This window comes from Synergistota bacterium, assembly GCA_025060595.1.
In the GTDB taxonomy this organism is placed as follows: Bacteria; Synergistota; GBS-1; order GBS-1; family GBS-1; genus 42-11.
Window position 1 is genome coordinate 1 of the sequence record JANXBX010000015.1, and the last position, 43,299, is coordinate 43,299.

Consider the following 43,299-nt stretch of genomic DNA (forward strand, 5'->3'; position numbering starts at 1 on the left):
CAATATGGGCCCTCGCCGATACATAGAAAGAGCTTTAAGGGAGTGTTATAAGCTTGAGCTATGTAAAGTTAAACGCATCAGGGGAAGTTTTAAGTAGACTGGCTCCTCTTAAAGGGAAGGTTATAGAGGGTAAGGTTGTAGGAAAATCTGGTGATCTTCCCTTACTTGAGATTGAGGATCTTTTGTTTGCTGCTGAGAGCAAGGTTCCTCTTAAGGTGGGAGCTAAAGTCTCTCTATGGGTTAAAGGTATTTTTGGAGATAAGCTTCATCTTCAGCTTCTTTCGGAAGAGGAATTGGATGAGGGCTTTTTAAAGCTGGGATTAAAGGATACGCCTGAGTTTAAACTTGCTTATAGGATTTTGAAAGGTTTGGGAGTAAGCTTTGGGAGAAGGGAGGTAGAGCTTTTAGGAGAGCTTATCTTGAAAAGTAAGGATTTCTCCTTCATTATCGAAGGATTAAGAGCTCTTCAAGCGAAGCTTGGGGTATCAGCCTCTCTTATTAAACTTTTGCTTGTACTCGGTAGCCCGTTCTTTTTGAGAGAGATTCTATTAAAGCTTCTCTTTTATGGAGATAAGGACATAAGGAGATTTCTTGAGAGGATCATCCCCAGAGGGGAAAGCCTTTCAGCTGAGTCTATTAAGGGCTTTCTCTTAGAAAGCGGTATTCTGGAGGGCGATGAATTAATTGAGCTTCTTATTAGTAAAGGTGGAGCGGATGGAGCGAAGCTTCTGGGATGGCTTCTTCTTCCGAGAGTTTTAAGCCTTCCGCCGAAAGAGGGGGATTGGTTTATATACCTTTGGTTTCCAATCCTATGGGATAAAGGCGAGCTAGTTATTTCTTCTCTGAAAAAGTATAAAAGCAGAGAAGTGGATAAGAAAGAGGAAGGAGAAAGGTTTGAGCTCTTCCTTGAACTTAAGAGCCTTGGGAGGATAAGAGTTTTATTTTATCTTTTGAAAGGAAAGCTTTGGTTAACTTTGGAAGCTGAGGAAGAAAGGGTCCTCGCCCTTATAAGGAGGAATCTTTCAGATTTGCTATCCTCGCTTGAAGGGCAAGGGTATGATGTGGGAGGTTTATCCTCGCGTTCGATGTTAGTTGAGAGGTCTTTTTTTGAGGGGGAGGGATTGGATATAAGAATATGAGTGAGGATTTGAAGAAGGCTGCTGCCTTGAAATATGATGAAGAGAAAGATAAAGCTCCTAAGGTGGTTGCTTCAGGAAGGGGTAAAATAGCTGAAAAAATAATTGAGATTGCTAAAGAATATGATATACCTATATATGAGGATCCTGATCTTGTTGAGCTTTTATTAAAGGTAGATATAGGGGAGGAGATACCGCCTGAGCTTTATAAGGCAGTTGCTGAGGTTTTGGCTTTTATATATAGACTAAGGGGGTAGCTTAAAGGGTGAGATGTCTACCGGTTACGAAACTCGAAGAAGGGATGGTTGTGGGTAAAACTATATATACTTCTGATGGAAGGCCTCTTTTAAGAAGAGGCATAGTGCTTGACAAAAAACATATAGATAGGCTTAAGAGCCTAGGTATACCTGTAATATACATTGAGGAGGAGCCTTTGAAAGGAATAGATGTAGAGGATGTTATATTGGATAAAGTGAGGATGAACGCTGTTCAAGAGGCGCGCAGGCTAATGCTTAAGATAAGGAAGGAGCTTAAGTTTTACAATAAAAAGATTTCTGACTTGGATCTAAGTGAGGATATAGAGGGAATTAAAGGTGTTGTAGACTCCCTTATGAGGGAGGTATTCAGGACAAAAGAGGCCCTTTATAGCTTTATAGATATAAGGGGTTTAGAGGATTTCCTTTATGGACATATGGTAAATGTCACCGTACTGGGCATGATGACAGGGTTATCTCTTGGTTATAAGCCTGATAGGCTTTTCCCGTTAGGCCTGGGGTTATTCCTTCACGATGTAGGTAAGGCCATTTTAGATGATGCCGTTTTAGCTGATCAGAAGCTGCTTGGGGATGAAAAAAATCCCCTTATAATAAAGCATACTGTGGTGGGGTATGAGATCGTAAAGAGAATTCCGGGAGTATCTCTTCTTTCAGCTCATATTGCCTATCAACATCATGAAAGGCTAGATGGGAAGGGATATCCAAGGGGACTTTATGGATCGGATATCCATGAGTTTGCTAAGATAGCAAGCGTTGTTAACACTTACGATATACTTGTTTCAGGATCTCCCTTCCAATCTAGGGTTAAGCCAAATGAGGCTATCGAGATAATAAGAAAAGGTGTGGGAACCCTATTTGATAGAGATGTTGTAGAAGCTTTTCTGAAGAATGTAGCTATATATCCGGTTGGAAGCATGGTAAGACTCTCTACGGGTGAGATAGCTGTTGTTTCCCAAACTAAAAGGGGATTCCCTGATGCACCTATAGTTAGAGTGATAAAGGATTGGAGCGGTAACGACCTTGAGATACCCGTTGAGATAGACCTATCTATTCATGAGAACATAAAGGTTGAGGAGATGATAGAGTGAAAGAGAAAGGTAAAAGGGCTGAAGAAGAAGCGATAGCTTACCTTAAGAGAAAGGGGTACAGCATTCTTGAGAGAAATTACTTTACCCGCTTTGGCGAGATAGATGTAGTTGCTAAAAAAGACGGTTTTATAGTTTTCATCGAGGTTAAAAGTAGTGAGGCTTGGGATGCGGAATATAATATTACTCTCCATAAGGCTAAAAAGCTTTATAAGGCTGCTATGGTTTACCTCTCAAGGAAAGGTTTTGTTGATCTTCCATTTAGGTTCGATCTCATTGCTATAAACGGTGGTAATCTCAATCACTATGAGAATATCTTAGGGGAGGGCGGAGTCTTTGGTTAGCTTCTGCTGGACCGTGGCCTTTAACGGTCTTGAAGCTATACCGGTCAAAGTTGAGGTAGATGTTTCTAGAGGCTTGCCATCCTTTAATCTTGTAGGTTTGCCAGACACCGTCGTTAGAGAGTCGAAAGAACGAGTTAGGTCAGCCTTGAAAAACAGCGGTTTCTCCTTTCCGTCAAGCAGAGTTGTAGTTAATCTTGTTCCTGCTGATTTGAAGAAGGAAGGCAGTCATTTCGATCTTCCTATAGCCTTAGCTCTTCTTTCAGCCTTAGGTGAGTTACCCGAGCTTTCTGATTGGCTTGTTTTCGGGGAGCTCTCACTGAATGGGGAGCTTGAAAAGACAAGAGGAGCAATTTTAGCCGCCTCTTTAGCCAAGGAGAAGAACTTAAAGCTTCTTTTTCCCTTTAAAAACGCTTTTGAGGTCTCTCCAATAGCTTCTGGGCTTTCAGCTTATGGCGTTGAAAATCTATCGCAGGCCTTTGCATTTCTTAAGGGGGAGATGCTTCTTAAGGAGCTTGAGCCTACCGATTTCAAATCTTTACCAGTTGATTCTGAGTTTGATATATCTGATGTTAAAGGACAGGTCTTCGCTAAAAGGGCTTTAGAGATAGCTGCCTCAGGCTGGCATAGCCTGATAATGATCGGGCCACCTGGTAGCGGAAAAACTATGCTTGCTAAGATATTGGTTTCTCTTCTTCCTCCAATGGTTGACGAAGAAATAGTAGAGGTTTCTAAGATATATAGTATAGCGGGATATCTTAATAATGGTTTGATAGTGAGGAGGCCGTTTAGAGCCCCTCATCATACGATAAGTGAAGTAGGCCTATGTGGTGGAGGCGGAAGCCCACATCCAGGAGAGATATCCTTAGCTCATAGAGGGGTTCTTTTTTTAGACGAGCTTCCTGAGTTTTCAAGAAGATCCTTGGAGGTTTTAAGACAACCTCTTGAAGAAGGAAAGGTTAGCTTATCTAGGGCAGGATATTCCTTATCCTTTCCGGCTTGCTTTCTTATGGTTGGTGCTATGAACCCATGTCCATGTGGTTTTTTAGGTGACACGGAAAGGGAATGTAAGTGTTCCTCTCTGGCGATTAAGAAATATTTCTCAAAGCTTTCTGGTCCCTTGATAGATAGGATAGATTTACATGTGGAGGTCCCAAGGCTAAAGCCAGATGAGCTTGTATTTGCTGGTTCCGATGAATCTGAGACAAATGAGAAGTTAAGAGGAAAGGTTGCTTTTGCTTGGGAAGCTCAGAGGGAAAGGTTTTCTTCTCCCTTGAGATTTAACTCCATGATGACCCCTGATGAGTTGAAAAGGTTTTGCCCCTTAGGTAAAGAGGAAAAAGCCTTTTTAAGGAAAGCTCTAAGCGATCTTGGTCTAACTGCAAGGGCTTACAATAAGGTTTTAAAGGTAGCAAGGACAATAGCTGACTTAAGCGGAAGCCCCGATATAAAGGTGGAGCATCTTGCTGAGGCTTTAACTTTTAGGCTATTAGATAGAAGGGAGACACCTTGGACGATCGATTAGCTCTTTTAGGACTTAATTTGGTTGAAGGATTAGGACCAGTTAAAATCAGCTCTCTTATAGCCTTTTTTGGTTCACCTTTGGATGCCTGGAACGCTTCTTTAAAGGAAGTGCTTCAAGTTCCTGGAATAGGGGAGAAGATAGCTCAAGCTCTTTTAAAAGTTAAGAAGGAGAAGCTTCTTGAGAGGGAGCTTGAGCTAATGGATAAGTGGGGCATAAGCTTTTTAACCCTTTTAGACGAGGGATATCCTGTTCTCCTTAAGGAGATAGAGAATCATCCTCCTGTTTTGTACATTAAGGGTAGCTTAAAAAATGACGTATTGACGCTTGCTGTGGTCGGAACGAGAAAGCCTTCTCCTTACGGCAGGAAAGTTGCAAGGGAGTTTAGTAAGTTTCTTGCCTCTTCTGGAGTCTGTATAATCAGCGGTCTCGCTCGAGGGATAGACTCTGAGGCTCATAAGGGAGCTTTAGAGGGAGGAGGTACAACTTATGCAGTTTTAGGCTCTGGTATCCTTAATCTATATCCGCCTGAGCTTAAGGGATTGGCTGAAGAGATAGCTTCTAGGGGTGCGCTATTAAGTGAATATCCTCTTTTTACTCCTCCTCTTTCTGGAAACTTCCCTCGCAGGAATAGAATTATAAGCGGGATTTCAAAAGGGGTGTTGGTTGTTGAGGCTCCCTTAAAGAGCGGAGCGATGATAACTGTCTCTTACGCTTTAGATCAGGGTAGAGATGTATTTGCCGTTCCAGGTAGTATATACTCATCTAAGAGTGAAGGGCCTAATCTGCTCATTCAGCAAGGGGCTAAGCCTGCTTTAAAGCCTGAGGATATTCTGGAAGAATACGGAGTAAAGATGAGCTTTGCTAAAAGAGATGGTAATATTTTAGATATTTCTGAGGAAGAGAGGAGAATTCTCGATAAATTGCCTGTTGGAGAGGTTTTCCCCATCGATAATTTATTTTATGATGATGCTAATTGCGGAAAATTTGCTATAATAACTATGCTTGAGTTAAAAGGATATTTAAAGAGAGTTGAAGGAAACAAGGTTATTAGAGTTAAGTGAGGAGTTTAATGGATTCTCTTAGGAGGGAGATAGATATGGAGGAAAAATTTATAAGAGTGCTTCATGCGAGAGAGAGGTTAAGGCTCACTCCTGCTGCCGAGGGGATAATATATAAGGCAGTTCAGCTAGGGTTGTTGGATGAAAAAGATAGAGAGGCGCTCTTGGAGCAGATAATGTTTCTTACACCTGGCAAGTTTGAGGAGATAGATATAGAGGAATTGAGATATATAATGGAGAACTTTATAGAAGATGAGGATATGCTTACCATTCTTTTTGAGGAGGAGGGGCAAAAGAAAACCTTAAATTGAGAAAGGTTTGTGTTATCGGTGGCGGACTCGCCGGTAGTGAAGCTGCCTGGCAGCTTGCTAAAAGAGGAATTAAGGTTACCTTATTCGAGATGAGACCCCACCTTATGACTCCAGCTCATCAAACGGGATATTTCGCTGAGCTTGTTTGCAGTAACTCCCTTGGTGCCGAAGGGCTTGATACTGCCTCCGGGCTATTGAAGGAGGAGCTTAGGTTACTCGGTTCGGTAATACTTGAGTGTGCATATGCTTCTAGGGTTCCAGCGGGCAAAGCCTTAGCTGTAGACAGGGAGAGGTTTTCCAAACTTGTAACCGAAAGGATAAGCTCAAACTCTCTGATAGAAGTGGTACGAGAGGAGGTTAAAGAGGTTCCGGATGACGGTGAAGTGATAGTTGCCACTGGTCCGCTGACCTCTCCTTCCCTATCTGAGAAGCTAAGAGAGCTTTTAGGTTCGGAATATCTTTACTTTTACGATGCTGTTTCTCCTATAGTTACTTATGAATCTCTTAATATGGAGAGGATCTTTAAGGGGTCTAGATATGGAGTGGGAGAAGACTATCTTAACTGTCCTATGACCAAGGAAGAATACGAGGCTTTCTGGGAGGCTTTGGTTAACGCGGAGAGGCATCCTCTTCATTCTTTCGAGGATCCTAAGTATTTCGAAGGGTGTTTGCCTATAGAGGTTATAGCCTCTAGAGGGAAGGAAACCCTTCTTTACGGTCCGCTTAAGCCCGTTGGTTTGATAGATCCGAAAAGCGGTAAGGAGCCGTATGCTGTGGTTCAGCTCAGAAGGGAGAATATAGAGGGAACGCTTTATAATCTTGTGGGCTTTCAGACGAACCTTAAGTGGAGTGAGCAAAGAAGGGTTTTTAGAATGATCCCGGGCCTTGAAAATGCCGAGTTTGTCAGATATGGTGTCATGCATAGGAATATTTTCATAAACTCTCCGGTCCTTCTTGACCGTTCTTTAAGGCTCAAGAAAGATAGAAGAGTTCTTTTTGCTGGACAGATAGTCGGAGTTGAAGGGTATATGGAGTCTACGGCTATGGGGTTAGTCGCTGCCTTAAGTATCATTTCCGATGGGAATATTGAGTTTCCTGAAGAAACTATGATAGGTTCTCTTTTACGATACATAACTACAGCTGATCCTTGTAACTTTCAGCCCATGAACGCTAACTTTGGGATACTTCCTTCGCTTGAATTTAAGGAGCGCGACAAAGTGAAGAGGAAAATAAAACTTTCTGATAGGGCTATAAATACCTTGACAAATTGGTGGAAATGCTTAAAATATTAGCTTAAAATGGGGTTTGAAACAATTTTAGATGAATTTTTACGTGAGCTTGCCTTATTTAAAGGATTTTCGGAACATACTCTCAAGGCTTATTCTTCTGATATATGTGAATTTTTATCTTTTTTGGAAGATAGGTCCTTGGAGCTTAATAGATATACTCTTTGGGAATATCGGGATTACCTTTCCTCTCAAGGATATGAGAGAAGCAGTATAGCTCGAAAGCTTTCTTCGCTCAGATCCTTTTTAAGGTTTTTGAGGGAAAAAGGTTTTCTTAAGGAATCGCTTGAAAGGGTTCTTAAAAATCCGAGGATGAATAGATCTCTTCCGAAGGCTCTCTCAGTGGAAGAGGTGGAAAAGTTGATATCTTCGGCTTTAGACTCAAGAGAAAGAGCTATAGTTGAGTTTATCTATGCTACTGGCGTGAGGGTGGGAGAGCTCGTTTCCCTGAATTGGAGCGATATAGATTGGATTAATGAGATAGTGAGAGTTGTAGGAAAGGGAGGTAAAGAAAGAATAGTCCCTATAGGTTCGAAAGCTCTTGAGGCTCTTAAGGCCTACGGTAAGGAAAGCGGGATGAGTGGGCCTTTGTTTAAAAACAAAAATGGCGATAGGCTTACAGCAAGAAGCGTTGAGAGGATAATAAGGGCTATGGCTCTTCGGGCGGGCTTAAAGGGGCATGTTACTCCTCACGTTTTAAGGCACTCTTTTGCTACTCATCTTCTTGAAGGAGGAGCTGATCTTAGGATGGTTCAAGAGATGTTAGGTCATTCGAGCCTTGCCACAACGCAAATTTATACTAAGGTTACCTTAGAGAGAGTGAAGGAGGTGTATGAGCTTGCCCATCCGAGGAGTTAAGTCTACCACGATCATTGCTTTAAGACATAAGGGAGAGTCTGTAATGGGTGGGGATGGTCAGGTTACGATGGGAGAGATGATCTTAAAGGAAAGCGCTAAGAAGGTGAGACGCCTCTATGGAGGAAGGGTTCTTGCCGGTTTTGCAGGAGCCACAGCCGATGCCATGACTCTCCTTGAGAGGTTTGAGGGAAGGCTTGAGGAAAGTCAAGGTAATCTTTTGAAAGCTGCTGTTGAGATGGCTAAAGATTGGAGAACCGACAAGATCTTAAGAAGGCTTGAGGCTCTCTTGATAGTTATGGATAAGGAAAGAATACTTCTTATATCTGGTACGGGGGATATAGTTGAGCCTGATGACAATGTAATAGCTGTAGGTTCAGGTGGGGGTTATGCTCTTGCAGCGGCTAAGGCTTTAATTGCTCGCACTGATCTTTCGGCGGAAGAAATAGTTAGGGAATCTCTTAAGATAGCATCGGCCTTATGTATATATACAAATAGTAACTTTATAATAGAAAAGCTTTAAGAGAGGTGATCTATTTGTCTTTAGATAGCCTAACGCCTCGACAGATAGTTGAGGCCCTTAATAAATATATAATTGGTCAGGAGGAAGCCAAGAGGGCTGTAGCTATAGCCTTAAGAAACAGGATGAGAAGGAAATCCCTTCCACCGGAGCTTAGGGAGGAAGTGGCTCCTAAGAATATCCTTATGATAGGGCCTACTGGGGTTGGTAAAACAGAGATAGCTCGTAGACTTGCTAATCTTGTGGGTGCTCCATTTGTTAAGGTAGAGGCTACTAAGTTCACAGAGGTTGGATATGTGGGTAGAGATGTGGACTCTATAATAAGAGAGCTTGTTGAGGTTTCCGTTCAAATGGTTAAGTCGGAAAAGATGACTGAGGTTATGGAAGAGGCTCAGACTCATGCTGAGTTAAGAATTGTTGAGGCTTTGATGCCTGGGATGCGGTATTCTTACGCTGCTCAAGAGCCTGGAACCTATGAGCCTTCTGTTAGAGAAAGCACTCGCCAAAGGCTTCTTGAGATGCTCAGGAACGGTCAGCTTGAGGATAGAGTTATAGAGATAGATGTTGTTGATAGATCTTTGCCTAGGGTTGAGGTTTTCACCGCGATGGGAATAGAGGATCTTGGAATCAACTTTCAGGATCTTTTAGGGAACATATTTCCACCGAGGATGAAGAGGAGAAAACTGAAAGTTAAAGAGGCAAGGAAGGTTCTAGAGCAAGAGGAGGCTCAGAAGCTCATAGATATGGATGAGGTGGCTCAAGAGGCTATAAGGCGAGCTGAGGAGATGGGAATAGTCTTCATAGATGAGATAGACAAGATAGTAAGCAAGGGAAGCACCTATGGTCCTGATGTCTCAAGGGAAGGAGTCCAGAGGGATCTTTTACCTATAGTTGAAGGTTCTACGGTCATAACAAAATACGGCCCTGTGAAAACGGATCACATTTTGTTTATCGCTGCTGGAGCGTTTCACACGGCTAAACCGTCGGATCTCATACCTGAGCTTCAGGGAAGGTTTCCCATAAGGGTCGAGCTTAAACCCCTTTATAGAGAAGATCTTGAAAGGATATTGGTGGAACCCAAGAACGCTCTTGTAAAGCAGTATAAGGCTCTTTTAGCTACAGAAGGAGTAGAGCTCGAGTTTACCCCAGAGGCTATAAGTAAGATAGCTGAGATAGCCTATAGAGTTAATGAGGAGATGGAAAATATAGGGGCGCGAAGACTTCACACGGTTATGGAAAGGCTCTTAGAGGACATATCTTTCGAGGCTCCTGAAAGAAGGGGCACGAAGGTTGTCATAGATGAGAAGTATGTAGTTAATAAGCTCTCCTCTATAGTGGGGAGGAAAGATCTTAGTCAATACATCCTTTAAGGAGGGTGAAAAATATGGCCAAAAGTCAGGATTTAGGGGTCTTAGAGGAACTGTTACGGAAGGAGCGCAAAATAAGCAGGTTAGTCGAGCGTCAGGCAGGACGCGAGGTAGATTTTAAAGCTATAGCTGGAGTCTTAAGCGAGGTGATAGAAGCAAACGTATACATTTCTGATAAGGATGGAAAGATTCTTGGGTATGCTCTTTTAAACAACTATGATTGTCCAGAAGTTTGGAAGGTTTTGAAGGAAGGGATGTATCCAGAAGAATATAATGAAAAGCTTTTAAGGATAGTTGAACCTATGGTAAATCAGACTCCTAGAAGTGGACGTTGTTCTTACTTCTTTGATGTCGACTGTAAATATCCTAACAAGTTCGTTAGCTTCTTCCCTATAGTTGGTGGTAGTGAAAGGCTTGGGACGCTTGTTATCGCTCGCTTTGATAATGGTTTGTCTTTGGCAGATCAGATATTGGCGGAATATGGAGCTACCATAGTGGGTATAGAGATCCTTAGAGCAAGAAATGAGGAAATGGAAAAGATGGCTAGGGAGCAGATAACCGTTCAGCTTGCTTTAAGAACCCTCTCCTATTCTGAGCTCTCCGCAATGAGGAGGATATTTGAGAAGTTCAATAATAGTGAAGGTGTTGTAATAGCAAGCAAGATAGCCGGAGATATAGGTGTTACTCGTTCCGTGATAGTTAACGCTTTGAGGAAGCTCGAGAGCGCTGGTATAATAGAGACAAGATCGCTTGGTATGAAAGGAACATATATAAGGGTTATTACGCCTCTCTTTTTGAAAGAACTTAAGGTAAAGTAGCTAAAGGTGCACCATCTCCATAGCGAAAAATAAGAGGGAGGTGGTGCACTTGTTCTTTGATAAGACTACAAGGGTCCTTGAGAAGACCCTTAGTGCTCTTTCCTTAAGGCAAGAGGTAATAGCTAATAATATCGCTAATGTAAATACCCCTGAATATAGGAGAAAGGAAGTAACCTTCGAGGAAGAGCTGAAGGAGGCCCTTTCTCAACAACCTAAAAAGCTAAGGGGATATGTTACTCATCCTAGGCATATTCCTATACCTCAGCCTCAGCTCACCTTAGAAAGCGTCAAGCCAGAGGTTTGGGAAAGGGATGATCTATTTTTTAGAAATGATAAAAATGGAGTAGATATAGATTTAGAGCTTGCCGAGCTTGCCAAAAATGCTATGAAACATGCAGCTTTAAGTAGAACTTTAACTCGTAAATTTGCTATACTTGACATAGCTATAGGAAGGAGGTAGTCTAGGAAGTGAGGATGTTCAAAACTATAGATATAAGCGCTTCTGCATTGACAGCTCATAGGCTTTGGCTTGATGTTATATCTGATAATCTAGCTAATGTAAATACCACAAGGACTCCTGAGGGTGGTCCCTACAAAAGAAAAATGGTTATCTTTGAATCTCGTGAGCGCTCCTTTCCACCGAAATTTAGTATTTCTCTTCCTCCGTCACCTAAAAGGATCTCGGATTTTAAAGGAGAAGGGGTAAGGGTTAAAGAAATAGTTGAGGATCGGACGCCTCCGCGTCTTGTATACGATCCTAATCACCCCGATGCTAATAAGGAGGGATATGTGGCTTATCCTAATGTAAATGTTGTTAGAGAAATGGTAGATATGATAGCTGCAAGTAGGTCTTATGAGGCTAATCTTATGACCATAAATACTACAAGAAGCATGTTTATGAATGCCCTTGAGATAATTAGGGGGTGAAATTAGTTGGTTGAAAAGATAATTTTTTCTCTTGATAGGCTTGGCCTTTCGAGCTTAAAAGGAAAAGGTGAGGAGAAAAAGATCGAAGATTCTCAAGGCAAGGATGGAAGCTTTTTGAAACTTCTTGAAAGTGGAATAAAGAAGGTAAATGAGCTTGAGAAGGAAGCTGATAGGCTGTCTCAAAAGGCGGCTACAGGGGAGTTAGAGGATATTCATGAGCTTACTATAGCAGTTAGAAAAGCGGAGCTTGCCGTTAGGCTTCTTACCGAGGTAAGGAATAGAATAATAGATGCCTATGATAGGTTAACTAGGTTAACTTAAATTGCCATGTTCGAAAGGATAAGAAGCTTTATTTATTCGTTTTCCTCTAAGTGGAATGCTTTGTCGAAACCCCAAAAGATCCTTATTTTGGGGGCGGGTGGGGCTTTATTAATTTCCTTTTTGCTTCTTATTTTTTGGGCAAGGGAACCCCAATATGTTCCGCTTTTTACTAACTTAGATCCTAAAGATGCTTCAGCTGTAATAGATCAGCTTGATAAGGCAAAGATTCCTCATAAGATAGCTGATGAAGGTAAAACTATACTTGTTCCGTTAGATAAGGTCTATAACTTGAGGATTCAACTTGCCGCTATGGGTTTGCCTACTCAAGGGGTCGTGGGCTTTGAAATATTTGAAAAACCTAAGTTTGGCTTAACCACTTTTCAAGAACAGATAAACTATCTAAGAGCTCTTGAAGGGGAGCTTACTAGAACTATAATGAATCTTGAGCCTGTTGAGCTTGCCAAGGTTAACATAGTTCTTCCTCAGCCCCGGCTTTACGTTGAGGAGCAAAAGGCAACGACTGCCTCGGTGCTTGTTAAGCTTAAGCCCGGTGCTAAACTATCGGTTGAGCAGGTTAAGGCTATAGTTCATCTTGTTTCTCATAGCGTTGAGGGACTTTCCCCTGATGACGTAGTTGTAGTTGATACACAGGGGAATATTTTAACGGAGATGCTTCGTGAGGAATATGTTTTAAGAGAGCCGGGAAAGATATCAACCTTGCAGAAGGAGATAGAAGCTCTTTACGAGAGAGAGTTAGAGGGAAAGCTTAAAGCTATGTTAGAGAAGGTTTTTGGTCCTGGTAGAGCTGTGGCTAGGGTGAAGGTTGAAATAGATTTGAGTAAGAAGGAAGTTAAAAAGGAGACCTTTAAGCCTGTTGTCGGTAGCTCTGGTATAGTTAGAAGTGAGCAGAGCATAGAAGAGCAGTATAAGGGGACGATTGCGCCTCCTGCTGGTGTTCCGGGAACTCAGACGAACATACCTGGGTATCAGGTCCCTGAGAGGAAGGGAGAAGAGGTAGCTTACAATAAGGCTGAAACTATAAGAAACTATGAGATAAGCAAGGAGGAGGAAAAGGAGGTAGTTGCACCGGGTAAAATAAAGAGAATGACTGTGTCAGTTGTAGTGGATGCGAAGCTTGATCCTAATCAGCTTCAAGATCTTAAAAATGCGGTTGCCGCTGCCGTTGGGTATAACCCTAATAGGGGTGACGAAATAGTTGTTCAAAGTATAGAGTTTAATGTGGCCTATCTTAAGGAGCTTGAGGCGGAGTTAAGGGCGAAAGAAAGATTTCGCTTAATGTTAACCTTAGGTGTAGCAGGAGCCTTAGCTGGCTCTCTCATTGGATACATCCTCTGGAGAAGGTGGAGGAGAAAGAAGCTTGAAGAGGAAGCAAGGAAGGCTGCTGAAGCTGTTCCGGAGGAAAAAAGGCCTAAGCTTGAGGAAATGCTAGCTCATCCGGAGCTCTTCTTAGAGGAGGAGAGGGTTATAGAGATAGAGGATTTAAGGGCTTTTGCAGCGAGACACCCTGAGGAGGTGGCCAAAGTAATAAAATCTTGGATTTATGAGGAGTGAAGAGGGTGACCCTCTGTGGCTAAAAAGAGAAAAGAGGGTTTTAGTGGTAGAGAAAAAGCTGCTATATTGTTGGTTATACTAGGGCCTGAGATATCAGCCCAGATATTTAAGCATCTTGAGGATGCAGAGGTTGAGCAACTCACTCTGGAGATAGCTAACCTTCCCACTATACCAACTGAAATTAAGAATGAGGTAATACACGAGTTTCAGCATCTTTTGGTTGCTCAAGAGTTTATGGCGAAAGGCGGAGTTAACTATGCCAAGGAGCTTTTGGAGAAGGCCTTTGGCCCAGAAAAGGCAAGGGAAATTTTAAGTAAGCTTACTGCTCAGCTTCAGGTTAGGCCCTTTGAGTTCGTGAGGAAAACCGATCCCTTGCAACTTCTTTCTGTTATTCAAGGGGAGCATCCCCAAACGATATCCTTAATTTTAGCCTATCTTCCGCCAGAGCAGGCTGCCTCTGTTCTTTCCGGTCTTCCTCCAGATCTTCAGGTTGATGTGGCTCGTCGCTTAGCTACGATGGATAGAACTTCTCCTGATGTAATAAGGGAGGTTGAAAGGGTTTTGGAAAGAAAGCTCTCCACATTCGTTAGCCAGGACTTTACCATGGTAGGTGGTATCGAAGCATTGGTTGAAATCCTTAATAGGTCTGATAGGGGAACGGAGAAAAACATTCTCGAGGCTCTTGAGGAGCAAGATCCTGAGCTTGCTGAGGAGGTTAAAAGAAGGTTATTTGTCTTCGAGGATGTTATCCATCTTGATGATAGGGCCTTACAGAGGGTTTTAAGGGAGATCGATATGAAGGACCTGGCATTAGCTCTTAAAGGGGCGAGCGAAGAGGTTCGAGAGAAGTTCTTTAAAAATATGTCCAAGAGGGCTGCTCAAATGCTTAAAGAGGACATGGAGTATATGGGACCTGTCAGAGTTAGGGATGTGGAGGATGCTCAACAGCGCATAGTTAATGTGATAAGGCAGCTTGAAGAGGCTGGAGAGATAGTTATAGCAAGAGGTGGGGAGGAAGAGCTAATTGTTTAAGGGTAGCTTATTAAAATACGTTAAGCTTTTGGATACCCCCTTTCTGGTAAAAGTAGAGGAAAGCGATGGAAGTGTAAACGAAGAGGGAAAGATTCCCCTGAATAAGGAAGAGGAAGTAGCTTCAAATGTGGAAGAAAACCTTTTGTTGGAGAAAGAAAAGCTTCAAGATGAGATAAGGCTTCTTGAGGAAAAGGTTAAAAAGCTCTCGGTGGAAGCCCAAACCTTAGTTGACAGGGCTAAAAAAGAGGCCGATGAGATTAAGAAAAGGGCTGATGAAGAGGGAAAGCGCTTATCTCAAAAGCTTTTAGAAGAGGCTAGAAAGGAATCTGAAGCTCTTAAAGAGGAAGCTTATAAGAAGGGCTATAAAGAGGGTTACGATAAGGGGTTTACTCAGGGCTATGCTGAAGGGATGAAGGCTGGAAAAACCGAGTACGATGGTCTTTTGTCCCTCTTAAGGGGTATCATAGATGAGATAGGGAAGTCTAAGGAAAAGATACTTGAGGGGATGGAGCCGGAGATCATAGGGATAGTGAAAGTGGTCTTAAGGAAAATACTTTTAAGAGAGGTTATGTTCGATGAAGAGCTTGTTCTAAGGGTTGTAAAGGCTGCTATTAAAAGGCTTGAGGAAAGATCCAAGATAGTGATCAGAATCAGTCCTGAGGACCTTCCGAAGGTGGTTGAGAAGAGAGAGGAGCTTTTCAGATCCATAGAGGGGTTGAGGGAACTTGATATAGTTGAGGATTCTAGAGTTGGAAGAGGCGGTTGTATGGTTGAGGGCCCATTTGGTGTGGTGGATGCTAGGATAGAGAGACAGATGGAGGAAGTGGAAAGGTTTATAGATAAAATTCTTAAGGAGGGCAGGGGCGGGGAAGTTGCTTAGTCGATATATACAAAGGCTTGAGGAATTTGAACCTATGAAGGTTAATGGCAGGGTGGTTAGGGTTATAGGTCTCGTGGCGGAGTCGAGAGGGCCTGAGGCCTCTATTGGGGAGTTATGCGAAATACGACTAAAAAACGGTAAGACCGTTAAGGCTGAGGTGGTTGGCTTTAGAGATGATAAGGTTCTCCTTATGCCTCTAGAAGGTATAGAAAATATATCTCCTGGCTGTGAGGTTATAGCAAGGGGAGAAACCCTTAAGGTGAGAGTGGGGGAAGGCCTTTTAGGAAGGGTTCTTAACGCTTTTGGTGAGCCAATTGACGGAAAAGGGCCAATAGGCTGGGAGTGTGAATACCCTTTAAGAAGAAAACCGCCTTCTCCCTTAAGTAGAAGTAGAATAAGAGAGCCTATATCGGTTGGGATTAGAGTTATAGATGGGCTTTTAACCTGTGGGAAGGGTCAAAGAATGGGTATATTTGCGGGAAGCGGTATAGGTAAAAGCGTTCTTCTTGGGATGATAGCTAGGAATACCTCTGCATCTGTGAGTGTAATAGGTCTGGTTGGTGAGCGCGGTAGAGAAGTAAGGGAGTTTATAGAAAGGGATCTGGGAGAGGAAGGCTTAAGGAGATCTGTGGTGGTTGTTGCTACCTCAGATGAACCGGCCTTGATAAGGCTTAAAGCTGCTTTTACAGCTACAGCTATAGCTGAGTATTTTAGGGACAAGGGCCTTGATGTGATACTGATGATGGACTCTGTGACTCGTTTTGCTATGGCACAAAGGGAGATAGGACTGACGGTAGGGGAACCGCCTGCTACGAGGGGGTATACTCCTTCTGTTTTTTCGCTTTTACCATCTCTGCTTGAGAGGGCCGGTAACTCTGATAAGGGTTCGATAACCGCTTTTTACACCATCCTTGTCGAAGGAGATGATATGAACGAGCCTATAGCGGATACGGTAAGAAGCATACTCGATGGTCATATAGTTCTATCTCGCAAGCTCGCCTCTAAAAACCATTATCCCGCTATAGATGTCTTAAGAAGTATAAGTAGGCTTATGATAGAGGTAGTGCCTGAGGATCATTATAGAGCGGCAACTAGGTTAAGGGAGCTTATGGCCGCTTATGAAGAGGCTCAGGACTTGGTCAATATAGGGGCTTATGTCCGAGGAAGCAATAAGGTTGTTGACGAAGCTTTAGATAAGTTTGATGAAATTAAAAGGTTTTTAACTCAGGGCATTAATGAAAAGTCTACATATAAGGAAGCCCAAGAGTGGTTGATAAAGAGTTTCGGAGGTTTAAATGGCATTTAATTTTAGGTTTGAGAAGGTATTGGAACTTAAAAGGAAGAAAGAGGATTCCTTAAAAAACGAGATCGCTATCCTTAATTTAAGAAAGTTGGAGCTTCTTGAGGAAAAAGAAAAGCTCTCCTGGGAGCTTGACTCTCTAAAGGTTGAGTTTCTTGAAAGACAGGCGAAAGGCTTAGTGGGTGAGGAGATAAGGCTCTATCTTCAATTTATGAATTCCTTGTCTTTCTTAATAGCTAAAAAGGATATGGAGATAGCCGATCTTGAGGAGAGGATAAAGAGAAAGCGCGAGGAACTTATAGAAGCATCTAAGGAGAGAAAGAAGTTTGAGAGGCTTAGGGAAAAGGCCTTTGAGATCTATCTTGAGGAAGAGTCTTATAAGGAAAGGGTATTTCTTGACGAGATCGGACAGAACCTTTTCTTGAGGAGGGAAAGGATTGACTCTTGATGGATTAAAGAAGGTAATTAAAAGAATAGAAGAGATAAGGAGTAACTTTAGTGAGCTTTCTCGCTTTCATCAAAAGGTGAAGAAGGCGGAAAAAGCCCCCTCTTTTCGAGAGGTTTATTTTAAAGAGATGGAAAAGGTAGAGGATTTCGATAAAGGCAGAATCGAAAGGAAAGAGGAAGTTCCCCTCAAAATGAGCTCCTCAATTGAGCGTATAGTTAATAGGGCTTCTGGGATATATGATATCGATCCAGATCTTGTAATGGCGGTGATAAGCGTTGAATCTAACTTTAATCCGAGGCTTGTTTCTCCTAAAGGAGCGATGGGTTTGATGCAATTGATGCCTGATACTGCAAGAGAGATGGGCGTTTCAGATCCTTTTGACGTGGAAGAGAACATAATGGGCGGAGTAAAGTATCTACGTTACCTATCCGAAAAATATAATGGGGACCTTGAATTAACCTTAGCTGCTTATAATGCTGGACCGGCCGCTGTGGATAAATATGGTGGTATTCCTCCTTATAAGGAAACTCAGGATTATGTGAAGAAAGTGCTTTCTATCTATAAAGGGATAAAGCTCAAAAAATGAGACGCTTTGTGTTTCTCTTTTTCATCCTTCTTTTTGCTTTAATGGGAACCTTAATAGGGCTTCACTTTGCGAGGGTTGTTGATGTTAAAAGGCTTTATTTAAGTAGCGTTTACCCTTATGCTAAGAAAATACCTTATGTGGGTCAATATGTGGAGAGGATTACTTCGGATTTAAGGGTGCGCTTTACTCCTCTTGAAAGAAGGAGAATGGAACTGGAGCTTTGGGCCAGGAGATTAAAAGAGCTTGAGGAAAGATTAAAGCGGGAGCTTTCTCGAAAGGAGGCTGAGCTTGAAGCTGAAAAGAAGAAATTAGAGGAGGAGAGAGCTAAGCTTGAGGAGGAAAGGAAGAGAGTAGCTGAGCTTACAGCGAGGCTATCTCGAGAGCTTTCGGCTAAAGAGCTATCTGAGGAGGATATTAAAAGGTTGGCCTCCTACTATGCTGTGATGAGGCCGGCTGAAGCGGCAGCCATAATAAACAGCCTTGATGAGGACCTTGCAGTGATAATATTGAAAAATCTTGATCAGGAGAGGGCAGCAAGAATTTTAGCTTCCTTAGATCCCAACAAAGCGGCTAGGCTTATGTCCAAAATGGGGAGGGAAAAAAGGTGAAGAATGGAGTTTCTCTCTTTAAGCTTCTTCTAAGGATGGGAGAAAGCTCTAGGACCAGGGATGGCTGCCGTAAAGAGATAAGGGATAGTAACTTTAAGAGGGAAAGTTTCCTTAAGGAGCTGGAAAGGGCTAAGCTCAAGAGCCCTATCGAGGGTGAGATCGCCTTAAGTAGCTCGGAGTGCATCGAACTTTTAATGCAAGCTGATGGGTTAAAATTTAAGCCCTTGAAGGTTAATGGACCTTTAAACGAGCTTCAGATTATCGATTCGGAGAGAAAGCAAGCATCAGAATTTGATGTTATAAATGATACTAAAGTTTCCGAAAGAAGTATAAGACTTGAAGATGCGAAGCTTAGCCTTTTATTTAAAGGTAAGTTTGAGCTCCCTAAAACATATGAAGATTTAATGACAGCTCCTGAAAGTGAAAGCGAGCACTATGTAAATGGGGAAAACGGAAAGCAAGAGCTGAAAGAGGAGAACTTAGGCATCGAGCTCCTCTTTAAGAACAAGCCTGAGCTTAAGCTCTTTGAAGAAAGCCGGGAAAGGCAAAATTTTAGTAATGAAACGGTAAAGGTTGGCCGTTTCTTAGAAAAAGAAATTAATACTTCTAAGGAAGCTCTTTTCTTAAAAGAGAAAGAGGTTTTCGAAAACGAAAATTTCCTTTTCTCGAAAGGTGAGGAACTCGTTAAGGGATTGAAAAATACCAAACCCTCTCCTGATCTAAAGCAACAGGTAAAGCTTCAGGAAGGCAGCTATGACCCTTCTCTTAATAAAAATGATTTAAGGGAGAGACCCAGGGTTGCTGTAAATTATGCTTCTAGTACCTTTGAAATTGAGAAAAAGGAATCTCCCTTAAGTGTTGAAGACGGTAAGAACGCATCTAGAATTAAGGAGGTTTCCATGGCGAAGCTTGAGGAAGCGCATTTTAGCTTTAGGGATGGCTTTTCCAAAGAAGGGTCTGAGCTAAAGGTAATAAAAGGTGAAAACTCGAGCTTTTCATCTGATGGCTTCGAGAAAAGTGACGTAAAGGTTTTAGGTAGCTTCCATACTGATCTGAGTGGAAATGGTCATGAGGGTTTTAGCGGTGAGCTTTTTGAGGGAGACTTGGCTTCTGAGAGGGAGAATCCCTTAAGCCTTAAGGGCGAGCTCGAGAGCACCTTTACCGATTTTCTAAAGAAGTTTGAGGTTAATCTTAAAGAGGGAAAGAAAGAGGCTCTTATTGAGCTTCATCCTCCTGAGCTGGGTAAAGTTAGGTTTAGCGTGGAGGTTCAGGATGATAGGATAAGCGCTCGCTTTTGGCTTCCATCGCCTGAAATTAAAACTCTTTTTGAGAGTAACGTTCAACAGCTTCAGGCACTCTTTAGGGAGCAGGGGTATACCTTTGAGGTGTTTTTCTTCTCTGGGGAATCGGGAAGTGAGGGTAAGGGGAAAAAGAGGGAAGTCAGTCAATCTCATGGGACCCTTTTGGGAATAGAGGAGGATAAGGAAGAACTGGGCTTTTCTTCTCAGGTCCTTGCCAGGGAAGGCCTTCTTAACATTTTGGCTTAAAGGGGGTGATTTCAGAATGGTTTGGAGCGCAAATGGTATTGGAACAACCTATCTTTATTCAAGCACAAGTGGTAATTTGAAGTCAAGTAACTCAGAACTTGATAAAAACGCCTTTTTAAAGCTTCTTATAACTCAGCTTCGCTATCAGGATCCTTTATCTCCTATGGATGATAAGGAATTTGTTGCTCAGATGGCCCAGTTTAGTACCCTTGAGCAGGTTACTAATATGTCTAAGGATCTTGAAACCTTCCTTGTAAACTTTTCTTACTCATTGTTCGTTAATCTTATAGGTAAGACAGTTAAGTTTACTGATTCTGAAACAGGTGAGAAGGTTCAAGGTAAGGTTACTGGTATTAAACCTAAAAGCGGTGGTATAGTACTGGTTATAAACAATGGTAAATACGAAATACCTATAAATAGCATAGAAGAGATCTTATCTTAAGCTGATCACAGGGATGGTAAACTTGGGCGAAGGAGCGCCTCTTTAAGAAAGGGAGGCGTTTTCCATATGTTAAGAAGTTTATATTCTGGGATATCTGGTCTGAAAAATCATTTAATTGATCTTGATGTTATAGGTAATAATATATCAAATGTAAATACTATAGGTTTTAAGAGAAGCAGGGTAACCTTTAAGGATGTTTTGTATCAAACTTTAAGAAGCCCTATGGCTCCAACAGGTAATATCGGAGGGATAAATCCGATGGAGCTGGGTATGGGGATGCAGCTTGGAGCGATAGACACGGTATTTACGCAAGGGACGCCACAGATGACCGGGGTTAACACTGACCTTATGATTCAGGGGGATGGCTTTTTCGTTATTAGCGATGGGGTAGGATACTATTATACGAGAGCGGGAGCCTTTAACATGGATTCAAATGGCACCTTTGTCGATCCTTCAACCGGGTTTGTGCTTCAAGGGTGGGTAGCAAGCATATCGGCTGATGGAACTACTACCGTAAATACAACAGCTTTAGTTCCTATTAGAGTGGAGGTGGGCTCTAAACTTCCCGGTAAGGAGACTACGATGATAGATCTCGCTTGTAATCTTAATGCTTCTGCTTCTATAGGGACTTCTTATAGCACGTGGACTCAGGTTTACGATTCTTTGGGTAATACGCATGACCTTAAGATTTCCGTAGTTAAGACTGGTGAGAATCAATGGTCTGTAGGATGGGTTTTAACTTATAAGACACCAGCAGGAAGCATAGGTGTAGCTGCATCAGGGCAACTTGCAAGTTTGACCTTCGGTAGCAACGGTCTTCTTGATGCTACGAATGATGTTACTGGCATTATAACTATCCCGCAGAACGCTTTAACATCCTCCATATTTAGTGGAGCATCTCTCCCACAGAATATAACGGTTTATTTTGCTCGTAAGGGTAACGCTATAGGAGGAGTTACTCAGTTTGCTTCAGATTTTACTATGTCGGCTAAGTATGTCGATGGTTATCCTATGGGAGTACTTAAGAGCTTTACTGTTGATCAATCAGGGCTGGTTAGCGGTATTTACAGTAACGGTCGAACGCAACCTCTGTATAAGCTTGCTATAGCGGTTTTTAACAACCCATCAGGTTTAAATAAGGTTGGCAACACTCTGTTTACTGAGAGCTATAACTCTGGTAAGGCTCAGTTTAAATTTGCCGGTGAGGGTGGCGCTGGAAGCATCCTGCAAGGCTATCTTGAGATGTCTAATGTGGATCTCGCAGAGGAATTCGTTAATATGATTGTCGCTCAAAGGGGATTTCAAGCGAATACTAGGGTAATAACCACTGCAGATGAGAACCTGAGGGATCTGGTCAACCTCAAGAGGTAAAAGGGGAGGTAGATTTAGGGATTGGTAAAGTTAACTAGACTTAACGGGAAAGAGTTTGTAATAAACGCTGATCTTATAGAGACGATAGAAGCTACGCCAGATACTGTTATCACTTTAGTAAATGAGCATAAATATATAGTTAAGGAGCCAGTAGATGAGGTAATAAGGAAAGTGATAGAGTATAAGCGATCCTTGGGTAGACTTTTTGTGGTATAATGAAAAAAATAGATTTTTATCAGAATGGTGATATTATATGGATTTAGCGACTGCAGCAGGTATATTTATGGCATGGGCTTTAGTTATAGGAGCGATAATATTGGGAGGAGATGTGGGTGCGTTTATAGACGTCCCTTCTTTCTTGATTACCTTTGGTGGGAGCTTATCTGTTACTGTGGCAAGTAGTCCGCTTTCTAGAATAAGGCTTATACCGCAGCTTTTAAGGAACGCCTTTTTTAGTAAGGCTCAGAATATGATAGATATTTTAAACCTTATGATAAGGTTTGCGGAAAGGGCAAGAAGGGAAGGGTTGCTTGCCTTGGAGGATGAGGCTTCTGCTTTAGAGGATCCCTTTATAAAGAAAGGAATTCAACTTGTGGTTGACGGAACCGATCCTGAGCTTGTTAAAAATATACTTGATGCGGAGATATCCTTCCTTGAAGAGAGACATAAGTCTAACAGATCTATGTTTGAAGTGTGGGGTGAAATGGCTCCTGCTTTTGGGATGCTTGGTACGTTAATAGGACTTATTCAGATGTTAGGTCACCTTGATGATCCTAATGCCTTAGGTCCTGGTATGGCTGTCGCTCTTATAACTACTTTCTATGGTTCCATAATTGCTAATGCTTTTGCTCTTCCTATAGCTAAAAAGCTTGCTGTGAGGACAGAAGAAGAGGTTCTTCTTCGTGAGATGGTGGTTGAGGGAGTTTTGGCAATTCAGGCTGGTGAGAACCCGAGGATAGTGGAAGAGAAGCTTAAGGTTTACTTGCCTCCTGCAATGAGATTAATATATGAAGGCTCTAAGAAGAAGGCTGAAGAGGAGGCCGCCTAGTAATTAAATGGCAAAGGAAAGAAGGAAGAAGGAGGAGGGCGCTAAGGCGCCTGGATGGCTTACAACATATGGTGATATGGTTACCCTTCTTCTAACCTTTTTCGTCTTTTTGTTTTCCTTTTCAACCATAGATGTTATGCAGTTTCAGAAAATGATATTTTCTTTTAAGGGAGCGTTAGGGGTTCTCACAGGTGGGAAGACCTTTGATGTAGAAAGGATAATAGGGATGGGCTTTACAGGGATGGATGCGGGTATGTTAAGGCAGCAAACGCCATATTTGAAGGAAGTGATGAAACAGGTTGAACGATTGGTTGAAAGGGAGAATTTAGGAGGAGAATTAAAGTTAAGATTTACAAGGGAAGGTCTTGTAATAACTTTAACTGAAAGTATACTTTTTGATCCGGGAAGCGCGACCTTAAAACCCAATGCTGTTCCCGTTTTGCTTGAGCTTTCTAAGATACTATCAAATATCTCAAACGATCTTAGAGTTGAAGGGCATACGGATAATACGCCTATTAAAACTCCTATCTATCCTTCGAACTGGGAGCTTTCTGCTGCTAGGGCTGCCTCTGTTGGAAGATTTATAATAGATAGAGGAGGAATAGATCCTCGTAGGGTTTCTATAGCTGGGTATGGACAATATAAACCGATAGTACCTAATGATACTCCTGAGCACAAAGCCCTTAATAGAAGGGTAGATATAGTAATTTTATCGACGAAAACCCTTGTTCCTTTTTAGAGGGGGTATGAGTTTTGAAGTTTAACTTGAAATTGCCGATAGATATAAAAACGATTGTGATAGTATTTCTTGCAGTTATTATATCAGCTGGGGTTTCCTTTTTTGTCGCTCAAAGGCTTATAATGAGCAAGTTAAATGCCGGAAGGGAAACTCGAGTTGTGGAAAGCGGTCCTATAATGGATCTGGGGGAGTTTACCATTAATCTTGCTGACAAGGATGAGGTCCGCTATGCTAGGTTTAAGATCTCCTTGGAAGTTAATAGCTCTAAGGCGGTTGCGGAGCTATCTAAGAGCGACTGGAATGTTAGGCTTAGAGATACTATAATAATAACGGTTAGGGATAAGAAAGCATCTGATCTATCTACATCAGCCGGTTTACTTTCCTTAGCGTCAGAGATAAGGACTAACTTAAACAAGATCGTACCGCCTGATAAGGCTAAGATACTGAGGGTTTACTTTACCGAGTTTGTGGTTCAGTAAGGTGGTGGTTAGATGCCTGATGTTTTATCACAGGATGAAATAGATGCGCTTCTTGAGGCATTAAGTTCAGGAAGCATAGATATCGAATCTATTAAAAAAGAGGAAAAGAGAAAGATAAAGCTATACGATTTTAGAAGACCTGATAAGTTTTCTAAGGATCAGATAAGAGGTCTTCAAATGATACATGAAAGCTTTGCTCGACTTTTAACTACTAACCTATCAGCTAGGGTAAGATCGGTTGTTCAGATGAGAGTGGTTTCCGTTGATCAGGTAACTTACGAGGAGTTCACAAGATCTCTCTTTAATCCTACAGTTTTAATTCTTTTTTCTCTTGAGCCGCTTGAGGGAACGTCAATACTTGAGATAAATCCTTCGCTTATATTCGCAGTTATAGATAGATTGCTTGGAGGTAAGGGAGAACCTTTAAAGAGACCGAGGGAGCTTACAGATATAGAAATAACTGTTGTTAAAAGGCTTATAGATGATTTTCTTTTCGCTCTCCAAGAGGCATGGGGACATGTGGTTGAGCTTAAGCTTAGGTTTGAAGGGCTTGAAAATAATCCTCAGTTTGTTCAGATAGCTCCTCCCAATGACATGACGGCAGTTGTAACTATAGATACGAAAATTGGCGACGTGGAAGGCATGATGAACATATGTTTTCCTTATTTCACGCTTGAGTCGATAGTTTCTAAACTGAGTGCTCAGTACTGGTTTTCTGCTATAAGAAAAGAGACCCCTCCTGAGATGGTTGAAAACCTTAAAAGAAGGTTGGAGAGGGTAAAGATTCCTATTAAAGTTGAGTTAGGTAGCTCTTCAATAACCGTTAAAGAGCTACTTGATTTGGAAATAGGAGATGTTATACTTTTGGATGAAAGGGTGGATTCCCTTGTAACCTTGAAGGTTGGAGAAAAGGAGAAGTTTAAGGGAAGGGTTGGAACGGTTGGGAAAAAGCTTGCTGTTAGAATAGAGGGCTTTGTTAAGGAAGAGGAGGAGTTTTAGATGAATGAGGGTCTTCTTACTCAAGAGGAAATAGATGCCCTTTTGAGGGCTCAGGCAGGTAAGAAAAAGGAAGCGGGGGTCTCCGTTCTAAGCCCTGAAGAGATAGATGCTCTCAGGGAGATGGGTAATATCATCATGGGGTCTGCTTCTACCGTCTTATCTATGCTTGTCGGTAGACCTGTCGAAATCTCAGTTAAGGATATTAAAGGACTTAAGATTAGGGATATATATGATCTTAAGAGGGGTAGTTATTTGCTTCTTAAGGTTAATTTTACTGAGGGTTTGATGGGAGAATCTGCAATTATATTAGGTGAGAAGGGAGCTTTGTATATAGCGGATTTTATGATGGGTGGGGATGGTTCAAGCTTGCCTGGCGAGATGAACGAGCTTTATCAGAGCGCTGTTAATGAGGCTTTAAGTCAGATGATGGGATCTATGACAACCACGCTCTCTACTCTTTTAGGGGGTAAATATGTTATACTTCCTCCGACTTCAGAGAAGGTTAATTTCGATAGCAAACCCGCTCTCATATCTGGATTGAGTAATGATGATGCTGTAGTTTATGTGTCCTATAATTTTAAGGTTGGCGATATTGTTGAGGATGAGATGGTTCAGCTTTTCCCGGTTTCGATGGCTAAAGATATGGTTTCCAGGCTTCTTTCCGCTGCTGGTGAAAGTGTGGAAGAACCGGTTTCTCGTCCCCAGCCTCAGCCTGCTAAGGGACGTGTGGAGGCTCAGAAGCCACCTTCTGTTATTCCTGAAGCACCTGCAAAACCGAAGGCTCCACCTGTAGAGGCCAAACCGGTTCAGTTTGCTCCGCTTCAGGCTCAGGCTCCTACAGCTGTCCCACCTAAGAATATAGATCTGATTCTTGATATTCCGCTTAAGGTTACTGTGGAGCTTGGTAAAACTGAGATGTATATAAGGGATATATTGAACTTGGGACCTGGATCTATAATAGAGCTTGACAAGTTAGCCGGTGAGCCGGTTGAAGTGCTTGTAAATGGTAAGCCCGTGGCTCGTGGAGAAGTTGTTGTGATAGATGAAAACTTTGGTGTTAGGATAACAGATATAATCTCTCCTAGAGAGAGGTTAGAAAAGCTAACATAGCTTGATTAGAATCCTTAGGAAGGGAGAGGATGAAGTGTATGGGTGCTCGCGTTTTGATAGTGGATGATGCGGCTTTTATGAGGATGATGTTAAGGGATATATTAACTAAGAACGGTTATGAGGTTGCGGGTGAGGCAGAGAACGGAGTGCAGGCTGTTGAGAGATATAGGGAAATAAAACCTGATTTAGTTACAATGGATATAACCATGCCAGAGATGGATGGAATAACTGCGGTTAGGGAGATAAGAAAATTTGATCCTCATGCAAGGATAGTTATGGTTAGCGCTATGGGGCAACAGGCGATGGTTATAGAGGCTATTCAAGCAGGTGCTTTGGATTTCGTTGTTAAGCCCTTTCAACCTGACAGGGTTATAGAAGCGGTTAAGAAAGCGTTAAGTAGGTGATGTTTTTTCATTTTTCCTCAGTTGCTTTTGCGTTAGATGATGTTACCTCTCCTTTGAAGCTTCCCACATTTGGGGAGCTTGCAGTTAAGTCTTTAGTTGCTTTAGTGATTGTAGGTGGTTTAATTTTTTTGTTTGCTTGGTATATAAGGGGATATGTTTTAAAAAGCAGCGTGAGTGAGTTTATAAAGGTCGTTGATAGAGTTTACATAGATAACCGGCGGTTTTTATGCTTAGTTAAGGTAAGTGATAAGTATTTTTTGCTTGGGGTGGGTGATGGAGGTATAAATTTGATAGCGGAGCTTGAAAAGGTTTCTTCCGTTGGAGGGGAGGAAGTTGTTCTTAAGTCTTCTTTTAGGAAACATCTTGAGAGGTTTTTGGGCAAGAAAGAGTAGCTTTAAGGTACTTATCTTTTTTACCCTTTTCTTTTTTTTTCTCTTGGAGGTAGTAGTTTGGGCACAACCCCCTCCTGTTCCGGTGCCAAGGATAAATTTAGGATTTGAGCCCGCAAGAGGTCCTGAGGATGTAGCCTTAAGTTTGCAGATACTCTTTATTTTAACGGTTCTATCTCTTGCTCCAGCTATAATTCTTATGGTTACATCTTTTACCAGGATAATTGTGGTGCTCTCCTTCATAAGGAATGCCCTCGCTACTCAGCAACTTCCCCCAACGCAGGTCCTCGTTGGGCTTGCTCTCTTTTTAACTTTATTTGTGATGATGCCTGTTTGGAGCGATATTAACGCTAATGCTCTTCAGCCCTATTTAAGGGGAGAAATCCCTGCTCAGCAGGCCCTAGAAAAAGCAGTTATCCCTCTCAGGGAGTTTATGTTCAGGCAAACTAGAGAGAAGGATATAGCCTTAATGGTTAGGCTTGCTAAGATGGAGAGACCCAAAAATAGAAATGAGGTCCCTACGCACATTTTAATTCCTGCCTTTATGTTAAGTGAGCTTAAAACATCTTTTGAAATGGGGGTTTTAATATACGTTCCCTTCATCATAATTGATATGGTTGTAGCAAGCGTTTTAATGTCCATGGGTATGATAATGCTTCCACCTATGATGATATCGCTTCCCTTTAAGATACTTCTTTTTGTTCTTGTTGATGGCTGGGACCTTGTGGTGGGTTCTCTTGTTGCAAGCTTTAAGTAAGGGAGGGAGGCTAAATTGACGGATGCCTTAGCTATAGAGATAGTTAGAAAAGCGTTATTTACCGCTTTACTTGTGTCTGCTCCAATGTTAGGAGTTGCTCTAATAATTGGGGTGATTGTTAGCGTTATTCAGACTGCTACTTCAATTCAAGAGCAAACCATTACCTTTATTCCGAAGATAGTGGCTGTTCTCTTTAGCATAATATACTTTGGTCCATGGATGTTTCGTTTGATTATGGATTTCACGATAGCCCTTTGGAGCTCCTTTCCAGATATAATAAGGTGAAATGTTTATTGATAATCTTTTAAAAAGCTTTGATGCTTTTCTCCTTATCTTACTTAGGATAACAACATTTTTGATCTTTGCTCCCGTTTTTAATAGCAGGATATTTCCTATGATGGCGAGATTGGGATTAGCTTTTTTCCTTGCTTTGATTTACTTTTATTCGGTTGGGCTTTCTTTAAATTTTCCATCTGTTTCTGCATGGGACTTTGTTTTTTATGCTTTAAGGGAGTTTTTAATCGGTCTTGTTATGGGCTTTTACGTTTCTCTTATATTTTCTGCCTTTCAGCTTGCTGGGACCATATACGGATATCAGATGGGCTTCGGCATTATCTCTATATTAGATCCTGAGGCTATGGAAAGCGTTAGCTTGACCGGTCAGCTTAAATATTTGTTAGCCATTCTCCTGTTTTTTGCCACCGATTGCCATCATGGTCTGCTTTTAGCTTTATTTAACAGCTTTAGGCTAATTCCCATAGGAGCGATGAGTTTTAAAGGAGCGCTGGTTAAGGAGCTCTTTTCTGTGTTAAGCGGGAGCTTTTTGATAGCTCTTCAGATAGCTTTACCTATTATGGCTATACTTCTAATAATAGATATAGGTTTAGGAATTATAGGTAGAACCATTCCTCAGCTTAATGTCTTTATAATAGGCTTTCCACTGAAGATAGCCATTGCCTTTTTAACTTTAATGTTTATATTGCCAGGGTTGAAAGTGGTGATGGAGGGAATATTAAGTGGGCTTTCCCAGGGAGTTGAAAAGGTGCTATTTTATCTCAGGTAGATTTGATCTCCAACTGTTCGCAGAGGAAAAGACCGAACCTGCTACTCCTCGAAGGAGAAGAAGAGTAAGAGAGGAAGGGCAGGTTGCTCGGAGTGCAGAGCTTAATGCTTTTGTCATAATAAGCGTTGGTCTGCTATCTCTTCTTTTGTTTGAGGAGCTCTTAAGGGAGGACATTTTTTCTATGACGCGTTATATATTCTCGAACCTTCACTTGACTAGGTTGAGCGGTATTAACTTAGATAATGCAATTAGGGGTCAATCTGAGATACTTAGGTTTTTCTTGAAGATAATCTCTCCCTTTTTCCTTTTTTCTTTGGTTGGGGCGATAGCTGTTAATATATTTCAGGTTGGGTTTCACCTAACCTTTAAGCCTCTTGCCTTTAACTTGAATAGGTTAAATCCCGTTGTGGGATTAGGTAGGATCTTCTCCTTGAGGTCTTTAGTGGAGCTGATTAAGGGGAGCGTAAAGGCTATTTTGGTTGGATATTTGCTTTATAGATTTATAAAAGCTGATTACCCAGCTTATTTAGACTCCTTACTTGTTCCGTTTCCTAACAATCTTATAATGATTAGCAAGCTTATATTTTTCACATTGCTTAAGGTGTTGCCTCTTCTTTTAATATTAGCAATAATAGATTATACTTATCAGAAGTGGGAGTTTGAAAGAAGCATTCGCATGAGTAAATACGAGATAAAAGAGGAGTATAAGCAGGTTGAAGGAGATCCGAGAGTAAGGGCTAAGATAAGGGAAAAACAGAGAGAGCTTGCGAGAAGAAGAATGATGCAAGAGGTTCCAAAGGCTCAGGTAGTTATAACAAACCCTGTTATGGTTGCCGTAGCCCTACGTTATGATCCAGAAATAATGAATGCTCCGATAGTTGTGGCTAAGGGGGAAAGGCTCATAGCTGAAAGGATAAAGAGGATAGCTGAAGAGCATGGTATTCCCATCGTTGAGGATAAGGCTTTGGCCTGGACCCTCTATAAGACTGTTGATGTGGGAGATGAAATTCCTCCAGAGCTATACAAGGCTGTTGCTGAAGTTCTTGCCTTTGTTTACAGGTTGGGGAAGGAGGTTGCTTAAAGGTATATGGCTGAGGCGAGGGGGACTACAAGCTATCCTTGGTTAAAGCATAGCGACGTATTGGTAGCTATAGCTTTAGTTATGGCTGTAATATTGATGATAATTCCTGTTCCTACCACTTTGCTTGACTTCTTACTTGCCTTTAATATTACCTTCGCTATATTGATTCTCCTTGCAACCTTTTATATAAAGCGTCCTCTTGAGTTCTCTGTTTTTCCGTCGCTTTTGCTATTCACTACGCTTTTTAGATTAGGTTTAAACGTTTCTACGACTCGCTGGATTCTCCTTCAAGGCTATGCGGGAAGAATCATATTAGCCTTTGGCCAGTTTGTTGTTGGGGGTAACTATATAGTTGGTGCTGTTATATTTCTCATCCTTTTCATTATTCAATTCATCGTGATAACTCGTGGTGCAGAGAGGGTTGCGGAAGTTGCGGCACGCTTTACCTTGGATGCTATGCCAGGTAAACAGATGAGTATCGATGCGGACTTAAACGCAGGCTTGATAGATGAGAAGGAGGCACGAAGAAGAAGGGAGGAGATACAGAGGGAGGCCGACTTTTACGGTGCCATGGATGGAGCAAGCAAGTTTGTTAAGGGTGATGCTATAGCTGGTGTATTCATAACGTTGGTAAACATAATAGGAGGGCTTATAATAGGTGTTCTTCAGAGGGGGCTTCCCTTAGGTGAGGCCCTTCAAACTTATACTCTTTTAACCGTTGGTGATGGCCTTGTGGCTCAAATACCTGCTCTTGTTATATCTACTGCAACTGCTGTTATAGTAAGCAGAGCTGCTGCTGAGCATGATCTTGGGGTTGAGCTTTTAAGACAGATAACTTATCATCCTCGTCCTTTAATAATAGGAGCTTCAATATTAGCTCTTTTTGGAGCTATTCCTGGGCTTCCTACGCTTCCCTTTTGGGTCCTTGCGCTTATAGTTGGTAGCATGGCTTATGTAATGAGAAGGGCGGCTAGAATGGAAAAGATAAAAAAGATAGAAGAGGAGAAAAGAAAAGAGGAGGAAGAAGTGAGAAAACCAGAGAGCGTGCTTTCCCTTCTCCAGGTTGATCCTATGGAAATAGAGATCGGTTATTCTCTTATTCCTCTGGTTGATCCTAAGCAGGGTGGGGATCTATTAGATAGGATAACTATGATAAGAAGGCAAATAGCTCTTGAGCTTGGGCTTGTCGTTCCACCCATAAGGATAAGAGATAATATGCAGCTTAAGCCCAATGAGTATGTAATAAAAATAAGAGGGGTTGAGGTGGGAAGAGGGGAGCTTATAGTAGATTACTACTTAGCGATGAATCCTGGAACGGCTAAAGAGAGGATAGAAGGGATAGAGACGAAGGAACCAGCCTTTGGTTTGCCAGCTTTGTGGATATCTCCTGAGCAAAGGGAAAGAGCTGAATGGCTTGGCTATACTGTGGTTGATCCACCTGCTGTTTTAGCCACTCATCTTACTGAGATAATTAAAAGACATGCCGCTGAGCTTTTAACTCGTCAGGAAGTACAAAACTTAATAGACCTTGTAAAGGGACAGCATCCAGCCCTAATAGAGGAGTTAAATAGAGCTATGAGCTTAGGAGATATTCAAAAGGTCTTACAAGGGCTTTTGAGAGAGAGGGTTCCCATTAGAGATCTTGTAACCATATTTGAAACTCTTGCTGATTATGGTAGACTTATAAAAGATATCGACTATTTGATAGAATATGTTAGACAAGCTCTCTCGCGGCAAATATCTAAGATGTATCAGACTTCAGAGGGTTTTATTCCTGTAGTTACGCTTAGCCCAGAGCTTGAGGAGCAGATAAGAGGATCTATACAGAAGACGGAAACAGGCGTTAGTCTAACAATGGATCCGAGGAGAGTTAGGGGGATAGTGGAGAAAATAGCGGTCGAGGTGGAGAAACTTGCATCTTTAGGTTATCACCCTGTTTTAATATGTCACCCTTCGGTGAGACCGTATTTGAGAAAGATACTAGAAGGGGTGTTACCTCAGGTTGCGGTTATCTCTTATAATGAGGTTGCTCCAGGGGTGGAGGTTAGATCTATGGGGATGGTGAGCTCCTAATTTGAGGCTCGTTAAAAGGAAATCCTTTATAGCTGAAAGTGAGGCAGAAGCTATAAGGAAAGCTAAAGAGGAGCTTGGTAGTGATATAGTTATTCTTGAAACCAAGCGTTTTAAAAAGGGAGGATTTCTGGGTCTATTTGCAAAAAGGTATGTTGAGGTTATCGTTGGAGTCCCTGAGAAGGAGAAGAGGGAGAGCGATGCACGTTTTGAGATCCTAACTAAGCTTCTTTCGGAAAGGAAGGCCTCTTATACTCCCTCTTTAGCGGAGGAAAGGAAAAAGAGTCTTTCAGAGAGCGACAGGATAGAGGTATTAGAGAAGGATATAAGGGAGGTTAAAGAGCTTATAGGGGTATTTTTAGAAAGGTTAGGTCAAATTGACCTTTCGGTTAAAGAGGAGAAGAAGTTTGGAGAGGGTGGTAAATTATATAATTTCTTGTTAGAACAGGAGATAAAGGAGCGACACGCTGAAGAGATTTTAAGGGCATTTTTAGAAAAGGGCGCATCTTTCAAGGGGCTTTCATGGAGGGATCTTAGGAAAGAGCTTGCCAAAGTAGTAGCAGAGTCTATAAAAGTTTCTCCGGTAAAGCTTAAGGAAAATGGCACGCAGGTTGCAGCTTTTGTTGGGCCTACTGGTGTAGGGAAGACTACAACTATAGCTAAGCTTGCAGCAATATTCGCTCTTTTTGAGGAAAGGAAGGTTGCCTTGGTTACTGCTGATACCTATAGGATAGCTGCGGTGGAACAGCTTAAGACTTATGCGAAGATAATAGGTATACCTATAGAGATAGTTTTTACACCTCAGGAGGTAAGAAGAGCAATAGAAAAGCATCTTGACGCAGAGCTCATACTTATGGATACTGCTGGTAGAAGCCACTATGATAGCATGAAGATGTCTGAGCTAAAGTCCTATATAGAGGCAAGCTCGCCTGATGAGGTTCACTTGGTATTAAGTCTTAATACGAAGTATAGAGATTTGGAGGAAATAGTTAGGAGGTTTAGCTGTGTTCCGCTTCACAAGATGGTTTTAACCAAGCTTGATGAGACATCTACCTTTGGTAACATTCTCAACTTGGTTAAGGATTTTTCCATTCCGATATCCTATGTTACTAACGGTCAAGATGTTCCAAAGGATATAGAGGTAGCTGATCCAGTGAAACTTTCGGAAGTGATCTTAAGGTTAAGGGGTTGTAAGGGGGAGGTAATAGAGGATTGATAAGGGATCAGGCTGAGGGGTTAAGAGAGCTTGTTAAAAGAAGCAGGGATTTTGGAGCTGTAGCTCGCCCTGCTCGGCTTGCTCGAATAATATCGGTTGCAAGTGGAAAGGGAGGAGTGGGTAAGACAAATCTTGTTGTTAATCTTGGCATAGCCTTGGCTAAAAGGGGAAGTAGGGTTCTTATTATAGATGCTGATCTTGGGTTAGCTAATGTAGATATAGTTCTTGGTCTGACCTCTCGCTATAACCTTTATCATGTTATAAAAGGTGAGAAAAAGATACACGAGATAATAGTTGATGGTCCTGAGGGTATAAAGGTTATAGCAGGGGGAGCTGGTATTCAGGAGCTCGCTAACCTCTCAAGCTCTCAGAGAGTTCAATTTATAGCAAGCCTAAGCGAGCTTGATTCTTATGCGGATATAATCTTGATTGATACGAGCGCTGGGATATCTCAAAACGTTTTAGGTTTCGTTTTAGCCTCCGATGAAACTATAGTTATTACCACACCTGAGCCTACAGCTATAAGAGATGCATATGGGATAATTAAAGCTATCGCCTTAGGTAATAAGGATGCGAAGATAAGGCTACTTATTAACATGGCGTCAAGTATGGAAGAGGCGGAGGATGTTGCCTCAAGGATAGAAACTGTAGCGAGGCAGTTTCTCGATATAAGTGTGGATAAGCTAGGCTTTATTCTTAAAGATCCTGTAGTTTCGGAAGCTGTGATAAGGCAGAAGCCTTTTATAATAGTTTATCCTACATCTAAAGCTGCTCGTTGCGTCGGAAGCGTGGCCGATCGGTTATTAGGTTTTGAGGAGAAAGACCTGCATGAGCCTCGAGGTGTTAAGGGCTTCTTACTCAAGTTTGTATCCCTCTTTAGAGGGAGGTAATTTAGATTTTTCCGCCGTCTCTTAAAGTTAGAGTTGGCTCTAAGGCTTATTTTGAGATAGAGGGAGGTTTATTTAAAGGAACCTTTCCTACTAGAATAGAGGATATAGATGAGAGAGATAAATTAGTGTTAGTAGCCTATCCCCTTTATAAGGGTGCTCTTGTACCCTTAAGGGGGGAAAGATATTATCTCTGGATTACGACTGCGCGGGGGATATATAAGTATCCGGTGGAGATAGTTGGGGTTAAGGAAGAGAAAGTTATTCTCTTAATTCTTAAGGTGGTTGGCTCTGGGGAGCATATTCAGCGTAGGAGATTTGTTAGGGTTGAGGTTAACATTCCGTTTACCTATAGGCTTAAAGGTAGGACTGGTTCCTCTAAAAAGGGCTATACTAAGGACTTAAGCGCTGGCGGCTTAAGAGGGGTTTTTGAAGAACCCCTTCTTGTTGGACAGAGGATTCTCATTAGGTTAGATCTCGGAGATGGATTAGGCCCTATGGTTTTAGAGGGAAAAGTGGTTAGAGTTGATCTAAAGGATGATAGTATAGAGCATGGAGTTGAGTTTTTAAACCTGGGTGAAAAGCTCGTTAGGAGGATAATGCGGTTTGTTTTTAAGAAAGAGAGAGAGTTAAGGGAGAAAGGACTTATATGAAAGAGGGCGTGCTTTATGAGGGTATGTCTGTGGAGCTGGAGCTTGGAAAGAATATATGTTTAAAAGGGAGGATTCTTAGACCGACCTTGGATGGCAATTTAGTTATAGTTTTCGATAGAGGAGCGGTTTTACCTCAGGTTAGGCCTGGGGAAAAGGTAAACATTATATGGAACGAAAAGGGAAAGCTATTTAAGGGTGAAGCTGAGATAAGGGGAAGGGGAGGCAAGATAATTCCCTTTTTGGAGGTATCCTCTCCCCATGCCTTCGTGCCTATCGAGAGAAGGAGACATAGAAGGGTTAAGGCTTTAATTCCTGTAGAGTATAGAAAGGTCAGTGGAGGGCTTTTTAAAAGTACTCATACCATAGATATAAGTGGGGGTGGTCTCAGGTTAAAGGTTGATGATGATATAGAGGTTGATGATGAACTTGAAGTTTTGATATACTTACCTGAAAGTGATGTTATTTCTGCCCTTGCTAGGGTTGTCAGGATAGAGGAAAGAGGAGACGAGAGAGAGGCTGGATTGGAATTTATGATTATAGATGAGCGCTTTAGGAGGAATATAATAAACTTTGTGTTTAAAACTGAGCTGAAAGAGAGGCAGAAGGTTGGATGAGTAAGATTCGCGTTTTGGTTGTAGATGACTCAGCTTTGATGAGGAAGGTTATTACGGATATGCTTCATGAAGATCCAGAGATAGAAGTAGTAGGAACGGCAAGAGACGGTTACGATGCTATAAAAAAGGTTCATGAGCTTAAACCCGATGTGGTAACCCTTGATATAGAAATGCCTAAACTTGATGGGCTTAATACTCTTGGCTACATAATGAGTGAGGCCCCTCTTCCCGTGATAATGTTAAGTAGCTATACACGTGAGGGTGCTGAATCTACGTTAAAAGCTCTTGAATATGGGGCTTTTGATTTTGTTCCTAAACCTTCAGGGCCTATATCTCTTGATATAAGAAGAGTTAAGGAAGAGCTCATAGCTAAGATAAAGGCTGCATATAGAGCTGATTTAAGCAGATTAAAGTTTCTTCTACCGAGGAGAGAAAGGAAGCTTGAAAAGATTGAAAAGGTCTCAGTGGCTAAAGTTAATGCTGTGATTGCTATAGCTTCTTCAACAGGTGGCCCTAGGGCTCTTCAGGAGGTTATTCCTAAGCTTCCTTCAGATATACGGGCTTCTATACTTATAGTTCAGCACATGCCTAAAGGGTTTACTAAATCTCTTGCTGATAGATTAGACTCTCTTTCTCAAGTAGATGTTAAAGAAGCGAGGGAAAATGATATACTAAAGGAGGGACTCGCTTTAGTGGCTCCAGGTGACTATCATATGGTGGTGAGGAAAGAAGCGGATGGTGTGGTGATAAAGCTAAATCAGGATCCTCCTCTTTGGGGGGTTCGACCGTCAGCTGATGTTACGATGCTTTCGGTGGCTGAGGTGTTTAAAAATAGGGTTATCGGAGTTGTTTTAACCGGTATGGGTAGAGATGGAGCTAATGGGTTAAAGAAGATAAAAGAGTATGGTGGTGTGACGATAGCGGAAGACAAAACTACTTGCGTTGTCTTTGGGATGCCCAAAGTCGCTATAGAGGAGGGGGCCGTGGAGATAGTTGCCCCCGTGAATGAAATAGCAGATAGAATAATGGAAGCCTTACGAAGGCTAAGTTAGAAAATAGGGGGTAGGTAAAAAATGGGGATGTCTCAGTATTTACAGGTATTTCTTGATGAGTCAGCGGAAAACCTTCAGAGGCTAAACGAGCTTATTTTGGAACTAGAAAAAGATCCGAGTAATACAGACCTCTTGAATGAGGTCTTTAGGATAGCTCATACTCTAAAGGGAATGTCAGCTACTATGGGATTTGATACTCTCGCTGAGCTTACTCATGAGATGGAAAACCTGTTAGACAAGCTTCGTAAAGGAGAGCTTACCTCTTCCTCTGACGTGGTTGATGTTTTGTTTGAATGTCTTGATGTTCTTGAAGCTATGATAGAGGAGATAAGAAATACAGGAAGGTGTAGTATAGGGGCTTCCTCTACCATAACTAAGCTTAGGGTCCTTTCGGGAGAGAGAGAAAAAGCTCCTCCAGAGACTGTAAAGGCTGTTAAGGCTCCAAGCCTGGTTGATATTCCTATGGAGCTAAATGAGTATGATAAAGAGGTTATTAAGGAGGCTTTTCATAAGTCATTTAACGTATATAAGATAAAGGTCACTTTGGATGAAGGTTGTTTGCTTAAGGCTGCACGTGCCTATATAGTTTTTCATGAGCTTGGGCGAATTGGCGAGATAATAAAGTCGCTTCCTCCCGTTGAAGACATTGAGGAAGAAAAATTTGAGAATGAATTCACCCTTCTTTATGTAAGTAAGGAAGGAGAGAACGTTATAAGATCAAAGATAGAGGCGGTCTCAGAGATTAAGAAGGTGGAAATCTCCAGGATTGAGCCCGAGAAGGCCGAGGTGGAGAAAAAGGTGGTTACACCTTCGGTTGAAATTAAGGAGGAAGAGGTAGAGAAGGTTATCAAGGGCTTGGAGGAGATTCATCCTGAGCCTGAGGCTGTGTCTGTGAGCCCTGTTGAAAGGGAGAAGCTGTTAAGGCAGAAGGTCAAAGGTATGAGAACCATAAGGGTCGATATTGATAGGCTTGATGATTTGATGAATCTCGTTGGAGAGCTGGTTATAAATAAGACTAGGCTTGTTCAAATAGGTTCCGTTTACAAGCTAACCGAGCTTGATGAGACGCTTGCTCAGATAGGGAGGATAACCAATGAGCTTCAGGCTGTGGTTATGAAGCTTAGAATGGTTCCTATAGAGCACGTATTTAATAGGTTTCCAAGGATGGTAAGGGATCTTGCTCGCGAGGAAGGGAAGGAAGTTGAGTTCATTATAGAGGGTAAGGAGACAGAACTTGATAGAACTGTAATAGACGAGATAGGGGATCCTCTCGTTCATCTTCTTAGAAATGCCATCGATCATGGTATAGAGCCTCCTGCGGAAAGGGAAAGGTTGGGCAAGCCTCCCAAAGGTTTGCTCAGGCTTTCTGCTCGTCATGAAGGAAATTATGTAGTAATAGAGGTTCAGGATGATGGTAAGGGTATGGATATAGAGAAGATAAAGCGTAAGGCTATTGAAAAGGGAATAGCTACTCCTGAGGAGCTAGAAAGAATGTCTGAAAATGAGGTTTTGATGTTAACCACCCTTCCTGGTTTCAGTACCTCAGAGAGAATCACGGAGGTTTCGGGAAGAGGTGTCGGGCTAGATGTAGTTAAGTCCAAGGTGGAGGCTTTAAATGGAGTTCTTGAGATTCAGACTGAAAGAGGCAAAGGGACCAGGGTTATAGTTAAGCTTCCTCTTACGTTAGCTATAATCCAGGCCCTTTTAACGAAGGTTGGGGAGGAGATATACGCTATACCTCTTGCTAACATAGATGAGACTTTAAGTATCACTCCTCAGGATATAAAGCTTGTAAGAAATCAGGAGGTTATATTGCTTAGGGGAAGTGTTCTTCCCTTAGTTAAGCTGCATGAGTTACTTGAGGTTCCTGTTGAAACCGGCAAAAATGGTGGGGAGTATGCTGTTGTGGTGACTCGCGTTGGAGAAAGGAGGGCAGGACTTGTTGTAGATAGTCTCATAGGTCAGCAGGAAATAGTTATAAAATCGCTTGGTAAGCTCTTAAAGGGAATAAAGGGTATAAGCGGAGCTACTATCCTTGGTGATGGGAAGGTGGCTCTGATTCTTGATGTGGTGCCTTTGATAACCTAAGTCTTTTAAGGAGGAATGAGCTATGAGCGAGGGGGATTTGATAAGCAGATTAACTGCTGCCCAGCTTGATGCTTTAAAGGAAGCTGGAAACATAGGAGCAGGTAATGCTGCCACCGCTTTGTATCAGATGATAGGCAAGAAGATCATGATGACAGTTCCTCGAGCTGCGGTTATTCCACTATCTCAGGTTCCTGATGTTTTAGGAGGGCCAGAGGTGCTTGTTGCTGGAGTTTTTTTAAGGGTTCTTGGAGATGTTCCTGGAAGCATCTTATTTGTAATGCCGAAAGATAGCGCTCTTTATTTAGTTGATATGCTTATGGGAAGACCTGAAAGCAGTACTCAAGTTTTAAGTGAGCTAGATCAATCGGCCTTGAAGGAGATAGGTAATATTTTGGCGAGCTCCTATCTTAACGCTTTAGCAACCTTTACTAGGCTTACCTTTTTACCAACCGTACCAGCGTTAGCCTTTGATATGGCTGGGGCCATATTGGATGTGATTTTGGCAGAGCTCGGACAGCTTGGAGATTATGCGCTTCTTATTGAAACCCGCTTTCAGGCTGAATCCGCTCATGTGGAAGGGCATTTCTTTCTCATACCTGACCCTGGTTCCTTAAGCATTATACTTAGGGCACTTGGAGTTGATGATGATGGGGCAAGTAATTAGGGTAGGAATAGCAGATTTTAATATTGCTAAAAGTCCAGATATCCTAGTAACCCTTGGTTTGGGTTCATGTGTGGGTGTGGCTTTATACGATAAAGTTGCTAAGATAGGCGGATTAGCGCACATTATGTTGCCTGATAGTAAACAAGCGAGGGAAGGACAAAATCCGGCTAAGTTCGCTGATTCCGCTATACCCTTGCTTATTGAGAAGATGGAGAGGGCTGGAGCCTCTAAAAGCAGGATAGTCGCAAAAATCGCGGGAGGAGCTCAGATGTTTTCCTTTTCAGATAAGAACCTTCAGCTTAGCATAGGGAAGAGAAATGTTGAGGCTGTTAAGGCGGTTCTTGCTCAGGAGAAGATCCCTCTGGTTTCGGAAGATACAGGTGGAGGCTATGGTAGGTCCGTAGAGCTTCATACCGACACAGGTAAGTTTATCATAAGGACGGTGGGACATGGAATTAAAGAGCTTTAGGGAAATAACCTTACCCTTATGGTTTAAGTTGCCTCTTTTTGTAGGCTTGGGAGGGGGTATAATAGTATTCCTTCTAAGCCTTTTTTCTCCCGTTTTCTTTCTTATGGCCTTATTAAGGGGTTTTTTTGCTTTCTTAATAATCTTTTTTGAAGTTTTGCTTTTACTACATATATTTTCTAAATATAGACTTAATTTTCTTCTCTTTGGGAAAGATGTGAAGGTAGATCTTAGGTCCTTTGCTAACATAAGTGACTTCATGTGGATATATAGGACGAGAAAAGAAGGGGAAGTTTCTTTGCCTTCAGTGGATGAAAGGTCTTCCCTTGAGAGGCTTGTTAGCGAACCAACTGAGTTCGGTAAGACAATTGAGGAGCTTGCTGAACTGGCGAAAAAGAAACCCGATGCCATTGCTAAGGTTGTTAAGATTATGCTTGAAGAGGGGTAGGGATTTAAATTATGATAGGATTGGAAGAGGCTGAGGCGAGGCTTTGGAAGGAATACATTTCAACCAGGGATCCTAAACTTAAGGAGGAGATCATCCGTCGTTATATCCCATTAGTTAAATATATAGCTTCGAGGATAGGGGTAACTTTACCGCGCGGCTTTGATGAGGATGATTTGATAAGCGTGGGAATAATGGGGCTTCTCGAGGCCATAGACAGGTTTAATCCGGAGAGAAACGTTAAATTTGAAACTTTCGCTTCTCTTAGAATAAAAGGGGCTATAATAGATGAGCTTAGAAAGCTTGGATGGACGCCAAGGACCGTTCATGAGAAGCTGAAGAAGCTAGAAGAGGCGAGGCTTAATCTCTTTAATAAGTTTGGAAGAGATCCCACTGATGAGGAAGTGATGAATTATTTAAATCTTTCTCAGAAGGAGTATGAGAAGCTTCTTGAAAATGCTAAAGTTTTAACTCTTTTCCCTTTAGATTCTCTGGTTGAGCTTGAGGATGAGGAGGTCTCGGTTAAGGAGGTTATAAGCGACCCTATGCAGGCTCCTTTAGGGCAGCTTCTTGAGGAGGAGGAACTGGTTGAGGAGCTTTCTAAAGCTATATCGTCGCTTCCGGATAAGGAAAGACTTGTTATAATTCTCTACTATTACGAGGGTCTTACCCTTAAAGAGATAGGGGAGGTTTTAGGAGTTTCTGAGGCACGAGTCTGTCAACTCCACTCTTCTGCTATATTGAAGCTTAGGACTCGCTTGCGAAGTTTGGGTTAAGCTTTTTGAATAATGAGCGGGGGGTGAGTTTATGGCCTCTCTTCCTTTGGAGCTTAAGATAAGTGAAGATGGTATGGAAGCTTACCTTAAGCTTGAGGCTTTGCCTGATGGAAGGGTTCCTACCTTTGAGGAGATCATTTCTTTTTTAACTGAGTCTGGTGTTGTTTTTGGAGTGGATGAAGGCGCTATAAGGGAAGCTCTTGAGAATAAGAAATTTGGAGAGAATATCTTGGTGGCTCGTGGTGAAAGGCCTGAAGATGGCATTGATGGATATATAGATTATAAGTTTAATAAAGATAGGGAGTTGAAGCCAGCTGTTCTTGAAGATGGAAGGGTTGATTATAAAAACCTGGAGAGCATAGAGAACGTTGTAAGGGGACAGCTTTTAGCGGTTAAGGTTCCACCCAAGCCTGAGAAGGATGGTAAGACCGTGACAGGAAAGATTGTTAAGGCATATAAACCTAAGGATCCTAAGATACCTGCGGGTAAGAACACTTACCCTTCTGAGGATGGGATGAAGCTCTTTGCTGCGTGTGATGGGCATGTTGTTTATGAAAACGGTAAGGTAGTAGTCTATCCTGTTTTTACTAGGCGTGGAGATGTAGACTATTCCATAGGTAATATAGAGTTTGTGGGAGACGTCATCATTATGGGTAGCGTTTTACCAGATTTTAAGGTGAAAGCGGGAGGGAATTTGGAAGTCCATAAGTTGGTTGAGGGAGGTTTCCTTGAGGCTGAAGGTAATATAGTTATAAAGGGAGGAGTTTTTGGGAGAGGTAAGTCCTTAATTAAGACAAAGGGAGATATATTCCTGAAGTTTGCTGATCAGGCTACTCTTGAGGCTGGAGGTAGTGTAATAGCTGATGAATCGATAATAAATTGTAAGGTGGTAGCTGGGGGAAGCATTATAGCTAGGGGTCGTAAAGGTGTTATTGTTGGAGGAGAGGTCTATGCGGGGGACTTGGTTGATGTAACTCATTTAGGTTCTGATCTTGGCGTGAGAACCTATGTTGAGGTTGGTATAGATCCAGCCTTGAAGGAAGAATATGCCCAAGTAAATAGTGAGCTTGCCGAGATTCAAAACAAGCTGAGGGATCTTACAAAGGGAGTAGAGCTATTGAAGAGTATGGAGGAAAAGCTTGGTTCCCTTCCCGAGGAGAAGAAGGATCTTTACTTAAAGATGACGCGAGCGCTCTTTCAGCTTAAGGGACAGGCGGAAAGGCTTAAGAAAAGGAAAGAAGAGCTCGAGGAAAAAATAGAAAAGGTCAAGAAAGAGGGGAAGGTTGTGGTTCGAGGTGTGGTTTATCCGGGGGTTAGGATAACTATAAGGGGAGTTAAATTTGCAGTTAAAGAGGCTTTGAAGGAGGTTGTATTTTACAGAGAGGGAACCGAAATAAAGGTGGGGGCTTTAAGAGAACGGTGAGGTGATAGGGATTGGCGATCCGTCCCATAGACATGCAGGTACTTGTAGGAAAGCTATACGAGGTGGGAAGGGTTCAGCATCAGGAGGATCAGGCTTCCTTGGTCTCTCATCAGGCTTTCGCTTCAGAATTTAGAGAAAGGACGGAGAAAGAAAGGGTGCAAGTTCAAGCTACCTATAGGGGTGAGGGGCAGAAGGTTGAAGAGGAAAGAAGGGGAAGCGGGAGCGGTTATACTCCTTCACGGAGGAAGCGCCCCCAGAGTAACCTCTTTGTTTCTGGTGTTAAGGATCCTGTTAAGGGTAAGTTTATAGATATAACCTCTTAAAGATGCTATTCCTTTTGTTTTTTCTCTTGGGCTTTATAAGTGCAGTATTTTTGTTTTTCTTAAGAGGGGAAAGGCTTATAAGAGAAGGAGCGTTATTTTTTTATAAAAATAAGAGCCTTTTCAAGCTTAAGGAGGAAATTGAAGAAGAACTCAAGGATTTATTAAGCGAAATAAAGATGGAAAGGGAAGCTCTTCAGAGCTTAAAATTAGAGGCGAGGTTTTTAGCGGATAAGCTCGAAGCTTTAATAATAAGAGGAAGCGCGCTTAAAGATAGGGATAGTCAATGAAAAAGAGCTTTTTGACTCTCAAAATGGTTATAGCTCTTTTTCTATCATCCTTGATGGTAGGTATAATTTTCTTTTCCTTTTTAAAGATATTGAGGTTAGCCGATAAGCTTGCTTATTCCGCTTTAGTTCTATCTCAGGATATAAGAAGCTTACAGCTCTCATCGATTTTGAGCAGAGATTATAGCTATCTTTATATTGACTTTTATAGCTTAAGGAGGTATATATTGAGATATCCAGATTCAAAGGTTATCGAGAGATCGCTTCCTCAGGGGGTTAAAATTTTCTCCTCAAGTTTTGGGGGAACGGGTTTTCTCTCCTTTTCTCCATCAGGCTCTCCTCTTAGCGGGGGGTATATAGGTTTAAGCGATGGTGAAAAGAGGCTTTATGTGGTAATTGCTGTTTTTACAGGTAGGGTAAGGGTTACTGAAAGCTTACCTTAAAATTTACTTTCGATGGGGGTGTTTAGCTTGAAGAGCTTAAGAGCTAAGCTTATTTTATGGGGTGTGGTGGTCTCGGTTTTGGGTGTAGGATTGAGTGCCTTCTTGTTATCGGGGATATCCCTTTATCGAATTGAGGAAGCTTACTATTCTGAGGCTCGTGCCATTGCTCATGGGCTTCTTGAGGTATTTAACGCTATTGGGACTACTAACCTTGG

The 43,299-nt window shown here is 42.0% G+C and carries 53 protein-coding genes; all 53 read left to right on the plus strand.

Annotated elements, in window-relative coordinates:
* The first annotated feature begins 53 nt into the window (after positions 1-53).
* A complete protein-coding gene (locus tag NZ900_08785) occupies positions 54-1,139 on the plus strand; it encodes a flagellar hook-length control protein FliK (GenBank protein ID MCS7234175.1) in 1,086 nt (361 codons plus the stop codon).
* Positions 1,136-1,393, plus strand: coding sequence for a FlhB-like flagellar biosynthesis protein (locus NZ900_08790; GenBank protein ID MCS7234176.1), 258 nt, complete (start codon positions 1,136-1,138; stop codon positions 1,391-1,393). The genes NZ900_08785 and NZ900_08790 overlap by 4 nt, the downstream gene beginning before the upstream one ends.
* 8 nt (positions 1,394-1,401) lie before the next feature.
* Positions 1,402-2,499: an HD domain-containing protein gene (locus tag NZ900_08795; protein MCS7234177.1), complete on the plus strand. Its 1,098-nt coding sequence runs from the start codon at positions 1,402-1,404 to the stop codon at positions 2,497-2,499.
* A complete protein-coding gene (locus NZ900_08800; GenBank protein ID MCS7234178.1) occupies positions 2,496-2,840 on the plus strand; it encodes a YraN family protein in 345 nt (114 codons plus the stop codon). The genes NZ900_08795 and NZ900_08800 overlap by 4 nt, the downstream gene beginning before the upstream one ends.
* Positions 2,833-4,362, plus strand: a complete 1,530-nt coding sequence (locus tag NZ900_08805) for a YifB family Mg chelatase-like AAA ATPase (GenBank protein MCS7234179.1) — start codon at positions 2,833-2,835, stop codon at positions 4,360-4,362. Before NZ900_08800 ends, NZ900_08805 begins: the two co-directional genes overlap by 8 nt.
* Entirely contained in the window at positions 4,347-5,423 is a 1,077-nt protein-coding gene (dprA, locus tag NZ900_08810) for a DNA-processing protein DprA (GenBank protein ID MCS7234180.1), read from the plus strand. The genes NZ900_08805 and dprA overlap by 16 nt, the downstream gene beginning before the upstream one ends.
* Positions 5,424-5,458: 35 nt before the next feature.
* A complete protein-coding gene (locus NZ900_08815) occupies positions 5,459-5,731 on the plus strand; it encodes a DUF494 family protein (GenBank protein ID MCS7234181.1) in 273 nt (90 codons plus the stop codon).
* Positions 5,728-7,023: a methylenetetrahydrofolate--tRNA-(uracil(54)-C(5))-methyltransferase (FADH(2)-oxidizing) TrmFO gene (gene trmFO, locus NZ900_08820; protein ID MCS7234182.1), complete on the plus strand. Its 1,296-nt coding sequence runs from the start codon at positions 5,728-5,730 to the stop codon at positions 7,021-7,023. The genes NZ900_08815 and trmFO overlap by 4 nt, the downstream gene beginning before the upstream one ends.
* 6 nt (positions 7,024-7,029) lie before the next feature.
* Positions 7,030-7,875 (plus strand): tyrosine recombinase XerC, encoded by an 846-nt coding sequence (locus NZ900_08825; GenBank protein MCS7234183.1) that lies wholly within the window; start codon positions 7,030-7,032, stop codon positions 7,873-7,875.
* Positions 7,850-8,395, plus strand: a complete 546-nt coding sequence (gene hslV, locus NZ900_08830; GenBank protein MCS7234184.1) for an ATP-dependent protease subunit HslV — start codon at positions 7,850-7,852, stop codon at positions 8,393-8,395. Before NZ900_08825 ends, hslV begins: the two co-directional genes overlap by 26 nt.
* 14 nt (positions 8,396-8,409) lie before the next feature.
* Positions 8,410-9,762, plus strand: coding sequence for an ATP-dependent protease ATPase subunit HslU (gene hslU, locus NZ900_08835; protein ID MCS7234185.1), 1,353 nt, complete (start codon positions 8,410-8,412; stop codon positions 9,760-9,762).
* A gap of 14 nt (positions 9,763-9,776) precedes the next feature.
* The gene (codY, locus tag NZ900_08840; protein ID MCS7234186.1) at positions 9,777-10,577 is read left to right on the plus strand and encodes a GTP-sensing pleiotropic transcriptional regulator CodY; all 801 of its coding nucleotides are present in this window, start codon (positions 9,777-9,779) and stop codon (positions 10,575-10,577) included.
* A 49-nt stretch (positions 10,578-10,626) separates the two neighbouring features.
* Positions 10,627-11,037 carry a flagellar basal body rod protein FlgB gene (gene flgB, locus NZ900_08845; GenBank protein MCS7234187.1) on the plus strand — a complete coding sequence of 137 codons (411 nt, stop codon included), beginning with the start codon at positions 10,627-10,629 and terminating at the stop codon, positions 11,035-11,037.
* Positions 11,038-11,045: 8 nt separating this feature from the next.
* Complete coding sequence (gene flgC / locus NZ900_08850) at positions 11,046-11,504, plus strand: flagellar basal body rod protein FlgC (protein ID MCS7234188.1); 459 nt, start codon at positions 11,046-11,048, stop codon at positions 11,502-11,504.
* A gap of 6 nt (positions 11,505-11,510) precedes the next feature.
* A complete protein-coding gene (gene fliE, locus NZ900_08855) occupies positions 11,511-11,825 on the plus strand; it encodes a flagellar hook-basal body complex protein FliE (protein MCS7234189.1) in 315 nt (104 codons plus the stop codon).
* A gap of 6 nt (positions 11,826-11,831) precedes the next feature.
* Positions 11,832-13,397 (plus strand): flagellar basal-body MS-ring/collar protein FliF, encoded by a 1,566-nt coding sequence (gene fliF / locus NZ900_08860; protein MCS7234190.1) that lies wholly within the window; start codon positions 11,832-11,834, stop codon positions 13,395-13,397.
* A 15-nt stretch (positions 13,398-13,412) separates the two neighbouring features.
* Positions 13,413-14,429, plus strand: a complete 1,017-nt coding sequence (gene fliG / locus NZ900_08865; protein MCS7234191.1) for a flagellar motor switch protein FliG — start codon at positions 13,413-13,415, stop codon at positions 14,427-14,429.
* On the plus strand, positions 14,422-15,309 hold the full coding sequence (locus tag NZ900_08870) for a FliH/SctL family protein (protein ID MCS7234192.1): 888 nt from the start codon (positions 14,422-14,424) through the stop codon (positions 15,307-15,309). Before fliG ends, NZ900_08870 begins: the two co-directional genes overlap by 8 nt.
* Positions 15,302-16,615, plus strand: a complete 1,314-nt coding sequence (gene fliI / locus NZ900_08875; protein ID MCS7234193.1) for a flagellar protein export ATPase FliI — start codon at positions 15,302-15,304, stop codon at positions 16,613-16,615. Before NZ900_08870 ends, fliI begins: the two co-directional genes overlap by 8 nt.
* Complete coding sequence (gene fliJ / locus NZ900_08880) at positions 16,605-17,057, plus strand: flagellar export protein FliJ (GenBank protein ID MCS7234194.1); 453 nt, start codon at positions 16,605-16,607, stop codon at positions 17,055-17,057. Before fliI ends, fliJ begins: the two co-directional genes overlap by 11 nt.
* A complete protein-coding gene (locus tag NZ900_08885; GenBank protein MCS7234195.1) occupies positions 17,047-17,643 on the plus strand; it encodes a lytic transglycosylase domain-containing protein in 597 nt (198 codons plus the stop codon). The genes fliJ and NZ900_08885 overlap by 11 nt, the downstream gene beginning before the upstream one ends.
* The gene (locus tag NZ900_08890; protein MCS7234196.1) at positions 17,640-18,251 is read left to right on the plus strand and encodes a hypothetical protein; all 612 of its coding nucleotides are present in this window, start codon (positions 17,640-17,642) and stop codon (positions 18,249-18,251) included. The genes NZ900_08885 and NZ900_08890 overlap by 4 nt, the downstream gene beginning before the upstream one ends.
* On the plus strand, positions 18,248-19,798 hold the full coding sequence (locus NZ900_08895) for a flagellar hook-length control protein FliK (GenBank protein ID MCS7234197.1): 1,551 nt from the start codon (positions 18,248-18,250) through the stop codon (positions 19,796-19,798). Before NZ900_08890 ends, NZ900_08895 begins: the two co-directional genes overlap by 4 nt.
* Before the next feature lie 16 nt (positions 19,799-19,814).
* Positions 19,815-20,240 carry a flagellar hook assembly protein FlgD gene (gene flgD / locus NZ900_08900; GenBank protein MCS7234198.1) on the plus strand — a complete coding sequence of 142 codons (426 nt, stop codon included), beginning with the start codon at positions 19,815-19,817 and terminating at the stop codon, positions 20,238-20,240.
* Between the two features lie 66 nt (positions 20,241-20,306).
* Positions 20,307-21,611 carry a flagellar hook protein FlgE gene (locus tag NZ900_08905; GenBank protein ID MCS7234199.1) on the plus strand — a complete coding sequence of 435 codons (1,305 nt, stop codon included), beginning with the start codon at positions 20,307-20,309 and terminating at the stop codon, positions 21,609-21,611.
* 21 nt (positions 21,612-21,632) lie between these two features.
* The gene (locus tag NZ900_08910; protein ID MCS7234200.1) at positions 21,633-21,827 is read left to right on the plus strand and encodes a flagellar FlbD family protein; all 195 of its coding nucleotides are present in this window, start codon (positions 21,633-21,635) and stop codon (positions 21,825-21,827) included.
* A gap of 37 nt (positions 21,828-21,864) precedes the next feature.
* Complete coding sequence (locus NZ900_08915) at positions 21,865-22,659, plus strand: motility protein A (GenBank protein ID MCS7234201.1); 795 nt, start codon at positions 21,865-21,867, stop codon at positions 22,657-22,659.
* Positions 22,660-22,666: 7 nt separating this feature from the next.
* The gene (locus NZ900_08920; protein ID MCS7234202.1) at positions 22,667-23,398 is read left to right on the plus strand and encodes a flagellar motor protein MotB; all 732 of its coding nucleotides are present in this window, start codon (positions 22,667-22,669) and stop codon (positions 23,396-23,398) included.
* Positions 23,399-23,412: 14 nt separating this feature from the next.
* Positions 23,413-23,877 carry a flagellar basal body-associated FliL family protein gene (locus NZ900_08925; GenBank protein MCS7234203.1) on the plus strand — a complete coding sequence of 155 codons (465 nt, stop codon included), beginning with the start codon at positions 23,413-23,415 and terminating at the stop codon, positions 23,875-23,877.
* A 12-nt stretch (positions 23,878-23,889) separates the two neighbouring features.
* Entirely contained in the window at positions 23,890-24,876 is a 987-nt protein-coding gene (gene fliM, locus NZ900_08930) for a flagellar motor switch protein FliM (GenBank protein ID MCS7234204.1), read from the plus strand.
* Positions 24,877-25,986: a flagellar motor switch phosphatase FliY gene (fliY, locus tag NZ900_08935; GenBank protein ID MCS7234205.1), complete on the plus strand. Its 1,110-nt coding sequence runs from the start codon at positions 24,877-24,879 to the stop codon at positions 25,984-25,986. It abuts the gene before it with no gap.
* A 38-nt stretch (positions 25,987-26,024) separates the two neighbouring features.
* A complete protein-coding gene (locus tag NZ900_08940) occupies positions 26,025-26,390 on the plus strand; it encodes a response regulator (protein ID MCS7234206.1) in 366 nt (121 codons plus the stop codon).
* On the plus strand, positions 26,390-26,782 hold the full coding sequence (gene fliO, locus NZ900_08945; protein MCS7234207.1) for a flagellar biosynthetic protein FliO: 393 nt from the start codon (positions 26,390-26,392) through the stop codon (positions 26,780-26,782). Before NZ900_08940 ends, fliO begins: the two co-directional genes overlap by 1 nt.
* Positions 26,783-26,825: 43 nt before the next feature.
* A complete protein-coding gene (fliP, locus tag NZ900_08950) occupies positions 26,826-27,536 on the plus strand; it encodes a flagellar type III secretion system pore protein FliP (GenBank protein ID MCS7234208.1) in 711 nt (236 codons plus the stop codon).
* 15 nt (positions 27,537-27,551) lie between these two features.
* A complete protein-coding gene (gene fliQ / locus NZ900_08955; protein MCS7234209.1) occupies positions 27,552-27,821 on the plus strand; it encodes a flagellar biosynthesis protein FliQ in 270 nt (89 codons plus the stop codon).
* A gap of 1 nt (position 27,822) precedes the next feature.
* Positions 27,823-28,599 (plus strand): flagellar biosynthetic protein FliR, encoded by a 777-nt coding sequence (fliR, locus tag NZ900_08960; GenBank protein MCS7234210.1) that lies wholly within the window; start codon positions 27,823-27,825, stop codon positions 28,597-28,599.
* Positions 28,553-29,680 carry a flagellar biosynthesis protein FlhB gene (flhB, locus tag NZ900_08965; GenBank protein ID MCS7234211.1) on the plus strand — a complete coding sequence of 376 codons (1,128 nt, stop codon included), beginning with the start codon at positions 28,553-28,555 and terminating at the stop codon, positions 29,678-29,680. The genes fliR and flhB overlap by 47 nt, the downstream gene beginning before the upstream one ends.
* Positions 29,681-29,686: 6 nt before the next feature.
* On the plus strand, positions 29,687-31,753 hold the full coding sequence (gene flhA / locus NZ900_08970; GenBank protein MCS7234212.1) for a flagellar biosynthesis protein FlhA: 2,067 nt from the start codon (positions 29,687-29,689) through the stop codon (positions 31,751-31,753).
* Position 31,754: 1 nt separating this feature from the next.
* Positions 31,755-32,966 carry a flagellar biosynthesis protein FlhF gene (flhF, locus tag NZ900_08975; GenBank protein ID MCS7234213.1) on the plus strand — a complete coding sequence of 404 codons (1,212 nt, stop codon included), beginning with the start codon at positions 31,755-31,757 and terminating at the stop codon, positions 32,964-32,966.
* On the plus strand, positions 32,963-33,856 hold the full coding sequence (locus tag NZ900_08980) for a MinD/ParA family protein (protein ID MCS7234214.1): 894 nt from the start codon (positions 32,963-32,965) through the stop codon (positions 33,854-33,856). The genes flhF and NZ900_08980 overlap by 4 nt, the downstream gene beginning before the upstream one ends.
* Positions 33,857-33,861: 5 nt before the next feature.
* Positions 33,862-34,506: a PilZ domain-containing protein gene (locus tag NZ900_08985; protein MCS7234215.1), complete on the plus strand. Its 645-nt coding sequence runs from the start codon at positions 33,862-33,864 to the stop codon at positions 34,504-34,506.
* Positions 34,503-35,120, plus strand: a complete 618-nt coding sequence (locus NZ900_08990) for a PilZ domain-containing protein (GenBank protein ID MCS7234216.1) — start codon at positions 34,503-34,505, stop codon at positions 35,118-35,120. The genes NZ900_08985 and NZ900_08990 overlap by 4 nt, the downstream gene beginning before the upstream one ends.
* On the plus strand, positions 35,117-36,172 hold the full coding sequence (locus NZ900_08995) for a chemotaxis response regulator protein-glutamate methylesterase (GenBank protein ID MCS7234217.1): 1,056 nt from the start codon (positions 35,117-35,119) through the stop codon (positions 36,170-36,172). Before NZ900_08990 ends, NZ900_08995 begins: the two co-directional genes overlap by 4 nt.
* Positions 36,173-36,193: 21 nt before the next feature.
* Positions 36,194-38,260: a chemotaxis protein CheA gene (locus NZ900_09000; protein MCS7234218.1), complete on the plus strand. Its 2,067-nt coding sequence runs from the start codon at positions 36,194-36,196 to the stop codon at positions 38,258-38,260.
* A 22-nt stretch (positions 38,261-38,282) separates the two neighbouring features.
* On the plus strand, positions 38,283-38,924 hold the full coding sequence (locus tag NZ900_09005; protein ID MCS7234219.1) for a chemotaxis protein CheC: 642 nt from the start codon (positions 38,283-38,285) through the stop codon (positions 38,922-38,924).
* Positions 38,908-39,393 carry a chemotaxis protein CheD gene (locus NZ900_09010; protein MCS7234220.1) on the plus strand — a complete coding sequence of 162 codons (486 nt, stop codon included), beginning with the start codon at positions 38,908-38,910 and terminating at the stop codon, positions 39,391-39,393. Before NZ900_09005 ends, NZ900_09010 begins: the two co-directional genes overlap by 17 nt.
* Positions 39,374-39,838 (plus strand): hypothetical protein, encoded by a 465-nt coding sequence (locus tag NZ900_09015; protein ID MCS7234221.1) that lies wholly within the window; start codon positions 39,374-39,376, stop codon positions 39,836-39,838. The genes NZ900_09010 and NZ900_09015 overlap by 20 nt, the downstream gene beginning before the upstream one ends.
* A gap of 11 nt (positions 39,839-39,849) precedes the next feature.
* Positions 39,850-40,611: a FliA/WhiG family RNA polymerase sigma factor gene (locus tag NZ900_09020; protein ID MCS7234222.1), complete on the plus strand. Its 762-nt coding sequence runs from the start codon at positions 39,850-39,852 to the stop codon at positions 40,609-40,611.
* Between the two features lie 31 nt (positions 40,612-40,642).
* Complete coding sequence (locus NZ900_09025; protein ID MCS7234223.1) at positions 40,643-42,034, plus strand: FapA family protein; 1,392 nt, start codon at positions 40,643-40,645, stop codon at positions 42,032-42,034.
* Between the two features lie 11 nt (positions 42,035-42,045).
* A complete protein-coding gene (locus tag NZ900_09030) occupies positions 42,046-42,357 on the plus strand; it encodes a hypothetical protein (GenBank protein MCS7234224.1) in 312 nt (103 codons plus the stop codon).
* Between the two features lie 14 nt (positions 42,358-42,371).
* Positions 42,372-42,644: a hypothetical protein gene (locus tag NZ900_09035; protein MCS7234225.1), complete on the plus strand. Its 273-nt coding sequence runs from the start codon at positions 42,372-42,374 to the stop codon at positions 42,642-42,644.
* A complete protein-coding gene (locus NZ900_09040; protein MCS7234226.1) occupies positions 42,641-43,084 on the plus strand; it encodes a hypothetical protein in 444 nt (147 codons plus the stop codon). Before NZ900_09035 ends, NZ900_09040 begins: the two co-directional genes overlap by 4 nt.
* 27 nt (positions 43,085-43,111) lie before the next feature.
* Positions 43,112-43,299, plus strand: a 188-nt coding sequence (locus tag NZ900_09045) for a hypothetical protein (GenBank protein ID MCS7234227.1), incomplete at its 3' end; no start/stop codon positions are given.

Excerpts from the sequence above, each read along its gene's own strand:
- codY (MCS7234186.1), top strand. The coding sequence starts at position 9,777 with ATGGCCAAAAGTCAGGATTTAGGGGTCTTAGAGGAACTGTTACGGAAG.
- fliY (MCS7234205.1), top strand. The coding sequence starts at position 24,877 with ATGAATGAGGGTCTTCTTACTCAAGAGGAAATAGATGCCCTTTTGAGG.
- NZ900_09015 (MCS7234221.1), top strand. The coding sequence starts at position 39,374 with ATGGAATTAAAGAGCTTTAGGGAAATAACCTTACCCTTATGGTTTAAG.
- NZ900_08905 (MCS7234199.1), top strand. The coding sequence starts at position 20,307 with ATGTTAAGAAGTTTATATTCTGGGATATCTGGTCTGAAAAATCATTTA.
- NZ900_08920 (MCS7234202.1), top strand. The coding sequence starts at position 22,667 with ATGGCAAAGGAAAGAAGGAAGAAGGAGGAGGGCGCTAAGGCGCCTGGA.
- NZ900_09010 (MCS7234220.1), top strand. The coding sequence starts at position 38,908 with ATGGGGCAAGTAATTAGGGTAGGAATAGCAGATTTTAATATTGCTAAA.
- NZ900_08915 (MCS7234201.1), top strand. The coding sequence starts at position 21,865 with ATGGATTTAGCGACTGCAGCAGGTATATTTATGGCATGGGCTTTAGTT.
- fliM (MCS7234204.1), top strand. The coding sequence starts at position 23,890 with ATGCCTGATGTTTTATCACAGGATGAAATAGATGCGCTTCTTGAGGCA.
- NZ900_08940 (MCS7234206.1), top strand. The coding sequence starts at position 26,025 with ATGGGTGCTCGCGTTTTGATAGTGGATGATGCGGCTTTTATGAGGATG.
- NZ900_08990 (MCS7234216.1), top strand. The coding sequence starts at position 34,503 with ATGAAAGAGGGCGTGCTTTATGAGGGTATGTCTGTGGAGCTGGAGCTT.
- flhA (MCS7234212.1), top strand. The coding sequence starts at position 29,687 with ATGGCTGAGGCGAGGGGGACTACAAGCTATCCTTGGTTAAAGCATAGC.
- fliJ (MCS7234194.1), top strand. The coding sequence starts at position 16,605 with ATGGCATTTAATTTTAGGTTTGAGAAGGTATTGGAACTTAAAAGGAAG.
- NZ900_09040 (MCS7234226.1), top strand. The coding sequence starts at position 42,641 with ATGAAAAAGAGCTTTTTGACTCTCAAAATGGTTATAGCTCTTTTTCTA.
- NZ900_08825 (MCS7234183.1), top strand. The coding sequence starts at position 7,030 with ATGGGGTTTGAAACAATTTTAGATGAATTTTTACGTGAGCTTGCCTTA.
- fliR (MCS7234210.1), top strand. The coding sequence starts at position 27,823 with ATGTTTATTGATAATCTTTTAAAAAGCTTTGATGCTTTTCTCCTTATC.
- fliO (MCS7234207.1), top strand. The coding sequence starts at position 26,390 with ATGTTTTTTCATTTTTCCTCAGTTGCTTTTGCGTTAGATGATGTTACC.
- NZ900_08790 (MCS7234176.1), top strand. The coding sequence starts at position 1,136 with ATGAGTGAGGATTTGAAGAAGGCTGCTGCCTTGAAATATGATGAAGAG.
- NZ900_08890 (MCS7234196.1), top strand. The coding sequence starts at position 17,640 with ATGAGACGCTTTGTGTTTCTCTTTTTCATCCTTCTTTTTGCTTTAATG.
- flgD (MCS7234198.1), top strand. The coding sequence starts at position 19,815 with ATGGTTTGGAGCGCAAATGGTATTGGAACAACCTATCTTTATTCAAGC.
- NZ900_08995 (MCS7234217.1), top strand. The coding sequence starts at position 35,117 with ATGAGTAAGATTCGCGTTTTGGTTGTAGATGACTCAGCTTTGATGAGG.
- NZ900_08815 (MCS7234181.1), top strand. The coding sequence starts at position 5,459 with ATGGAGGAAAAATTTATAAGAGTGCTTCATGCGAGAGAGAGGTTAAGG.
- hslV (MCS7234184.1), top strand. The coding sequence starts at position 7,850 with ATGAGCTTGCCCATCCGAGGAGTTAAGTCTACCACGATCATTGCTTTA.
- NZ900_09020 (MCS7234222.1), top strand. The coding sequence starts at position 39,850 with ATGATAGGATTGGAAGAGGCTGAGGCGAGGCTTTGGAAGGAATACATT.
- fliF (MCS7234190.1), top strand. The coding sequence starts at position 11,832 with ATGTTCGAAAGGATAAGAAGCTTTATTTATTCGTTTTCCTCTAAGTGG.
- NZ900_09005 (MCS7234219.1), top strand. The coding sequence starts at position 38,283 with ATGAGCGAGGGGGATTTGATAAGCAGATTAACTGCTGCCCAGCTTGAT.
- NZ900_09000 (MCS7234218.1), top strand. The coding sequence starts at position 36,194 with ATGGGGATGTCTCAGTATTTACAGGTATTTCTTGATGAGTCAGCGGAA.
- NZ900_09025 (MCS7234223.1), top strand. The coding sequence starts at position 40,643 with ATGGCCTCTCTTCCTTTGGAGCTTAAGATAAGTGAAGATGGTATGGAA.